This window comes from Paenibacillus litoralis (genome assembly GCF_046244365.1).
Classification (GTDB): Bacteria; Bacillota; Bacilli; order Paenibacillales; family NBRC-103111; genus Paenibacillus_V.
On record NZ_CP176395.1, the window covers coordinates 4,974,074 to 5,031,744 of the forward strand.

55 protein-coding genes (2 of these 55 running past the window's edge) are annotated in these 57,671 nt (G+C 53.8%); 6 read left to right on the forward strand and 49 right to left on the reverse strand.

Going from position 1 to position 57,671, the window contains the following annotated elements:
* The 9 genes from ACKGJP_RS20850 to ACKGJP_RS20890 all read right to left on the reverse strand — a co-directional run.
* Positions 1-1,660, reverse strand: partial view of an FTR1 family protein gene (locus tag ACKGJP_RS20850; RefSeq protein WP_409340727.1) — the 5' portion only. The gene continues 143 nt to the left of window position 1, outside the view; 1,660 of the gene's 1,803 nt are visible here — the first part of the coding sequence; the start codon lies at positions 1,658-1,660; the stop codon falls past the left edge of the window.
* A 17-nt stretch (positions 1,661-1,677) separates the two neighbouring features.
* A complete protein-coding gene (gene efeB, locus ACKGJP_RS20855; protein ID WP_409340728.1) occupies positions 1,678-3,006 on the reverse strand; it encodes an iron uptake transporter deferrochelatase/peroxidase subunit in 1,329 nt (442 codons plus the stop codon).
* Between the two features lie 5 nt (positions 3,007-3,011).
* Complete coding sequence (gene efeO / locus ACKGJP_RS20860; protein WP_409340729.1) at positions 3,012-3,863, reverse strand: iron uptake system protein EfeO; 852 nt, start codon at positions 3,861-3,863, stop codon at positions 3,012-3,014.
* Between the two features lie 374 nt (positions 3,864-4,237).
* The gene (locus ACKGJP_RS20865) at positions 4,238-4,699 is read right to left on the reverse strand and encodes a DUF2269 family protein (RefSeq protein ID WP_409340730.1); all 462 of its coding nucleotides are present in this window, start codon (positions 4,697-4,699) and stop codon (positions 4,238-4,240) included.
* A complete protein-coding gene (locus tag ACKGJP_RS20870) occupies positions 4,699-5,238 on the reverse strand; it encodes a PadR family transcriptional regulator (protein ID WP_409340731.1) in 540 nt (179 codons plus the stop codon). Before ACKGJP_RS20870 ends, ACKGJP_RS20865 begins: the two co-directional genes overlap by 1 nt.
* Positions 5,239-5,404: 166 nt before the next feature.
* On the reverse strand, positions 5,405-6,178 hold the full coding sequence (locus ACKGJP_RS20875; protein WP_409340732.1) for an SDR family NAD(P)-dependent oxidoreductase: 774 nt from the start codon (positions 6,176-6,178) through the stop codon (positions 5,405-5,407).
* Between the two features lie 35 nt (positions 6,179-6,213).
* Complete coding sequence (locus ACKGJP_RS20880; protein ID WP_409340733.1) at positions 6,214-7,053, reverse strand: carbohydrate ABC transporter permease; 840 nt, start codon at positions 7,051-7,053, stop codon at positions 6,214-6,216.
* Positions 7,054-7,080: 27 nt separating this feature from the next.
* The gene (locus ACKGJP_RS20885) at positions 7,081-8,025 is read right to left on the reverse strand and encodes a carbohydrate ABC transporter permease (protein ID WP_409340734.1); all 945 of its coding nucleotides are present in this window, start codon (positions 8,023-8,025) and stop codon (positions 7,081-7,083) included.
* Positions 8,026-8,097: 72 nt separating this feature from the next.
* Complete coding sequence (locus tag ACKGJP_RS20890; protein ID WP_409340735.1) at positions 8,098-9,564, reverse strand: ABC transporter substrate-binding protein; 1,467 nt, start codon at positions 9,562-9,564, stop codon at positions 8,098-8,100.
* A 359-nt stretch (positions 9,565-9,923) separates the two neighbouring features.
* On the opposite strand from ACKGJP_RS20890, the gene ACKGJP_RS20895 reads away from it, so the two are divergent.
* Positions 9,924-10,211, forward strand: a complete 288-nt coding sequence (locus ACKGJP_RS20895) for a hypothetical protein (protein WP_409340736.1) — start codon at positions 9,924-9,926, stop codon at positions 10,209-10,211.
* Between the two features lie 33 nt (positions 10,212-10,244).
* On the opposite strand, the gene ACKGJP_RS20900 is transcribed toward ACKGJP_RS20895, so the two are convergent.
* Positions 10,245-10,727: a DinB family protein gene (locus ACKGJP_RS20900; protein WP_409340737.1), complete on the reverse strand. Its 483-nt coding sequence runs from the start codon at positions 10,725-10,727 to the stop codon at positions 10,245-10,247.
* A 221-nt stretch (positions 10,728-10,948) separates the two neighbouring features.
* On the opposite strand from ACKGJP_RS20900, the gene spoVB reads away from it, so the two are divergent.
* Entirely contained in the window at positions 10,949-12,478 is a 1,530-nt protein-coding gene (gene spoVB / locus ACKGJP_RS20905) for a stage V sporulation protein B (protein ID WP_409340738.1), read from the forward strand.
* A gap of 54 nt (positions 12,479-12,532) precedes the next feature.
* Here spoVB and ACKGJP_RS20910 read toward each other — a convergent pair whose 3' ends face one another.
* The 3 genes from ACKGJP_RS20910 to ACKGJP_RS20920 form a co-directional block, all read right to left on the reverse strand.
* The gene (locus ACKGJP_RS20910; protein WP_409340739.1) at positions 12,533-15,562 is read right to left on the reverse strand and encodes a leucine-rich repeat domain-containing protein; all 3,030 of its coding nucleotides are present in this window, start codon (positions 15,560-15,562) and stop codon (positions 12,533-12,535) included.
* 284 nt (positions 15,563-15,846) lie between these two features.
* Complete coding sequence (locus tag ACKGJP_RS20915) at positions 15,847-16,068, reverse strand: DUF2569 family protein (RefSeq protein ID WP_409347219.1); 222 nt, start codon at positions 16,066-16,068, stop codon at positions 15,847-15,849.
* Between the two features lie 76 nt (positions 16,069-16,144).
* Positions 16,145-16,345, reverse strand: coding sequence for a DUF6199 family natural product biosynthesis protein (locus ACKGJP_RS20920; protein ID WP_409340740.1), 201 nt, complete (start codon positions 16,343-16,345; stop codon positions 16,145-16,147).
* Between the two features lie 311 nt (positions 16,346-16,656).
* Here ACKGJP_RS20920 and ACKGJP_RS20925 point away from each other — a divergent pair, with 311 nt between their 5' ends.
* Complete coding sequence (locus ACKGJP_RS20925) at positions 16,657-17,076, forward strand: hypothetical protein (protein ID WP_409340741.1); 420 nt, start codon at positions 16,657-16,659, stop codon at positions 17,074-17,076.
* Positions 17,077-17,086: 10 nt separating this feature from the next.
* Here ACKGJP_RS20925 and ACKGJP_RS20930 read toward each other — a convergent pair whose 3' ends face one another.
* From ACKGJP_RS20930 to ACKGJP_RS20950, 5 genes are all read right to left on the reverse strand, one after another.
* Complete coding sequence (locus ACKGJP_RS20930) at positions 17,087-18,148, reverse strand: hypothetical protein (protein WP_409340742.1); 1,062 nt, start codon at positions 18,146-18,148, stop codon at positions 17,087-17,089.
* Position 18,149: 1 nt separating this feature from the next.
* Positions 18,150-19,142: a hypothetical protein gene (locus ACKGJP_RS20935; protein ID WP_409340743.1), complete on the reverse strand. Its 993-nt coding sequence runs from the start codon at positions 19,140-19,142 to the stop codon at positions 18,150-18,152.
* Positions 19,139-19,816 carry a hypothetical protein gene (locus ACKGJP_RS20940; RefSeq protein ID WP_409340744.1) on the reverse strand — a complete coding sequence of 226 codons (678 nt, stop codon included), beginning with the start codon at positions 19,814-19,816 and terminating at the stop codon, positions 19,139-19,141. The genes ACKGJP_RS20935 and ACKGJP_RS20940 overlap by 4 nt, the downstream gene beginning before the upstream one ends.
* A 72-nt stretch (positions 19,817-19,888) precedes the next feature.
* Complete coding sequence (locus ACKGJP_RS20945) at positions 19,889-20,812, reverse strand: RNA polymerase sigma factor (RefSeq protein ID WP_409340745.1); 924 nt, start codon at positions 20,810-20,812, stop codon at positions 19,889-19,891.
* A 246-nt stretch (positions 20,813-21,058) separates the two neighbouring features.
* The gene (locus tag ACKGJP_RS20950) at positions 21,059-21,430 is read right to left on the reverse strand and encodes an ArsR/SmtB family transcription factor (protein WP_409340746.1); all 372 of its coding nucleotides are present in this window, start codon (positions 21,428-21,430) and stop codon (positions 21,059-21,061) included.
* A 113-nt stretch (positions 21,431-21,543) separates the two neighbouring features.
* Here ACKGJP_RS20950 and ACKGJP_RS20955 point away from each other — a divergent pair, with 113 nt between their 5' ends.
* Entirely contained in the window at positions 21,544-22,920 is a 1,377-nt protein-coding gene (locus ACKGJP_RS20955) for an MFS transporter (protein WP_409340747.1), read from the forward strand.
* A gap of 129 nt (positions 22,921-23,049) precedes the next feature.
* Here the strand turns inward: ACKGJP_RS20955 and ACKGJP_RS20960 are convergent, their stop codons facing one another.
* From ACKGJP_RS20960 to ACKGJP_RS20970, 3 genes are read right to left on the reverse strand one after another with little or no spacing between them, the layout of a single operon-like run.
* Positions 23,050-24,636, reverse strand: coding sequence for a SagB family peptide dehydrogenase (locus ACKGJP_RS20960; RefSeq protein WP_409340748.1), 1,587 nt, complete (start codon positions 24,634-24,636; stop codon positions 23,050-23,052).
* Positions 24,637-24,678: 42 nt separating this feature from the next.
* Complete coding sequence (locus ACKGJP_RS20965; RefSeq protein WP_409340749.1) at positions 24,679-26,625, reverse strand: TOMM precursor leader peptide-binding protein; 1,947 nt, start codon at positions 26,623-26,625, stop codon at positions 24,679-24,681.
* Positions 26,622-28,589 carry a putative thiazole-containing bacteriocin maturation protein gene (locus ACKGJP_RS20970; protein WP_409340750.1) on the reverse strand — a complete coding sequence of 656 codons (1,968 nt, stop codon included), beginning with the start codon at positions 28,587-28,589 and terminating at the stop codon, positions 26,622-26,624. The genes ACKGJP_RS20965 and ACKGJP_RS20970 overlap by 4 nt, the downstream gene beginning before the upstream one ends.
* Positions 28,590-28,776: 187 nt before the next feature.
* Between ACKGJP_RS20970 and ACKGJP_RS20975 the strand changes: the two genes are divergently transcribed.
* On the forward strand, positions 28,777-28,926 hold the full coding sequence (locus ACKGJP_RS20975; RefSeq protein WP_409340751.1) for a hypothetical protein: 150 nt from the start codon (positions 28,777-28,779) through the stop codon (positions 28,924-28,926).
* 306 nt (positions 28,927-29,232) lie between these two features.
* On the opposite strand, the gene ACKGJP_RS20980 is transcribed toward ACKGJP_RS20975, so the two are convergent.
* The 7 genes from ACKGJP_RS20980 to ACKGJP_RS21010 all read right to left on the reverse strand — a co-directional run bounded on the left by ACKGJP_RS20980 (position 29,233) and on the right by ACKGJP_RS21010 (position 34,810).
* Complete coding sequence (locus ACKGJP_RS20980) at positions 29,233-29,496, reverse strand: hypothetical protein (RefSeq protein ID WP_409340752.1); 264 nt, start codon at positions 29,494-29,496, stop codon at positions 29,233-29,235.
* Positions 29,497-29,719: 223 nt separating this feature from the next.
* Complete coding sequence (locus ACKGJP_RS20985; RefSeq protein ID WP_409340753.1) at positions 29,720-30,088, reverse strand: hypothetical protein; 369 nt, start codon at positions 30,086-30,088, stop codon at positions 29,720-29,722.
* Positions 30,089-30,150: 62 nt separating this feature from the next.
* Positions 30,151-30,609: a GyrI-like domain-containing protein gene (locus ACKGJP_RS20990; RefSeq protein WP_409340754.1), complete on the reverse strand. Its 459-nt coding sequence runs from the start codon at positions 30,607-30,609 to the stop codon at positions 30,151-30,153.
* A 1-nt stretch (position 30,610) separates the two neighbouring features.
* Positions 30,611-31,255, reverse strand: a complete 645-nt coding sequence (locus tag ACKGJP_RS20995) for a zinc dependent phospholipase C family protein (protein WP_409340755.1) — start codon at positions 31,253-31,255, stop codon at positions 30,611-30,613.
* A gap of 382 nt (positions 31,256-31,637) precedes the next feature.
* Positions 31,638-32,117: a Fur family transcriptional regulator gene (locus ACKGJP_RS21000; RefSeq protein ID WP_409340756.1), complete on the reverse strand. Its 480-nt coding sequence runs from the start codon at positions 32,115-32,117 to the stop codon at positions 31,638-31,640.
* A 211-nt stretch (positions 32,118-32,328) separates the two neighbouring features.
* On the reverse strand, positions 32,329-33,372 hold the full coding sequence (locus ACKGJP_RS21005) for a DUF1835 domain-containing protein (RefSeq protein WP_409340757.1): 1,044 nt from the start codon (positions 33,370-33,372) through the stop codon (positions 32,329-32,331).
* Between the two features lie 190 nt (positions 33,373-33,562).
* Positions 33,563-34,810: an FAD-dependent oxidoreductase gene (locus ACKGJP_RS21010; protein ID WP_409340758.1), complete on the reverse strand. Its 1,248-nt coding sequence runs from the start codon at positions 34,808-34,810 to the stop codon at positions 33,563-33,565.
* A 123-nt stretch (positions 34,811-34,933) separates the two neighbouring features.
* On the opposite strand from ACKGJP_RS21010, the gene ACKGJP_RS21015 reads away from it, so the two are divergent.
* Positions 34,934-35,965: a LacI family DNA-binding transcriptional regulator gene (locus tag ACKGJP_RS21015; RefSeq protein WP_409340759.1), complete on the forward strand. Its 1,032-nt coding sequence runs from the start codon at positions 34,934-34,936 to the stop codon at positions 35,963-35,965.
* 85 nt (positions 35,966-36,050) lie between these two features.
* Here ACKGJP_RS21015 and ACKGJP_RS21020 read toward each other — a convergent pair whose 3' ends face one another.
* The 21 genes from ACKGJP_RS21020 to prpC all read right to left on the reverse strand — a co-directional run.
* Positions 36,051-37,175 (reverse strand): hypothetical protein, encoded by a 1,125-nt coding sequence (locus ACKGJP_RS21020; protein ID WP_409340760.1) that lies wholly within the window; start codon positions 37,173-37,175, stop codon positions 36,051-36,053.
* 3 nt (positions 37,176-37,178) lie between these two features.
* Entirely contained in the window at positions 37,179-38,630 is a 1,452-nt protein-coding gene (locus ACKGJP_RS21025) for a sensor histidine kinase (RefSeq protein WP_409340761.1), read from the reverse strand.
* A 4-nt stretch (positions 38,631-38,634) separates the two neighbouring features.
* Positions 38,635-39,330 carry a response regulator gene (locus ACKGJP_RS21030; RefSeq protein WP_409347220.1) on the reverse strand — a complete coding sequence of 232 codons (696 nt, stop codon included), beginning with the start codon at positions 39,328-39,330 and terminating at the stop codon, positions 38,635-38,637.
* A gap of 347 nt (positions 39,331-39,677) precedes the next feature.
* Positions 39,678-40,355 carry a hypothetical protein gene (locus tag ACKGJP_RS21035; protein WP_409340762.1) on the reverse strand — a complete coding sequence of 226 codons (678 nt, stop codon included), beginning with the start codon at positions 40,353-40,355 and terminating at the stop codon, positions 39,678-39,680.
* A gap of 74 nt (positions 40,356-40,429) precedes the next feature.
* Complete coding sequence (locus ACKGJP_RS21040; RefSeq protein WP_409340763.1) at positions 40,430-40,669, reverse strand: hypothetical protein; 240 nt, start codon at positions 40,667-40,669, stop codon at positions 40,430-40,432.
* Between the two features lie 562 nt (positions 40,670-41,231).
* Positions 41,232-41,537, reverse strand: coding sequence for an MTH1187 family thiamine-binding protein (locus ACKGJP_RS21045; protein WP_409340764.1), 306 nt, complete (start codon positions 41,535-41,537; stop codon positions 41,232-41,234).
* Positions 41,538-41,748: 211 nt separating this feature from the next.
* Entirely contained in the window at positions 41,749-41,928 is a 180-nt protein-coding gene (locus tag ACKGJP_RS21050) for a hypothetical protein (RefSeq protein ID WP_409340765.1), read from the reverse strand.
* Between the two features lie 137 nt (positions 41,929-42,065).
* Positions 42,066-42,728, reverse strand: coding sequence for an ABC-2 transporter permease (locus tag ACKGJP_RS21055; protein ID WP_409340766.1), 663 nt, complete (start codon positions 42,726-42,728; stop codon positions 42,066-42,068).
* 1 nt (position 42,729) lies between these two features.
* A complete protein-coding gene (locus ACKGJP_RS21060; RefSeq protein ID WP_409347221.1) occupies positions 42,730-43,575 on the reverse strand; it encodes an ABC transporter ATP-binding protein in 846 nt (281 codons plus the stop codon).
* Between the two features lie 5 nt (positions 43,576-43,580).
* Positions 43,581-43,961, reverse strand: a complete 381-nt coding sequence (locus ACKGJP_RS21065; RefSeq protein WP_409340767.1) for a GntR family transcriptional regulator — start codon at positions 43,959-43,961, stop codon at positions 43,581-43,583.
* Between the two features lie 146 nt (positions 43,962-44,107).
* Positions 44,108-44,848, reverse strand: coding sequence for a class I SAM-dependent methyltransferase (locus ACKGJP_RS21070; protein ID WP_409340768.1), 741 nt, complete (start codon positions 44,846-44,848; stop codon positions 44,108-44,110).
* Positions 44,849-44,892: 44 nt separating this feature from the next.
* Complete coding sequence (gene spoIIP, locus ACKGJP_RS21075; protein ID WP_409340769.1) at positions 44,893-46,056, reverse strand: stage II sporulation protein P; 1,164 nt, start codon at positions 46,054-46,056, stop codon at positions 44,893-44,895.
* Between the two features lie 116 nt (positions 46,057-46,172).
* Positions 46,173-46,550 (reverse strand): Rid family detoxifying hydrolase, encoded by a 378-nt coding sequence (locus tag ACKGJP_RS21080; RefSeq protein ID WP_409340770.1) that lies wholly within the window; start codon positions 46,548-46,550, stop codon positions 46,173-46,175.
* A 145-nt stretch (positions 46,551-46,695) separates the two neighbouring features.
* On the reverse strand, positions 46,696-47,169 hold the full coding sequence (locus ACKGJP_RS21085) for an SRPBCC family protein (protein ID WP_409340771.1): 474 nt from the start codon (positions 47,167-47,169) through the stop codon (positions 46,696-46,698).
* A gap of 279 nt (positions 47,170-47,448) precedes the next feature.
* Positions 47,449-48,243, reverse strand: coding sequence for a (2Fe-2S)-binding protein (locus tag ACKGJP_RS21090; protein WP_409340772.1), 795 nt, complete (start codon positions 48,241-48,243; stop codon positions 47,449-47,451).
* A 159-nt stretch (positions 48,244-48,402) separates the two neighbouring features.
* Positions 48,403-50,700 (reverse strand): accessory Sec system translocase SecA2, encoded by a 2,298-nt coding sequence (secA2, locus tag ACKGJP_RS21095; RefSeq protein ID WP_409340773.1) that lies wholly within the window; start codon positions 50,698-50,700, stop codon positions 48,403-48,405.
* A 29-nt stretch (positions 50,701-50,729) separates the two neighbouring features.
* Positions 50,730-51,272: a DUF1697 domain-containing protein gene (locus ACKGJP_RS21100; RefSeq protein WP_409340774.1), complete on the reverse strand. Its 543-nt coding sequence runs from the start codon at positions 51,270-51,272 to the stop codon at positions 50,730-50,732.
* A gap of 267 nt (positions 51,273-51,539) precedes the next feature.
* Positions 51,540-52,541, reverse strand: a complete 1,002-nt coding sequence (locus ACKGJP_RS21105) for a thiamine pyrophosphate-dependent dehydrogenase E1 component subunit alpha (protein ID WP_409340775.1) — start codon at positions 52,539-52,541, stop codon at positions 51,540-51,542.
* Positions 52,542-52,553: 12 nt separating this feature from the next.
* Entirely contained in the window at positions 52,554-55,805 is a 3,252-nt protein-coding gene (gene icmF, locus ACKGJP_RS21110; protein ID WP_409340776.1) for a fused isobutyryl-CoA mutase/GTPase IcmF, read from the reverse strand.
* 49 nt (positions 55,806-55,854) lie between these two features.
* Positions 55,855-57,297, reverse strand: a complete 1,443-nt coding sequence (locus tag ACKGJP_RS21115; RefSeq protein WP_409340777.1) for a bifunctional 2-methylcitrate dehydratase/aconitate hydratase — start codon at positions 57,295-57,297, stop codon at positions 55,855-55,857.
* On the reverse strand, positions 57,297-57,671 hold the 3' end of the coding sequence (gene prpC, locus ACKGJP_RS21120) for a 2-methylcitrate synthase (RefSeq protein WP_409340778.1). 762 nt of this gene lie beyond the right edge of the window; 375 of the gene's 1,137 nt are visible here — the last part of the coding sequence; the start codon falls outside the window, past its right edge; the stop codon is at positions 57,297-57,299. The genes ACKGJP_RS21115 and prpC overlap by 1 nt, the downstream gene beginning before the upstream one ends.

The following is a 57,671-nucleotide window of genomic DNA, read 5'->3' on the forward strand; positions in this document are numbered from 1 at the left end:
AGTAGTCCCTGCTGTGAGCCGCAAGCTTTCCTGCGATCTGCAGGGAGTGAATGCTCTGTCCGAGAAACTTAATGACGAGGTAGTAAATAAATACGGTTGCCGCAAGGAAGAACGGCCGGACAGGCAGTCTGGCTCCGCCTTTGACGATGGCGATTCCGCTAATAGCTAACACGGCCAGCGCAACCGCAATACCTAGTACAAGCTTAAAAGGCTCGATCGAAGGCGCCATCCCGATATAGAAAATCGCCGTCTCCGCACCCTCCCGCAAAATCGCAAGTCCCGCAATCAAAAACAAATACCACAGCCGGCCGCTTGCAAGCGCCGAACCCATTTGGCTTTGGATGTACGAATTCCAGGCATTCACATTGGACTTGCCGTGCATCCAAACCCCTACGGTAATCATGAGAATGACGGAAACGAGCCCCGTTACGCCTTCGATGAGCTCGCGCGCGCTGCCCGAAGCCGCCTTGGCGATCGTCAGCGTAAGTACGATAGCGAGCATAGCGCTAGCAACCAGTCCGGCCGCAGCGCCGCTCCAAATCCATTTTTGCTTGGAGCCGTTGCCCGTCCGTTGCAAGAATGCGAGAAGCGCGGCTACGACGAGCAAGGCTTCCAGCCCTTCCCTCAGCAAAATCAAGCCCGCGTCCCAAGCCGTATAGGAAGCTTCCTTCGTGTAAGGCTCGAGCTCCGCCCGCATGCCGGCAATGACCGCAAGCGCCTGGGTGGTCCTCGGAGGCTTTGACATCAGATACCCCGATACTTGCGTCATCTCGTTCTCGATATTCGCATATGTGCTTTGCGAGCGAGTCCGCACTTCCCCTTCCAGACTCGGCCAAAGGGCAATGAAAGCTTGCATCTGCTCAGCAGCGCCGTCCGCCCGGTCCGAACCGGCTTCGCTATGGGCCATGTCGAGAATGGCGATCAGATCGGCGATGCTGCCGGTGCCGGCATTGCTTGCGTCCGTCTTTAGGGTACCGTTCCTATAATCGTTCACCGTCTGCATAAGAGCCGTAATACCGCTCTCGGCCGCAGCCGCTTGAGGCGGATCCGTCTGCAGTGCGATCCGGATCCGGCTGCTCATCGTCTCGATCAAGCCGTACACCTGCGGATTGTCGTTCCGGATATCCGGCTCGATTTTGCCCCACTGCACGGTAAATTGCTTATACCGGGCGCTCGCTTCGGTCCAATTGCTTTGCTTGACTTGGTCCAGCGTTTGCTTAAGGTAGGGCAGCAGCGATTGTACCGCTTCCTTGCCGTCCTTCTTATTCTTCGTTACGGCAACCGAGGCCGCATATTCGTCCGTCGCCTTCGTCAAGCGCGAAACAGCCTGATAAGCTTCATCCGGATGGGCTTCCGCATCGTTCAGCGACCGTATCGCTTGCGCAATCGCTTCGGCGACTTTAGCAGCGGACGGCGAGGACGGCGGATTAAGCTTTTTCCACTCGGCGTCGAACTGCTCAACTTCTTGCTTGGCTACAGCCCAATGCTTCTGCCCCGCTTCCACGAGCGCCCCTCCCGCCAGCGGCATTAGCCGGTCGGCTCCGGCTGTGCCGGTGTCGGCCGCACTTGCCTGCTGTCCTCCCGGTCCGGTAAGCAGAAGCAGCACAAATGCAAGGAGAAGAAGCTTCTCTATCAGGCTGCGGGATGCGCGACGGTTCATCGGTATGATCTCCTTCGTCATACGAAAAGCCCCTCGCCGATATAGCCGCCTTCCCGTACGCCCGGAAAACAAGCGAAAACCGCGCTTCCCACATGAACGATATATTCGTTCAGCTTATCCTGCTTGGCTAAGCGATCCTGCATCGGAACAAACTGAGTTCGCGGATCCCGTTGATACGCGATAAAGAACAAGCCGGCGTCTAGCTGTCCCGTCTGGTGATCGATACCGCTCGAGTAGGAATACGAACGCCGCAATATTTTCACGCTTCCGTCTCCATGGGCGAGACGGATGTGGGAATTGTCCGGAATGACGGGAGCGTCCTTCTCCGACTTCCGGTCGAGAGGAATGGGGTCAAACTCGTTTCCCATACCAAGCGGAGCGCCGGTATCCCGGTACCGGCCGAACGTCGCCTGCTGGTCGTTCAGCGACGAGCGGTCCCACACCTCGATGCGCATGCGGATGCGCCGCGTCACCATATAGCTGCCGTTGTTCATCCATGCCGGTCCGTCCGCAGCTTGCGCCCATACGACCTTCTTCATCGTTTCCGCATCGGCCGTATCGGGATTGCCCGTACCGTCCTTGAATCCTAGTAAGTTTCGCGGCGTCTCCGTTCCCTGACTGGAACCGGCCGTGCGCTGGAAGCCCTCTTGCGTCCAGCGCAGCACCGCAACGCCGCGAGCGAGTCTTGCCAGGTTGCGAACGGCATGAAAGGCCGTCTGTAGATCGTTTGCGCATACCTGTACGCCAATATCGCCCCCACACCATTCTTCGCGGAGATTGTCTCCGGCAAACCGCGGCAGATCGATCAGAGCCGGAGGGCGCTTGGAGGCCAGGCCAAAGCGACCGTCGAATAAAGAAGCGCCGGCGCCGAACGTCAAGGTCAGCCGCCCCGGGTGGAGTCCCGCCGCTTCTCCGGTATCCGTCGGAGGCAAGTTTGCATTTTTGCTTTCGCTCCCCACCGGACGCCCTTCGCTTAGACGAGCTGCCGCTTCGGTCCATGTCCGGAGCAGCTCGATGACCTCGGAAACTTGATTGGTTGTCAGATCGAAGGAGGCGAAGCATAAAAAGTCCTGGGAAGGCGTTACGATTCCCGCCTGCTGAGCCCCATAGAAAGGGATGCTATCCTGCGTCCCGGCTGTCCCGGGTGATGCGGAGCTTTCCCGGGAGCCATCCAGCATCCCGGTCCCGGCAAGAACGCCTCCGGCTCCTACGGAGCCCAGAAGCAGCCCGACGCCGCCGATACCGGCTATTTTCAGCATTTCGCGCCGGCTAAGTCCTTGCTTGGGTTTTGGTTCCGCCTCCAGCGAAACGGATTCCTGCGGTTCATGCTTGTTTCGTTCTTCCATTCGATTTACGCCTCCAGGAGCTTACCCATGTTCGAGAGCGGTTCTGCCAAAGAATCGACGGCCTGGCTCAGCTTTTTCGTTTGATCTTTCGTCAGTTCGTTATACGGCACATAGCCGTCGCCTTTTTTGAACGGAGAAAGCTCCTTCTCAAGATCGGTAAATTTCGATTCGATCTTCGTCGTCAGCGCCGCATCTTTCTTCGTAAGTTCAGGCTTCAAAATCTCGAATATTTTTTTGGCCCCTTCGACATTGGCGGCAAAATCGTATAAATCGGTTCGAGAATAACGCTCCTCTTCTCCGGTCACCTTCGTTGCGGACACTTCGTTAAGCAGCTCGACGGCCCCGGTGACAAGCATATCCGCATTGATATCCGCCGTCTCGACCTTAGCGCGCAGCAGTTTGCTGTCGCTAAGCAGTTGATCGGCATACGTCTCCTGCCCCTTGGTCGTCTTCTCCTTCCAGAGCGCCTTCTCGATCCGGTGGAATCCGCGCCATTCCTTCTCGTCCACGTCATCTTCGCGCGCGTCAAGATTAGGATCCAAATCGCCGAGCGACTCGGCTATCGGCTCGATCCGTTCGTAGAACATCCGGCTAGGCGCGTATAGCTGCTGCGCTTTCGTCAGCTCGCCAGCTTTCACGGCCGCCACGAACTCGGCAGTCGATTTGACGAACAGATCGCTTTGTTCGACCACATATTTGCGATACGTTTCGGTAGCCAGCTTAAGTTCCGGAGTATCCGCTTTATACGTTTTCTCGCTTTCCGCAGCGCCGGCATCCTTACCCGCTTTCTCTTGACAACCGGTAAACAATAAGGACGCGCCTAGCATAGCCGCCGGCAATATGTAACGTGCTTTCAAAATGAACCTCTCCTTTTACAATGTAAACGAACGTTTAAATTTCTCACATCCCTTAAACTATCACACATGAAAATGATTATCAATGTCAAAATGAGCTAAATTCGTTTCGATTGTTGCCGGATTCCTCTCCTTTCTACAATGCTCTTTGTAGGTTTAAAACGAAGCGTATTTATACAAAGCTGACTCGGGACATTTTGCCGTCCGTTCTGGAAGCACAAAAAAACGGCCCAAGCTAAGCTTGAGCCGGAAACGGGCTGTTGGTAGATCCGAGTAAACCCAATGAATCGAAAGAGATGGTAATGTTCAGTTCCTTGATTGGAAAAGAAGATTTCGGACTATATATCGGCCGCGTCGGACACGGCATCGGTTTGGTTTCAGAACGGTTTGACCAGCATCAAATAGAGCACAAAAAGCGGGATGACGATTACGATCGTGCCGAAAACATCCCATCTTCGGGATGCTTTCCGGTAGGAAGCGCTCAAATCGGCGATCGTTCCGGGCAATGCGCTTTCTTTGATCATTCGCCGCTGTGCGGGAATAAGAACGGCGGCCCAGATCAACCCGCTTAAAGCAAAGAGCGCCTCCGATACCGTCATCCAGCTTAGCTCAGCGAGCGAATACCCTTTAAGCGAAGCCATAATATGGCCCGTAGCAAGCAGCAGGACGACGCCGGGCAGCGTGAACCAATAGTCGGCCAGCATGACGTTTCGGGCAACGCGGCGGAGATGGGCCAAATCATTTCCCCGTTCCGCCGACAGCTTCCAGAACGCCGCCGTAATCACATTCCCGAGAAACAGCACCGCTCCCAGCACATGCAAAAAGATAAGCACTCCCATTACTTGTTTCCTCCTTCCGATTGTTCAAGCAGTTGGACGCAATCCGATAGAGCGCGGAGTTGTCCTTTGTGGTAACCGATCCCAATGGTCAGAGACAGCAGCTGATGGCTCGGCATGTTCTGACGGTGTCGGTCATGTATGTCTTGAAGCTTCTTAAGCTTGCTTTCGTGCTGACTTACGCTTTGCCCGATCCATGCCCGCATCTCGTCCGTTCCGGCATCGCCGCCGAAAAACAACCGCATGCAGATGTCTGATCGGACGCTGTCCTCGCCGACGGGCTGTTCGAAATACTGCGCAAGCAGCTTCTTTCCGTCGTCCGTGATCGAGAACTCGTTCTTATTCGGACGATCCTCCTGCACGATTGTCCGTTTTTCGATACAGCCCTCCTTCTCCAAGTTTTTCAGTGTCGGATATACGCTTCCGTAACTGCCGTCGAAGAAAAAGGAAATGACGCCTTCAAAATCTTTCTTAATCTCATATCCCGTCATTGGCCGTTTGTTTAACAACGCTAACGCGACATATTTGGCTTGCAGCTGCATGGGACGGCGCTCCTTTCCTATTCGGTTTATTATTATCATTATTTATATTCACAATATGAATATAATTGAACGTATCTACGTTGTCCATCATTTTCTATTTTCGCGTCAAAAAGCCCCCGCCGTCGCCTCGGACCCGGGAGCCTACTCGTTTCAACTTGCCGCCCTCTTATTCGTTAGAATCGGGATTTAGCCAAATTCCCCCGGTAACCGGGTATAAAGAGCCTGTCACGTAGGATGCGGCATCCGACAACAGAAAAGCCGCTACCTCGTTGATCTCGTTCGGCCGTCCGCTTCTGCCGACCGTTGAACAAGAGCGAATCCACGAGAGATGCTGCTCCGACATATGCTCAAGCACCTGTTCCGATTTGAAATCGCCCGGGACCACCGCATTCGCGCGAATGCCTTGCTTGGCGTATTCGACGGCCAGGTAACGCGTCAATTGCTCGACTCCCGCCTTCCCTGCTCCATACGCGGAATTCCCCGTTTTCGGATACGTGCCGAGCACGGAGGAAACGTTCACGATCGAACCTCCTCCCGATCGGATCATCAGCTCGGCCGCATGCTTGCATACGAGAAAGGTGCTGGTCAGCGTCCCCTTGATCGAGTCCTCCCAATCCGCTAGCGTTTGCTCCGCAACGGTTCGGGAGCGGTTCACATAAGTCGTATGATAGCTGCCGTCCAGTCTGCCGAACGCTTGATCGACCTTGTCCATCAGAGCTTGAACCTGATCTTCCTTCGTCATATCCGCTTGAACGTAAATCAGCCGATCGCCGCCTACACGTCCTTGCAGTTCGCCAAAGCCGTCGGACTCGGCGGAAGGCCTAATGTCGCAGGCAGCCACTAACGCCCCCCTCTCGGTAAAAAGCTTCGTCGCGGCGCTCCCCGCCGCCCCCAGCGAGCCCGTTATGACAATCACTTTCCCCTCCAGTTGTAAGGGCATGGATCATCAGCCTCCCGATCGTTCGCATATTTGCACTATCCTTTAACGGCACCCAAAGTGGCGCCTTCGGATATTTGACGCTGGAACATGACATAAAGCACGATCGTCGGCAGCATCGCTATTGTTACGCCGGCAAACAAGGTAACCCAATCCGCCTTGTACTGCATAAGCTGGTTCGCATTGTACATGGCGACTCCGATCGTATACTTCGTCTGATCGCTCAAATAGATGAAAGGTCCGAGGAAGGAGCTGTATAGACCCAAAAACTTAAAGTTGGCGACCGTTACGATACCGGGCGTCGACAACGGCACAATGATCCGGAGGAACACCTGAAACAGCGAAGCGCCGTCCATAAATGCGCTCTCCTCCAGCTCCTTCGGAAGAGACTGCATGAAGCCGCCGAGCAGCATTAGAAAAAAGACGCTTTCCCCGAGGCTGTCCAGTAGGATAAGACCGGTCAGACTGTTGGTCAGATGCAGATCGCGCATCAGCACATATTGAGGAACAAGCGCGTTGATGCCCGGCAGGAAGAGTGACAGCATGATGACCGTCCATATCAGCTGCCTTCCGCGAAACTGCAAGCGGGTTAACGCATAAGCGTTGAGCGTTGTAAGGAATGTGCCGAGCAGCAGGCCGACGCCGACATAGTATAGCGTATTCAAAGCCGTGGAGCCCAAATGATAAGATTCCCACGCTTTTTTATAATTTGCCCACATGGGTTTACTGGGCATAGACCATACATTGACGAAAAACTCCTTGTTCGTCTTTAGCGACTCCAAAATAATCCACAAAAGAGGCACGACGATCGAAAGCGCCCATAACAACAAGAGAAGCCGCCAAACGAGATCTAGCCAGGTACGCTTGCTGTTTTCCATGAGCTCCCCCCTCTCCGATTGCTCGTATCAGAATTCGATTTGCTCCTTTGGACTGATTTTGTCGATAATGAGCTTGGCAGCAACCATGATGACGAACAAGAACATGCCGATAGCCGACGCGTAACCATAATTGTGGGAATCTTTGCCGAACGCCATATGAAACATATACAGTCCGATGACGTCCGTAGCTCCGGCGGGACCGCCGTTCGTCATAATGAGCATCAGCTCGAAGCCCTTGAAGGTAGCAAGCACGAGAAACAAGGCGCTGACGCGGATGACGGGGTTAATGAGAGGCATCGTAATCTTGAATAACCGCGTTATGTGTCCGGCGCCGTCCAATATGGCGGATTCATACAACGAAGCAGGGATGCTTTTCATCGCATTCATGAAGATGATGATGTAGAAGCCGACCGCTCCCCATATGGCAGGCGGCAGCAGCGCCCATAGCGCCGTTTTCTTATCGCCCAGCCAGTAGAAATTGTTCGCGTCGATGTCGAACATCTTCAGCACCGCGTTCAGCATGCCGTACTCGCCGTCATAAATGAACCTCCACAGCAGCGCCACGACGACGATTGCAAGCACGTTCGGCAGGAAAAACAACACTTTATAGAAGGGCGCTTCCCGGTACCCTTTGTTGTTCAAGAGATAAGCAAGAAACACTGAAATATAAACGGTTAACAAAGGGATCGTGAGCATGAGGATGAGATTATGCGAAAGCGCTCTCCAAACGAAGTTATCTTTAAGCATGTATGTGTAGTTGTCGATTCCGACAAACTTAGCGGAGCTGAGGCCGTTCCATTCCAATAACGAATAGTAGACGGACATGATATTCGGATACAACGTAAACAGCAAGTACCCCAAAAAACTTGGGCCTACGGCAAGCAAAATAAAAATTCGTTTCCGGACCTTCCCTTTGCTGAAAAGCCCGCCCTTTCTCGCGGCCGCCGACGCGTTCCATTCCGGTTGAGCCATATGTGGTCCTCCATTCGCCTCAGGATAGGCAAAAGGGAAGGATTTCCCCTTCCCCCGCCATGCTTCCTTCGTTTATTTCTTCTCCGCTTCAATCGCTTCCTTCATGAGCTTATCCGCTTCTTCCAAGACGGGCATCGGATCCTTCTTGCCGGAAGCCACCTCTACAATCATATCCGTAACCATCTTCGTCGCTCTGCCGGCGGACGGATGAGTGAACGCCACGTCTTTCACCGCCGTACCGAATCTTGCTTTATTCGTTTGGACATATTCCAGTACGGCTCTAGGCGCCTCCTGCAGCTGGGCGATATTATCCGGATTATCGGCAAAATCTTTGCGGATCGGGGATATGCCGTATTTGCCGTTAAAAGCTTGAATCTCATTCGTCATTAAGAACAAGTTGAATTCCTTCGCCCATTTCTTCGTCAGCTCCGGCTTGTTTTTCCAGATCATCATGCTGCCCGCGCCGATGCCGTTCTCCACCCAGATCGTATCGCCAGGCTTATCGACGAACGGAATGTCCATGAAGCCCCATTTAAAGCCTTCCGGTATCGAATCCTTCATCTCGTTCTGTACCCAGTCGCCTGTCGAAGCGAGCGCCGCTTTGTGCTGGAGCAGCTGCATCTGAGACTGCGTATGGTTCATCGCCGCCGCCCCTTCCGGGAAGGCTCCCAGCTTGCCCAGTTCATAAAGACGGCTCCATATTTCCTTATACTCCGGGGAAGTGTAGATCGGCCACTTGCCCGAGCGGAAATCCTTCGTAAATGGATCCAGCGTCCCTTTTTTCTGCGCCAATTCAAACTGCTTGATCGTAAAACCGTAATAAATATAGGTCGCATATACGCCAGGGTACGTGATCGGAATGATCCCTTTGGCTTTAATGTCCGTTATGAGCTTTTTGAATTCGTCCCATGTTTTCGGATTTTGATTCCAGCCGTTCTTTTCGAAGAACGTTTTGTCATAGAACAATCCAAGCGCGTAAGCCCCCATCGGAATTTGATAAAACTTTCCGTCCACCTTCAGCGCGTACTGCATCGTACTGTCAAGCACGACGTCCTTCAGCTTCACGCCTTTCTTATCCGGGACTTCTCGATCCCACAAATCCGTTAAGTCTTCGAATAAGCCTTCCTTCTGGGCGACAGTGCCTTCTTCGATGCTGTTGAAGGTCGGAGATATGATGTCGAACATGTCCTTGTCGTTCTTGGCAGCCATCTTGATGCCGATCAATTCGCGGATTACCGGCGAAGCGGTTACTTCGAATTTGACGTTCGGATATTTCGCCGTAAACTTCTTGATCGCGTTATCCGCCCATTCGCGTCCGTACGCGTTCTCCCAATATCCCCACTTGATCGTGACCTTCTCGGTCTTGGATAGCCCGTTTTCCGGATAGACATCTTCCTTGTTGTCACCAGGCGGAGCGCTTGAGGCAGACGCCGGAGAGGGGGGAGATGCGCCGCCTTCGCTCGACGTACAACCAATGACGATTACGAAAGGAATAACAGCCGCTACTACACCCGCAATAGTCTTTGCTGTTCGATTCATCGCTCTTCTCCTCCTTTTTTTTGAGAACGCATACAATTTGTTAGTTGATCCCCTTCTCTTTTGCCGCAAATACCCCCTCGTTCAGTCCTTCCGCGATTCGTTGACCGACCTTGTCGAACTCCGTCGACAATCCAAATTTTCTCATGTAGATGAAACTAGTTTACATGATCGAGGAAGAAACTGTCTATCCTGTTCCCTTCCATTTTCCAGACCGCGATTCGACAATCGCCGAAAAGCAGCCTTGGATCATGCTGTTTCAGGAAAAATTATAAAAAAAGTGCATTGTCCTAGTACAATCCGTAGCCTCGATCCATATGATATATTACGTACCAAGTCCTCCTGCAAGGAGGTGACACCAAATGACATTTACGCTTACAGGTTGGATGCTCTACGCAATGTGGGCCGTACTTGGATTGATGGCTCTCGATTTCCTCTTCGGACTCTATCATTCCCTTAAGGCCGGCAAACTGCCCAGCACTTTAATTCTTGGATATTTGAAAGACTTGCTGTATTACGTGCTGCCTCTCTACCTCTTAGCCAATATGCAGTCTCTCGATTCCACAGGCTATCTAGTGTTAGCCGGTTATTATGTCGGAGCTTTCGGCGTAGTTCTCAAATATCTCTATGATATGAAAGGCAAATTGTAACCGCCTGCAATCCCCCCTGGCTTCAGGGGGGTTTTACTTTGCTCGGTCAGGCTGCAGCAAGCCTCTTCCTATCAAATTGGCGGATACCGCCTGTCTTCCCAATCCCCTAGCCCAAACGGATAGTTGCCCGGCATGATGAATTTCATGGGCGATAAGATGGCGCAGGACTTCCCCTGCGGCAACCGGTTCCCCGTTCATCCAGGGAGCTCGTACGATTTCAAGCTCCTTATCCGGCGACCAGCTCGCCACAAAAGGTTCGACATCTTGCCGGTAATCGCCGGATAAGCCGCGAATCTTATCCAAGGTCATGTTATCCGCAAATTCAGGCGACAGGTCGGCCTTTCCTTCGATCGCCCTGATCCAGCTGCATTCCACGTCTACGATATGAAACAGCGTTTGAAGAATGCTTCCGACACCTCCCGCACGAGTCTCCAGCAGCTGTTCATTCGACAGCTCTTTACACCATTCGAACCACTCTTCTCTTACAAGCCAGTTGTATCTATACATATGCAGCATCCGTTCGTCTCAGCTCCCGATTTTGTCGTGTTATGTCGTATGATAGAACATATATTCGCATCATGCAAGGTCAGTCTCCGTTCGCGTATGGAACCAGAACCGCCGAGAGTCCTAGCGAAGGAATGCATGACGATTCCGTCCAAGCTTACGGCTCGGCCGCATGTATTTGGATTTTGTGAATATCCTTATATATCGGCAAAATACGGGATGGAGATGGGAACATGGAAATGCGCAAGCAATCCTTTATCCGGGGAGCATTCGTCTTGACGGCGGCGGCGTTCTTCACGCGGGCGCTCGGCTTTATTAACGGTATACTGTTGGCGCGCATGCTGGGCAAGGAGGGGATCGGTCTTTTGATGACCGCCCATCCGCTGCTTCCTCTTTTCATTACATTAACCGAGCTCGGCCTTCCCGCAGCCATCTCGAAGCTGGTATCCGAGGCGGAGACGCAGAACAACCAAGCGCGGGTCAGAAAAATTTTGGTCGTATCCTTGACGATAACCGGCGTGCTGAGCGTGGTCCTGACGCTCTTCGCCTTATTCGCCTCCAAGTGGATCGCCTCCATCTTCCTGCCGGACCAGAGAGCGTATTATGCCATGCTCGCCCTTACCCCGATCATCCCGCTTGTGGCGATTACGGCCGTGTTGCGCGGATATTTTCGCGGCAAGCAGAACATGAACCCGCTCGCCATATCCGACGTGATCGAAACGCTGGTGCAGATCGCCTTCGTCGTCGGGCTCGTTCACTGGCTGCTGCCTTATGGCGTCGAGTATGCCGCCGCAGGGGCAATGATCAGCGTAGTGCTCGGGGAAGGCGCAGGACTTCTCTATTTGTTCGTGCGTTTTACTCTGTACCGCAAGAACAAAGCGAATACCGCCACGGTGAAAGCTTCGCCGCTTGCCGAGGGCTTCTATCCGACGATGCGCGATCTATTGCGCCTCGGCTTGCCGCTGACGGGAAGCGGCTTCGTTCACTCCCTGTACCGCGCCTTTCTTCCGATGCTGGTCACGCACAGTTTGCTGCTGTCCGGTGTCGCCAGCGCCGCCGAAGCTACCAAAAGCTTCGGTCTATTTACCGGCTACGTGCTTCCCTTGCTGTTCCTTCCGAGCTTCTTTACGCAGTCGCTGTCCACGGCGCTCATCCCCGCCATCAGCGAAGCGTCGGCAGTCAGCAACAACCGACTCATGCATCACCGGATGGATGTCGCGATGAAAATCGCGCTTTTTGTGGGTATTCCTTGTACGATCATTTTATACGTATGGGCCGTTCCGCTGGCCACCGTACTCTATCGCGCGCCGGAAGCCGGTCCGCTGCTGAAGCTGATCGTCCCTCTGTTCTTCTTGTATTATTTTGAAGCTCCGCTGCACGCGATCCTGCTAGGATTGGGCAAAGCGTCGACGGTCATGTGGAATCTGATCCTGACCAATCTTTTTCAGATAGCGCTCATCTATGTATTGGGCTCCGCTTTAGGGATCGAAGGGGTCGCTCTGGGATTCGGCTTCGGCATTTGTCTCCTTACCGTTCTGAACTTTCTGTCGATCTCGAGCACGATCGGCTTTTATTTCGACTTCCGAATGGTCGTCAAGGCGACGCTGGGAGCCGTTATTATGGTCATTTGCGGCCTCGGCGCTTACGCTTCCATGCAGCGATACGGAGCCGCTCTTCCGATGAACGTGCTTGGAGCGGTATGCGTTTCGATCCTTGCCTATGTCATGACGCTGCGCATCACTCGCGTTTTCAAGGAAGGATAGCCAATAAAAAAGCTGCGGTGCCCATAAGGCTTCCGCAGCTTTTCCCGTTCCGTCTTATGGACCCGCGATCGTCATCCAATCTCCGGCAAAGACGTCCTTCTTTTGATCCATATACGTTTTGTAGGGGACGGTCTCGTCGAAATCCCCCTCGAAAGCGATCAATCGGACGTAGGGACCGGTCGCCTTCAGGGTGAACGATGTTCCGTCCGGCTTGCCCACCGTTCCCATATTGTCGCGGTAGATGCGCTCAAGAGACGCATCGATTTCGCCTTCCTTCACGACCTTCGGCTTGTCCGTATGATTGGCGATGACCAGCTGACCGCCGAAATGATAGTTATAATAATCTTCCTCGAAAACCGGGTAGTTCGTACCTGCCGTTAAATAGATGGCGCAGTATGCAGGCAGGGTGAAAGAGCGTATGTTTTTGTAGCCGTACACCTTATATTCGCTGCCGTCAGGCTGAGGGTGCGTTTGTTGCACATAGAGCCGGAACTGGCTGCCGTCGAACGAGAACAAGGTGTTGCCCGCCGCAGGCTGCTCCGTCTGCTTTGTCGCCCCTCCGGTCACCGGACTGCCTGCTCCTGCCTCTCCGGGAACGGCCGTATCGTTAGGCGCCGCGATGGCATAAAGCCTCTTGGCCATGATGACGGCCTGCTCGATGCTGGCGTTCTGCTTAGGTCCGAACGTCGTATCCGTGATGCCGTTAATGACTTCGACGGACGACATAAAATCAATGGCCTCCCGGGCGTACGGACTGAACGAATCCCGGTCCGCAAATGCGATCGCCTCGCCTCTCGCGATTGACTTTCCGGTCTTATCCAAGGCACGTTTCAGCATGGTCGCCAGCTGTTCCCGCGTAATCCGGTCATCCGGAGAAAAGCGGTCGTCCGAAGTGCCGGATACGATGCCGAGCCGGTACGCTTTCACAACTTCCGGATTCGCCGTATCCTGGAAAGGATTGCCGTCCGTATTCCGAACCGCCTCACCCGTTAACGCTTCGTACAGCTTAACCGCTACCTCGCTAAGCAGCTCGCGCGTTATATAATCCGTAAATAGCCGGTCCTGCACCGGCAAGGTTAAACCGATTTCGCTTGCAGCCGCAAGATCCGGCTTGGCCCATTCGGACGCCCCCGGCAAGCTCGGCTCGCCGGCCTGCTTCCGAATGGTGAACGCGATCGTCGTTTGCTTGCCGTCTTTACCGGTCACCGCAAGCTTGTGAATGCCGGCTGCACTCACCTTGCCCCCGCTTTGGAACGGCATATCGTCAAGCGTCGCCACGCCTTGATCGAATGTAATGACGCGTTCCGTATTGTAAATGCCGCCCGGGGATACTCCGCGAACAACCGGAGCGTTTCCTTCGAACGTAAAGGCGATCGTCGTGCGGTTCCCCGCTTCGTCCGTTACAACCAGCGTATACGCCCCGTCCGCATTTACTTTTCCGCCGTTGCCGAACGGCTTGCCGTTAAGGGTGGCGACGCCTTCGTTATACGTAATCGACAGCTCCGACCGGTACGTCTTTCCGGCTTCGACACCCGTGACGACCGGAGGCTTTTTGTCGATGACGAAGTGGACCGTCGTGCTAAGGCCGGATTTGTCCGACACGAACAACGTATAGCTGCCTTCATCGCTCACGGTGCTTCCGCTGGCAAACGGTTTGTTATTCAGCGTTGCCGTGCCTCGGTCGAACGTAATGACCTTATCCGTATTAAATATGCCTTCGCTTACGCCTTTCACGACAGGAGCTAAGGAAGCCTCCTCTTTTTTGTCGATATCCAGCTTGGTCAAATTCTTAAGGCTCAAGAGCGGACTGGCATCGGCGATCGGGTTGCCGGTAACATCCAGCAGCTCCAAATTCGTCAGCTTGGCAAGCGGCGATACGTCGCCGATCCGGTTGTTTTTCAGCGACAGTTCCTTCAAGGCGATCAAGCCCGATAGCGGGTTAACATCGCCGATTTGGTTGCCTGACAAGTCCAGAGCGTTTATATTGACAAGCTTGGCCGCCGCAGAAATGTCGCTGATCCGATTGCTGCCTAAGGAAGCTTCCTTAAGAGCGGTAAGGCTAGCGAGCGGCGAGATGTCGCTGATCTGGTTGTTGAATACATACAGGTTTTTCATTTTCGCCATGGCAGCCAGCGCCCGAACGTCGCTTATGCGATTGATGCTCAAGTCGAGCCTTTCCAGATTGGTCATTCCGGCAAGCGCGGAAATATCGCCGACCTGATTCTCCTCCAGATAGAGCTCGCGCAATCCGGTCAAGCCCGCAAGCGGCGTAACGTCGCCGATCTCATTGATATCCAAATGAAGCTCCTGCAGGCCGCTCATAGCCGACAGGGGACTGACATCGCGAATCTGGTTAAAGCTTAGGAAAAGACGCTGTACCGAGCTAAGCGAGGATAGGGCCTTCAGGCTGCTGACCCGGTTCGCCCTCATATTGATTTCCTGAAGGCTCTTAAGTCCCGACAACGGACTGAGATCGCTGATCTCGTTTTTGAAAAACTGAACGATTTTCAAGTTTTTCAGCTGCGAGAGCGGACTCATATCGCTAATCTTGTTATCTTGAAAATAGATGTACTCCAGGCTTCCCATGCTTGCAAGCGGGCGTAAATCGCTGATTCTGTTACTGGATGCCGCCAGCAGGCGAAGCTTGCTTAAGCCGGATAACGGACTTAAATCGCCGATTTCATTGAAATCCAGGGATAGCGTCTCCAGATTGCCCATCTTAGCCAAAGGGCTAATATCGGTTAAGTTGTTGCTCTCCAAGGATAGGCTCGTAACGTTAACGGCATATTCAAGTCCTGTCAGATCCGTAATCCCTTGCCTGCCGAGGCCGAGCGTACCCAATCCCGTTCCCATGTGCAGCGGATCGGACCGATCCGCCATCTCCTTACGGGTAATGCTGCCGTCGCCGTTCGTGTCGACGCCGATGTTGATCAAAGCTTGTTTTAATTTCGCGTCGGGGAAATTCACGACTTGGTCGCCGGCATCGGCCGCCGCGTTCACATGGGCGATCGGCTGCCCTGCTGCAAGCAATGGCGCTGCTAAAGCAAGCGAAATCATGAACCGCATTATTCGTTTCTTCTCCATAATCTCCTGCTGCCTCCGTCTGGTTCGTTCGGCTCATGTTATGCACTAGCCGTCCTTGCATACTTCGATAAGTCGGCAATTAATCCCTTTTTTTCGACAAAAACTTACAAAAGAAAAAACTCAAGCCTGATTCGGCTTGAGCGGAGCTTAATACTTTCCTTCATTACCCTATCCTTTGTTCCACTTTACTTTGCTTATCGCCTCGTCCCGTTGATGCCACCCATTTCGCTTAAGTGCCGGACTTTCCGCATAACTTCCGATAGCTCGCGAATCTCTTCGATGAGCTATTTAACGAAGGTGTTGGCCACACGGACGGATTTGCGGAAATAAGGAATCCAAATGAAGCAAGTAATAGCCGAACGAACGATATCTTTAATCGAACTGCCGTCCTGAAGCTCGCTTGCCATTGGAATCAGTGACATTAGCAAGAAATCGATTAAACCGATTGCCAAGCTTGCACTGTAGAAAATGATCATCAGTTTAGGGAAAATGTTTTTTTTTGCGATATAGCGCCACTAATAAGATTATGCAGAATACAAAGAGCGTACGATTACTTGATTTCAATCCCCCATCAGCCTGTCCTTACACGGCATAGTTGGCGATAATTCCAGCAATACCCGCCAGCGCGCACATCCCCCCTCCAAGTCTCGTCGACATCACATAAAGGAAGGAAGGCTCCATAGCATCATTCGATTTCCAGCTTTCGGTCAACTTCCAGAAAACATTTGGCTTGATCAACATGAGAAGCCCGATCAGGACAAGCAACATATAAAGAATCGTCATGACAGACATCCCTCCCGAAATCGTCATTCTAGTATCGCCTTTCATAGATCCTATGCCTATAAGGTTCCATTTAAGGGCGTCCATTTCCTGTCGGACTTGAAATTTTATACGTACCCGAACCGGATATGCCGATAAAAGGCGGTACTTTGTTCGCCTACAACTTGCCGTAAAATAGCCAACCTCATGCCATGCAGCTCGCGGCAATCGAAAAAAACTTGCCCCCCCTGCTAATATGCAACATAATTAACAGTATCTGCGTCATGGAATCAGTGAAAATAACCGGATAAACGATCGATGAAAAGAGTGAATCTATGCGACCATTGCGTCTACTGTTTGCCGCGGCAATCGTCAGCCTATTCGTGCTCAGCGCTTGCTCGCAGCAGCAAAAGCCGACCGTTCGCGAAGCGTTCGAGTCCGAAGGCATACGCCTCACGGAGACGGAAACGCCCGCGGAAACGGAGCTTAACGGGGTCAAGCCTGACAGCTTTAAGCTGGATAATGAGGAAACGGTGCGCGTCTATACTTTCGACACCAAGGCAAACCGCAAGCTGGCAGCCGAACGCTTACGGGAGCGTCAACGGCTGCTTAGCTCCTTCCCTCCTCTCCTGTATGAAGCGGAGCAGATACTCGTTCTCTACTACGGCCAAACCGACTCCGGCTCCGTGCCGATGAAACAGGATGACACCGCGTTCGGGGTTAAAATCCGGAAAGCCGTCGAACGGCTCGAGTAACGCCGCTTTCTTATTCCTGCAAAATGCTTAACAGCCTCTCCAGCTTTACATAGCCTTCGCTTTCCAGTTTTTTTAGCCTTGCCAGCCGTTCTACGGCTTCTTGCCTTCGGTCCGGATCTTCAATAGGCGCATGGGACTGCATCCATGGAAAAAGCTCATTTAGCGCTTGATACTCTTCTTTTATTCGCTTGTAAGCCTCGGCCACGCCGCTGCATTCCCTTCCGAGCGCCCCTTCAAACCGTTCGCTTGCTTCAAGCAGGAACAGATAGGCGTTGTGCCTGCTTTCATGCAAGATGTCCGTAAAATACCCCATATGGAAGCCAAGTATGGCATCCTTGCGCACCAGCTCGATCCAGCGGTCATAAGCGGACAGCCCGCTATAAAAGGCACGTCCGGCCCACTCGTACTTCCCGCGTTGCGAAAATTCCAGCGCAAAGCTTAACGCGGCGCGAAACGCGGTGTGTTCATCCGAGGGCTCTGCCGGAGAAGCCCAGTGCAGGGAAATAAAGCCTCCGTCATGCGGATTTCCGGTATACACGCCGTCACTAGCCACCCCATCTTGACCCGCATTTCTCCGGCAAGAGGCACACGGACAATAGTTGCGGCCCAGCTTCGTCCAAGGAATAACGGCATCGAAGCCCTCATGTCCGCTGCCGGCATGCCAGGAATGCGTATAATAGCCTTCCTCGTCGCAGCCGTAAACGACCGACGTTTCGTTGCCGAGGTCAAGCTCCCTAGCGAAGACAGGCAGTCCCCGCTCGAGCGCGGCTCGCGCGGCATCCCAAGCTTCGCGCTGGAGTCTCTCGAATGCCGCCGCATCCGCGAAGGCTTGATACCCGCGAATGTCGAGTCCCAAATGGCGAGCGAGTGCGAAAGCCTCCTCCTGCGGCTCCCCGATATTGGGCGCCGCTCCCTTCTCGTCGATAACGGTCAGGAACGCGCTCCCGGTCATGCCATACAGCCAGGCGGCCGAGCACGATTTATTCAAATATTCGAGACACGACTTTAATGCGCCGATATGTGACTTATGCAGGCCGGTAAACCGGTATTTCTCTAAACTTACCTTCGCCAACTCATTCCCCTCCATTCAGCGCTTCGACTACTTCGCGGAATGCTGCAATGGTAGCACTATCGTACGCATCCGCCTCCTCCAGCAATGCCGCCGCTTCCAGCCGCCGTTCCGTATCTTCGATCAACCCCCGCGGCTGCTCCCACGGAAACAACTCATAAATACGGTGAAACCGGTCCCGAACAAGGCCGAAGCTCTCGATCGCCCGCTCCAGAGCTTCCGGCGTTTCGCTGCCAAGTCTCTCCTTTGCTTTCAGCAAAAACTTATAACCGTTCGACCTGCACGTATCCCATTCATGGGTGTTGTACGCGAAAAACCAGCCGTCGACGGCTCCTTTGCGCAGCTCCGCCGACCAGCGCCGATAAGCGCGGTTACCGGTATACGTTTGCGGACCGGTCAGTTTGCCGGCGGCGAATTCGACCGCCAGCTGAAGCGCGTCCGCAACCGTTTTACGGACATTTTCCTCCGTCTGTCCGTTCCTCCGCATCCAGTGGATGTCGACGAGGCCGTCCCGCTCTCCGAGCGATTGCCACTCGACGGTTGTCGTCCCATTCCAGCAGCTGCATATGTAAGCCGCATCCTTGTCATCGTAGCCCTGAACGATACTGGTCTCGCCGCCGTTGAACACGAAGCCCCTGCCGAAGCAAGGAAAGCCCGAGCCGATCGCAATCCGGCAAGCTTCCCACGACTCCCTGCGCAGACGATCCAGTGTTTCGCCTTCGGCGACGGCGCTTACTCCCTCCACCTGCACGCCCAGATTTTGCAGTTGGGCCACCATTCGGCCATATGGCAGCTCATGGAGAACAGGTGCGGTATTCACGTCGTCCCCTGTCCGAAACAAGAACGGGATGCCGGTCGCTCCGTACAGCCAAGGCGTAAATGCGTAGGGGCTGCCAAGCTCTTGTAAGCAAACGCTATACGCATTAATAGAAGCCAGATTGCTTCTTGCCCCGTTATATCTCAATCCATTGATGACTTTTACGGCTTGACCCTTCATCTCCCCGCCTCCTCATTTATCGTCAGCGCAATGCATCTGCTAAGTCGCTCCAACGCTTCGATCCCGGCCGTTTCCGCCGCTAAGGCTTTGCTTAGCAGCCCGATCGCTTTCTCCGCAAGCGCAGGCTCGTTCGGGGAGCCGCCGTCCGGGAAAGGAAACAACCGGCTAAACTCGCCCAGTGCCGCCTCTATCTGTTCGTATAGGCATGCGGCTTCAGCCGCCATATCCGCCGCTTCCTTTCGGCCGTTCTTCAGAAGTTTTCGTTCCAGCTCCCGTATAAATAACGCGGCATGCCTTCTGGCATCGGCCGCGACTTCTGCCGTATAGGCGTTACCCAGAGGATCGACCGACCTTCTTCGGAACGCTTCCGACCAGCACTCGTAAGCCGTGAGCCCGCACACATATCCGACAAAGGTCCATTCTCCGTAAGCATGCCTTACAGCCATGTCGAGCGAGCTACGAACGGCCTCCCATTCTTCGATCGGCATCTCGCCGGTGACGGATAATAAGAATAAACCGCCCGACATGCCGCGCCCGAACCGGTCATAAGGAATCGTTCCCTTCGAGGCCGAGTCTTCGGCATACAAGAGCTGCGCCGCATCGTCATAGCCGTAGATCAGCCCGAATTCGGGCGCAAATAAATCCCACGCGACAACCGGTAGTCCTTCTAACACGGAACGCCGAATGTGAGCGATTCCTTTGTTCAGCATGTACGGCGTAGGAGGGGCGCCGCCGTCCCCGGTATGCTAGCTGGCAAGCCCGAGGTTCAGCAGTCCTTCGCGGAATTTCGGTTCCCAGAAATACATCGACGGCCCCGTTGCATCGATATGCTCCTGCTCCACCGTTAGCCGAAACGCTTGACCGGTCAGTCCCATTACATCGGTAAGCGAATACCCGTTCCGCTTAGCGTAGGGCAGGGTTGCGTGTACCGCACCGGCGAATGAGGTTTTGCACCGTTTCCATCCCCCGCTTCCCGGTCCCCGCTTTAGCGAGAGAACCGCGCTTTCCATGGCGCCGATCTCGCGCTTCTCCCGGACGTATTCTCTCAGGCGCACCTTAACGCGTTCCTCCCGCACTTTCAATCGCGCGCGGCTCAAGGATTGGTACACGCTGTCCGCCGAAGTTCGAAACAAGCGGGCGATTTCGGCGGGAGACAGCTGGCCGAAGAAATGCGCCTCGAACACCGCCCTTTCCTTAGGGGCGAGGCAGCGCAGCAGCAGCCGAACGGTTTCCAGAAACTCCTTGCGGGCCAGCACGGCGGAAGGCTCGCACTCTTCGTTGCTATGGTCTTTTTTAACGTTTAAATAACTCAAAATGCTGTCGATGTCGGAGCAGTCGACACCCTCCGCATCCTTTCTTGCGGCAATGCCCGTAAACGTCCTCTCCCGTCCGGCGTGTTCTCCTTTGCGCAGCTTCATCAAAGCTTCGTTGCGAACGATCCTGCGTAACCACGGCAAGAAACGGTTCATGTCGGACAGCGTACCGAGATGCAGGAAAGCCCGAAACAACGCCTCCTGCACGATATCCTCGGCCAAATGCGGATCGCGCGTCATCCTTTTCGCCCAATCGAACGCTTTGGCCCGGTGCCGCCTCACAAGCTCGCCGAACGCCTCGCGTTCGCCGCCGCGCGCTCTTCCGATCAAGTCTTCATCGGGCCGTTCGCTTTCCATATCATCCCCTCCATTCTATTAGATGCACGTACCGCCGACTTTCTGAGGCCGTAATGGCGAATTGCCATATTTATTTTCGAAGGGACGAGCGTCTCTTTTCTCAAACCGAAAAAATGACTAGGACAATGATCCAAAAAACCGGCGATGTCTTGCTTTTCTCTCCCGAAAGCAAGACAGCTAAATAAATAAAGAGACATTCCCCTCACGCTCGGTATGGGGATGTCTCTTTTTCATCTTAACGAGACTTTATGATGAATGCATGCCGGAATGGTTCGCCGATTCTTCCTCGAATCCAAGCGGCAGCGCTCCTCCCGACGTTTCATGGGCTTGAAGGACGGAGGCAAGAAGGCCGGGAAACCGGGCTTCCAAATCTTCCGTGCGGATCGACAAAAACCGCTGCGTCCCTTGCACGCGTACGCGAATGACGCCGGCTTCCCTTAACGTCCGGGCATGATGCGAGATGGTTGACTTGACGACCGGCACCTCAATATCGCCGCAGGTTCTCTCGCCGGCTTTAGAAATTTCCGCAACCAGATGAAGCCTGATAGGATCGCTCAACGCATACAGAACGGAGGACAATTGGATGTCGGCTTGGTCGGGATGATGAAGTACTTTCACGCTGGCGCCTCCTTTTTTTTGTAAAGGGAATGATTGTATTTTACCATAAGCCGTGATATATTTCTATTGTTCGATAATAATCGAACTATTCAACAACGAAAGCTGGTGTATGCATGTCGAACCAATCCGTTTCGAAATCGTTACATGAACCCGGACAGCCGGCCATGCGGGAAGGAATGGTGACCGTGCTGCTGGGGTTATCCATCGTCTTGGTGATCATGAACACCATGATGTTTAATCTGGCGCTGCCCGACGTTGCGAGCGCCTTTGACCTTACGGCCTCTTCCGCATCGTGGATCGTCACCGGATACTCCATCGTATTTGCGATCTCATCCATTACCTATAGCAGGCTGTCCGACTTTGTGCCGATCCGGCGGCTGTTTATCATCGGACTCCTTTCGCTGGGTATTGCGGCGATCGGCGGCTTTTTCAGCGGCAGCTTCGTCCCTCTGCTGATTGCGCGAATCCTTCAAGCGTCCGGGGCCGGCTCGATTCCGGCTTTGTCGCTCGTGCTAGTCACGCGTTACGTACCGTTGGAACGCCGCGGCAAAGCAATGGCTACGATCATGTCCGCCGCTTCGCTCGGCCTCGGTCTTGGACCGGTTGCCGGCGGCGTCATCGTGCAGTACTTAGGCTGGCATTATTTATTTGCCGTGACCGCCGCAACGCTGCTGCTTATCCCGTTCTACGCCCGCCTTCTTCCCAAAGAAAGACCCGCAAGCGGATCTTTCGACGCAGTAGGGGCGCTGTTCGCCGGCATCGGGACAACCGGACTGCTCCTTTTTCTGACGAATCAGTCCTGGATGGCCCTTGCGGCAGGCTTAGCGGCCGTTGCTCTATTCGTCCTTCGCATTTGGCTTGCCGCAGATCCGTTCGTGCAGCCCGGCCTGTTTCGCAACCGTCCTTTTCTGACGCTGGGAGCGGTCGGTATCGTTGCATATTTATGCAGCTTCGCCACGCTTTTCCTGATGCCGCAAATCCTTGTCCACCGTTTCGGTCTGAGCGCAAGCCAATCGGGGCTTGTCATCTTCCCCGGCTCCATACTGGCGATGATCGTTTCCAGGTGGGTCGGCAAAATCATCGACAAGCACGGCAACCGGGCCATCATCCGGTACGTTCCGCTGCTGCTGCTCGTTTCCGTGATCCTGTTCGCCCTGCTCGCGACCACATCCTACTGGGCCATTTTGTTCATCTATATGCTACTAAGCGTCGGCTTTACGTTTCTGTCGAGCAGCATTTCCAACGAGATGTCGCGCATTTTGCCTGCCGCCCAGATCGGATCGGGATTAGGACTATTCCAATTGCTTCAGTTTTTCAGCGGTGCGTTCGGGGTCGCCGTTACGGCGAGCGCCTTGGTTTGGCAGCGTAAGCTACCCCTCTCCGCCGCTTACGGCAATATTTATTGGGGAATGGGCATCATTGTGCTCGTTTCGATCGGTTGCGCGCAGCTGTATCGGCGTTACGCCCAGCGTTCTATGCCGGCTTCTTAACCCCGTCTACAAGGAAGGAGGCGCATCGCCGCCGCCTTCCTTTCCATTTTCATGTCGCAGCCCCGTTGCCAGGCAAACCTATTGTTACAGCTTTCAAGAAGTGAGGAAGAATCGTGCGTATTCCGCATTTCACCCGTGCAGCCCTCCCGACAATCGCGGGCTAGGGCGATAAGGACCGACCGGGATTTGAATCAAACTGGTCGTTCCATTCGCAGGCATCCTGTACAGTTCATCGCTCAGCCTAGCATCGAATCCGAGCAGAGGGTGTCCCCCCATGCCAATGGCGGAAGCCGCGAGTAGCAGCCGCTGCACCAGCATGCCCGCTTCCATCTGCTGAATGCGATATCCTCTGTAGCCTAGCTCCGGCAGATGATGATCCCGATTCCCCGCCACGTGAAAGCAGAGCGGCACTTGGAGCATATTCACATTATCCACCGACAGCCCCAGCTGCAGCACGAGTCGGTGATCGCCTTGGCGTATCCTTTGCAGCAAGTGCCCCGATTCGTCATAGCGGTAAGCGCCGTCCGGTACGCCCTCTACGTTGTACAAGCAGCAATAGAGCGTAACTCGGGATACATTATTTTTTGGTGCGCCATCCAAATCATTCGCATACCGGAAAGAAGCTGTCGCTTCCTGCAGCAATACGGCCAATTGCGTCTGACTAACTTTGCCCATCGCGAAATCCTGGTTCGGTGAGTGCCTCTTCCGGCTAACACTAGCCAAATCATACGACAATCGTTCCGCACGAGGCAGAAACACCGTTTGTCCCAGCCGCAAAATACCCTCTTCTTTGCCGTATCGCAGCTCTAGCGGGGGTATCGTTTCCAGCATGGAGGCTTCGTTCATTTGGATTAACATAGGAAAAGCTTTAACCCTCCGAGACTTGACGAAGTGCTGATGACGAACCGGCTCGAGCTCGCGGCACAGGCTCGATGCGGAGACGCGACTTTCTTCGCTCCTCCTCTCCGTCAAACACGGATCCCTACGCCTAACCGATAACGGAATTACCGCATATACGCTCTCTTCCTGCTCCGTTAACCCGAGCAGCCGATTTACGGCACGATCAAGAAAGCGGAACGAAACACCCGGCACATAGCCAAACCTTTTGGCCGCTTCCAGCAGCTGTCCGATCAGCACGCCCGCATCGAGCCCTTGAAGCCGATAGGCGAAGTTGTGGTATTTATAGAAGTTTTTCCAGAACATCGTCGATACGAATACCGCGCCGAAGCAGGCCGACAGGTCGAACCGGTTTCCGAGAGCCCGCGATAGGAAGGAATCAAAAATCCCCTCTCGCAGCAGCACCAGACGATGATGCGCCGCATCGTAATGGTAAACTCCGGCAGGCAAATCCTCGGCTTTCAAATATACATAGCATTCGTTGGGATAAAGCGCTCCTCCGGAAGGCGCAAACCGCCGAAACGATTCCAGCAGCTCCGTCGTTTGTTCCGAATATACCGGTTCGTTCACGGATTGCGACATTTGGGACAGCCCGAAGGAATACCAGAGCAAATGCCCGATTGACCGAAGATCGGCTTTGGCCTGCCGCGCCCCTCTCTCAAGCGTAAGCGGAACTTCGGGCGCTAACGAAACCGTGGGCAATCCCCGGTACAGTTTGTAGGCGAGCGGTCCGTCCTCCCAGTCCACGGTCAGGTCGGGCGGCTTGGTCTTGACTACGTCAAAGTGCAATTGATGGAGGAATGTTTCCAGACCATTCATCCTTCCCCCTCCTATTCGGACATGTTTCGGCATGCTCCCCCTTTACGGAAAAGGATGCGGATAAGGATTGAGCTGGTCCGGCGTTAACGGCTTTTGGACATACCCTAGCTCCATCGGCACTCGAAGCACCCTGCCCAGCCCGGACAACCGGGTAAAATGATGCCCGAACGTCATCGGCAGCGTCCCCGGAATCAGCACTTTCACGCAATGCAGCCCATTTCGTCCGATCTCCGGCGCAGTTAAATCGATCACAACCACGTCCAGACCGCTCTTTTTGAGCGCTTGAATAAGCTCTCTCAGCTCTTCCGTCAAATCCGAATGCCTCGGTGTCGGCTTAAACGCTTCGGCAAACGTACGCATCGGACGATTCTCGTCCATGATGAAATGAAGGCGGCTTTCAGCAATCGGCAAGGCATACAGGAGGGAGTGGTCTTCCATCTGTTTAACGAGAGACGAATCATGATACATCCGTAAACCCTTTTCCCGGTCGGTTTCGATTCTCCGGTCAAGATTGTTCAACAGCCCGGCTATTTCATGTACCGCACCCTTCACGGCCCGCACCGGATCGGGATGCGCTCCGGCTGAGCAGACGAGATTGGCTCCCGTATGGTTTCTGTTTTTGGCAATCCCCCATACGCTAGGAATTCCGTGTTCCATTGTGGAAGCGTAGACGTGCAGATCATAGCCCGTCACAGCCGCCAGTCGGCCGATCATCAAATCCAGTTCCGGGTCGTCTGCGGAGGCAAGGTCAAGACGCGGAATCGGCAGCTGCGCATACCACGTCATCAGAAACGAATCGCGCTCCACCGTTTCCAGCAGGCCGTATAGGATCGCCTCCTCCAGACTCCCCCCCAGCGCGCAGCCGTTCGAGGACTCGAAAGCGAAGCGGTAGCTGCCGCCCATACTGTAGAAGGCGAGCTGCTCCGGAACGAGAAGCGGGCGCTCTTGACCGAACGAATACCCCCATACCCAGCGGATAGGCCTATCCGGATCAAACGGTTGGAAACGGTAGGACGGGAGGGCATATTGTTCCTTCGTGTGCAGACCTGCTTGAACGGGATCCAGCGCTTGCGCTTGCAGCTCCCGGTAACTGCCGTGCACAACCGTGCGTTTACCGCGCGGCTCCAAGCTGCTGTAACGCTCCAGCCCCTCCAAGACGGCCGTTAATTTGCTGACCGCATAAGAATGCGTCCGTCCGGCCGTCCCCACATCCTCCGTAAAGAGCGGCAAATTTACGCTCGCATCGGCAAAGGGCGATACAAGGTCCTGCATGTTCCCGTTGAACATACCGGTTCGAAAATCGAGATAGTCGCCGATTAGTACGTTCTTCCATTCATGAAGCGAACGGCTGCGGTAGCTATCGGGACTGATCTTCGGGCTAGGCTTGAGACGAATGCTCGCTTCCGTCGCAGAATCGTCCGCCTGCATGCTGCAAACCTTGCATAGAGAATCGGGCATCACAAAGTGACATGAGCTTTCCAGTGAATTCAGGTTTATCAGCACTACTTGCCCTGCAGTCCGTATCGGCTGACCGGTCAGCATGTTTTTGGTTTCTTCCGAAATGAGGTGCGCCATCTGCAAAAGTCCCGTGCGCGATGCCCAAGCGTCCCGCGATCCTCCTCCTCGTGCGGCCAGGCTTTCGCGAAGTCTCCACATCTCCGGTCGTTCGCGTCCGGCCATTAACATTCGCCTGTCGGCGCACTGGGAGCAGCCCGGCGAACCGGGACGAACCAGAGGACCGATCACCCCTTCGCCGAAAGCAACGAATCCGCGCAGCCATGGAATACCCGCGGGCAGCAAGACCTCTTCCGCCTTCCGATGAAGAGCGGGATTCCAGGCATCGTGCAGGACGAGAACCAGATCGGCCGTTAAGGAAGCTTCATCCACGAGATGGTTCAAGCGAACCGTTCCGATGCGCATCCCTGACATTTGCTCGCTTACGTAATTCGCCAACATCCCTTCTCCGACAATTGCCACGACGGCCTTCACAGGGATCCCTCCTCTCTCGGCAGTACTCCGTACACGCCCGAAAGCGCATCCTTCAAGCTGGACTCAGGAGTCAATTCGTATAGTCGAAGCCGTTTCCCCGCTTGCTTGAGAATGGACACGGCAGTGAGAAGAACCTCCTTAGGCACCGTTTCTGCGGCAGCCGGGATCGCAACCGTTCTCGGCTCCCTCTCTTCCACGCTAACAGCGGTAACCTGCACGACATGAGCCGATCGGGCAACGGTATGGTTCTGTTCGTCCATTAGCGCCTGCTGCAGCGCAGCCCGCATCGCCAGTGTCGCATGTAAGCCGGCGCTGCCATACCAGCGGCCCCCCGCACCGACCCATACTACCGGCAAACCGTACAGCGCATCTCCGAGTCCAACCATCGGCAAACCCTGTAAGGTCGTGATCGCTTGCAAATAATAACGGCAGCGTTCATCTTCGATCCCGGACAACCGAATCCGATACACTACAGGCAGACGACCTTCTTGCCGCTTGCGCAGTTCTTCGCCCAACCAGTTGTTCAGCCCGCGTGCAGCGCCTTCGATAAGCGTGCCGCCGGCACCGATCCCGATGGAACGGGTCGCTTCCGCCTTCCCCCCATTTACGTCTCGGCCGGAGTAAGGCAAGAGCTGTCCCGCCATCCGCGAGACATAGGCTTCGATACCGCTCAGACCCGCTTCGCGGCGCGCTCCCTCGTGCGTCATAGCGGAACAGACGATATCCGGAAGCAATGAAGCAGGCCCTTCCGACAGCGGGTCGACAGGCCGTATGCGGCACTGAGCGAGAGGGAGCTGGCTTAAGTCCTCCTCTTCCCAAATATGGAATAAGCCTGTCGTCTCCGACGTCAAACGGCTGACACAGGAAAGCAAGGCTTGTTCGGCGGCGTCAGAGGCGGTGTCCGAGCTCCGTTCGAGCTCTCCTTCGAAGTCAAGCAGACGGGAGGACGGGACGTTTCCTGACACATGCGGGTGAGGCAAGAAAGGATGCCATCTCCCTTCAAGCGTCTCCGTATCCAAAAGATAGATGCTGCCGTTCTTCTCCTCTCCGGACACGCCGGCAATCGCTTTAAAACATTCAAACACGGCCACATTCGCAAGCATCGCCTCCGTAGTGGAGGAATAGCCCGGAGGCATGGATTTCCCGCTAAGCGCAGCTTGGTGGATGCGTCTCCAGGCCGATTCCCAGCAGCTTTCTTTTTCCGGATGTACAAGCGGACCTGCCAAACCGGCATGCTGCAAGCAAATGACGGGCAAAAACCTTTTTTTGTCCTTCCTGCATGCTGCATGAAGCTCGCGTAGACGGCCGAGACCTTCCTCTCGCGATACATACAGGATGAAGTCGTATGGCACTATCGTTTCCGGCCAATGGATTTCCCTTGCGTCCCATACGCCCGTTTCCAAAACATCCGCCTCGGGATCCGTTTTACGGGCGTGAGCCGCCAACTCCCTCAACCTGCTAACGTCGGTTGTTCCCGCATCCAGAATACGCACATGGACTTTCGGCAATCCGGATTCCAACAAAGCCGATACCAGCGAAACCAAGAACGGCCCTGAACCGACAGCCAGTACCTTGGCCTGACGATACGACTGGAACCGATACGCCCCGGAGCCGCCGACATGATCGAGAAATTCAATCTGCGAGGCAAAATCCGCCCTTATAGCTTCCGGCAGCTCAGCCGGCGCGTCTTGACTAATATCGCGAACAAAGCCGTTCCGGTACAGCACCTCAGCGATTTCGCATACGCGGGTCCGGTAAGGGGTCGTCAAGCCTTCCGTCAGTTCCGATAGCGAGCGTTGACCATTGAAAACCGGCAGCAATTTATCGATCCATTGATCGATACCGTCACCTTCCATCCGGAATGAACTGCTATTGTTGCGAAAGTACACACCGCCGTTCGGATCGGGAACATAAAAGGTATCTCTCTTCACCTTGAGACGCATAGACACGTTAAAGTCCATCATTCATTCGAGCCCTCCTCCGCTAAACAACCCCGATAGCCTAACAAGTACATTTTATGTACGGCAATTTGTCCGTCATGTCTGATTAATGAAGAAATCCCTGCAGCCTAGGCGGATACAGGGATAAGCTTTTCCTTGAACCGGCTTCCCGGCAAACGGCTTACCTGCCTTGATGACAGTGAGAGCAGTTGTGGCAGTTGTGGCAGTTGTGGCAGTTGTGACAATTGTGACAGTTTTGGCAATTATGGCAGTTATGACAGTTGAAGCAATTGACGCAGTTAAAGCAAAAGAAAAAGCAATTCGTGCAGTTCGTGCAGTTGAAGCAATTGCCGAATCCTAATCCAAAAATACGAGGATCCTGTTGGTTCTGAGCCTGCCAAGGAGTCGCATCTCCTGCTTGAAAATTGGAAACGGGAAGGCCTTGCAATTCATTTTTCAAATCGTCCATGGTTTCAACCTCCATAAATAATGAATAAGCCATCGTGATAGTCGCCTAATTGTTCACACGACAACATATGAACCGGGTTCCGCTCTTGTTACTGATTCCGCTTTTTTTTTGCCAAACGCCAAAAAGCGCCCTTATCAAGGACGCCCATCCGGTGCTCTGCCGTACGGTAAACATGGGGTGCAGCTTCAGCCGACGCCGTTATAGATCGATGGCAACGTGGGGCTTGCTGTAATGACTGGTGCCGCCTCCGCCGACGACAACCTTGCCCCCCTTTTTGAAAATAATCAATTTTCTTAAGCCTGTCGTAAGCAGCACTTCGACTTTGGCATGATTGGATACAGCCGTATAGATGACATAGCCGCTTTCGGATATACGGTTTACCCAGTTATCGTCGAATTCGGATCTGACGACACGATTGGAATACACTTGATTTTCCAGCCTACTTGCCCTTCTTCTCTTCACTTCGTCCCACCCGTTTCCCCTATGATGTACTCTACGATATCGTATGCAGACGGGACGATTTGGTATAGCCGATAGTCTTTCGTTATTCACTCCTTATCGAATAAAGGTTGAAGAGCCTAGTTAATTAACAACGTTAAATATCGCAAAAAAATAACCTCCCGCCGTTCTTTTAACGGCTTAGGGAGGCTTTGCGTTGTTCCATGTTCCGCTGCCGACCGCCTTTTTAGGTTACGTCGGCAACTATTTCATTAACCTTGTTAATCATCTGCTCGGAAGCTAATCTTGTTGCCTCATCCATCTTGAGCGTTATTTCCTTCCGGAGAATATCCGGATCGTTTTTCCCTCTCACCGCTATTTGCAGAAAGCTCATGAGCCAGCTTCTTTTCTTGTAAACGCGCATGACAAACCACTGTTTTTGACCGTCCCATATCAATCGGACCAGTCCTCCGGCGCCGTCAAAAACGGAGTACCTGTTGCCGAACGTGTCCGGGTGATGCTGGTGTTTCGTTTTGACATATCCCTTCGGCTTCAGCCGCAATTCCAGTTCCGACTCCAGCAAAGCAAATATATCCTTCGGGTCTTTTTCCGTCATCGTTTCACTTCCCGCATTTATTTCGTTCTTACACGGATCCTTTGGCATTGATTCCCGCCGATTTACTCGATGGTATCATAAAGGTCAACCTTCACTTCCGCGATGTCCGGGCGCCCCCATTCCTCCGCTATTTCCAAATGCCAGGCCCGAGGGATTCTTTTCAATCCCTGCTCCGCAATCCGCTTATGCAAATACTCGTACGTTTGCTGGATCCCCGTATTCGGACCTTCATGACGGATAACGGCATATTTTTGCGAAGGGACCGATACACAGACCATTCCGTCGGGAATATGGCTATCGTCCTTTACTTCGACGCATACCCAGTACCCGTCTTCCTCCTCCGTGAAGTCCCCCGGGTAAAAAGCGCCAACCAACCGGATCGGGTCCAGCGCTTGTTTGATTTCATGAAGCCGTTCTTTTAAGCGAATCGCCGCTTTCGGAATTTCAACCGCATATTGATCACCATGGCAAACGATACGCAATCCGACCAGCTTCATCTTATGGAGCTCCTTAATTTTCACCTTAGTCCCTTCTCTCAAATGGTTTTGACGTGTATGTCGCAAGATCCAAGCCAATATCCTCGTAAAACAGCGTAAGCTCTTCGACCGCACTTTCTATGAAACGTTCTACAACGCTGCCTGTGATGTATCTCGGAGAAATATCCGGTTCTTTCGCCGTATCGGAAAGCCAGTCAAATACATGCTTTCGAAAAGCATTCAGCTCATCGATAGAGTAAAGATCATTCCATTCATAAAGAGGGCTGCTGCATACATCCTCGATCAACCTGTTTCTCCATTCGACACTACGAAACAACAGAAAATCCATCTTGATTTCTTCCTGCCACAAAAGCTCTTTTAAAGCGGCGTTCGAACAGCTAACTTCCCGCTTGACATTTCCCCAGCCGATATCCGCGATGATATGACTCATATAACCGGCAATAAACGGCTTGAACCCCGGTTCTGTATGACCGCGCACGGCATTTCGGCAATGCTCTTTTAGCGCCTCCTTGCTCGGAGCCTTTCCCTCGACGGTAGTCAAATGCGATCTCTTTTTGGCAGCGGTATCTTGCTTTCTTAGCGTGACGGCATCCGGAGCAATAGCGCCTAACAAAAATGCCGGATGCGGACGGCTATCGAACAGCCGATAGGCGATTGCAAAATGAATCATAGGCCACGGCAATGCGCACTCACCTGCCTCCCTGTTTTCGAACGAGACACCTGCAAATCATTCATTCCGATTCCTGCAGCAAGACCCTTAAACCTGCTATTTTACTCGCTGCCCAAACATCCGAACCGCACTACTAGAATTTCGATTCGTTACCGCACTTTCCTTCTTTTCCCTATCCTAACAAAAAGAATGCTTATGTTCGACATATCGGCGCCATCATTCGAAAAAAGGAACCCAGGTCCATAAATGGAGAATGCAGGTTCATTAGGAAACCATCCCCTTCAGCCAAAAAGAAAAAGGTTGAGCAGGCATCTAATGCTGCTCAACCTTTTTTTACGTAAAATCCTACTTCTGAAGAAGTTTTTGGCACAGCCCCTCAGACTTAGGAAACCGCTTTGCAATCCCGTTTGCATCCGCCCTTCTTGCAGGTAACATAGACGCCCATAAAATCCAGCCGGTGATCCGTCACGGTAAACCCGTATTCACGTTCAAGACGTTGCTCGAGCTCTTGCAGCCAATCGTCCTTGATCTCCACAACGGAGCCGCATTCCGTGCAAATGAGATGATGGTGCATGTGGGCATGATCGTCGCTCCTCAGATCGAAACGCGCCATTCCGTCGCCGAAATTCATTTTTTCGACCACGTGCAGCTCGCTGAGCAGCTCCAAGGAACGGTAAACGGTGGCGAGCCCGATTTCAGGAAACTTGGCTTTCACCCGCATGAACACTTCCTCGGCGCTCAAATGCTCCTCTTCGTTCTCCAGCAGAACCCGGAGGGTGATTTCGCGCTGGGGCGTCAGTTTATAGCCTTTTGCCTTCAGCTGCCGGTTGATTTTATCGATATTCTCTTCAATGGTCATCATGGTTGAATACCTCCCTGCATGAAAAAGCTATTTATGAGCAAAATGGCACTATAGGATAGGCAGCATCGTACAACTATTTATAATCATTATAATTTGATACTAACTCAATTACGGGAAATATGCAAAGCCTCACCTTTACATTCTTTCGATATCGTTGCCTATAAGAAAGAGACAACCGCTTCTCCGGCTGTCTCCTGACAAAAATGCGATTTCATGAAGACGTCAGCTTCACGCTAAATTTATAAACCGCACCGGGCAGCCCTTTAAAAACGAGCTTTCCGTCGCTAATTAACGTCCATAGTCTGTACTCCACGAAAAGATCTCCAACCAACTGCTTCCACTCGGCGATCGCTTCACCGACGATGCGGCCCGCACGAATATAGGAGGCACCGCCCTCTTCGTCCTGCAGCCTTTTTACGATTCCCATAAGCGACTCGTCAAAATAGGTCTCTTGTACGCTGAGAAGCTTCCCATCCCGCCACAAGCGGAGAAGCCCGTCTCCTCCGGACAGTTCCAGCCATTCCCGCTCATACCGCCGTCTCTCCTCTTCCGGCAACGGAGTTTCCCACTCCTTACTCATCAGCAGCTCCTGTATGGCTTCAAGGGAAATCTCGCCGAGCGCCGCCGGTATGAGCTCACTTTCGTGATGAAGGGCAATTTTGGCATAAGCCTGTGTGATATTGACCGTACAGATCGGATTCGTTCTTTCTCTTAGCGCATACAAGGCTAAACGCAAACCAACCTGCGCGTGAGCATTGTCGGCGCACCATATCGTTATGTTCTGACGTTCGGGAATGCCTGCCAACCGATCCAGCATCGCACCGATTCCATGTTCCCGATTGAATAACTGGTCGTGCATGTAGCCGGCAAACCGTTCGGTCAACCAATGCTGCCTATGCCTCTGCCCGTCTGTCGTCTCCAACCGCCCGACCGGCCCGATGGAAAATAAATCATTGAACGCGAGCACTTCGCTTGCTTGACGCATTCCGGCATTGCTTAGCGCCACCTTCAGGGATCCCGCATCCGAGAGTCCGAATAGGAGATGAATGCAATTTCGGCGTTCATCCGCTTCTCTTTTGCGTTCGCGGCTTGCTTGTACATAGGCAGTCCACATGTCGACGATTTGTCCGGCAAATTCGTCTTTCCCAGTAGAAGGCTGTGCGTTCGCACAATCGGCACGCTCTAATACCTTTTGAATAAAAGCCCGTGCCTCCCAGTCTTCAAGCTCGTGCAGTTCGTTGTTGCGGAATTCCACCTAACCTTCTTCCCTTCGTTAAAATAGCGCGGTTCAAGCTACTCGAAGATTCGTTTGGTAATGTCTTACATATTTATTGTCGGGAATGAACGAGGCGATGTCAAGCCATATGAACGCTTTGTATCAAAAAAAAGCAAGCAGATCGGCCCGATCCGCTTGCCAGCGATCATATTGTGCGAGCAACCAGCAGCTATCGTTTAAACTCCACGCCCTGCCTGCTCAGCAGATCATGCAGCGCAGCGATCGAGACGTCTTTCACGGAGCACGAATCGTTCATGGCGATCGAAGCGGCGATGCCCGATGCTTGCCCCAAGGCATAGCAGGTAGGCTGCACCCTCATGGAAGACATCGCAACATGGGTAGCGGATATCGCTCTGCCTGCGACGAGCAGGTTTTCGAGCGTGCCGGAAACCATGCAGCGATACGGGATATCGTATCCGCTAACGTGACGCTCGTCGGTCGTTCCTTTGCCGTCCGGGCTATGAATGTCGATCTCGTAGTTCGTTTGGGCGACGACATCGTCAAACCGCGTCCCGCCTTCCACGTCATGCTCCGTCAGCGTATAGAGGCCTTGAATCTGATTCGTTTCGCGAACGCCTACCTGGCCGGCGATATGTGCCAAAGCATAAGTCTCGAATCCGTTTTTCTGCAAGTAATAGACGATCGAGAACACCTGCTTCAGCGCCTCCGTCTCGGCGTAATTGATGTCTTCGATTTTGGCTCCGTTCCCCTTAACGCGCGACATATTGACGAGGAGTGTTCCGTCTTTATTTTTCTCCCAGAACAGGCGGCGTCCCTGTGGCAAATCGGACACCGTTTCATAGGCATAGCAGCCCTCGGGCAGTATGCTTTTGACCGGCTTCCCCGTATTTTGCATCATGAACATCAGCGTCATCGGCTGGGTCAAGCCGTCCGTTTCGCGGCCGGAGCTGTAAGGAACGCCTGCGTCAATCGCCACTCTCGCATCGCCCGTACAATCGATGAACTGATTCGCCTCGAACGCTTTCAAGCCCTCTCTCGTCGAAACGATGACGGCCTTCAAACGGTTACCTTCGCTGACGGCGCCTACAAACTCGGCATGGTAGTACACCCGGACGTTCTCTTTCTTCATCTTTTCGTTCAAATAATAGCGCAGCACGAACGGCGAATATTGCGGCGAGATGGACTCGTCGTGATGATCGGGCAAATATTCAGCCAGCACCTCGGCGATCATTTCGCGGTAAATCCCGGTTACGTTCCCGATCGGCATAAAGATACTGACGTTTCCAAGCGTTCCCATCCCGCCAAGCTGTCCGGATTGCTCCAATAGAATAACCGTTTTCCCGCAGCGGGACGCGCTGATGGCTGCAGCCGTGCCGGCGGGTCCTCCGCCGATCACGACAACATCCGCCGAAGCATGGACGTCGACATGTCTCTGGAATGCATATGAAGTGTTCATCGTTCTGCACCTCTTCTCATTGATTATGCTTTCAGTTTAGCGTAAGTTATAACTATATTTTAGTTTCATTTTACCTTTAAAGATAACGGACGATTCTATCAAGAAGAGGAGCAAGGAACCGTTATGCGCAAGAAAAAGGAAGTCACCCTCCAAACCATCGCCGATGAGCTGCAGCTGACCATTCATACGGTATCCAAAGCGCTTCGCGGTTTGCCCGGCATGTCGGAGTCCACGAGAAGAGATATTTTTGAGGCGGCGCGCAGGCTTGGGTACAAAACCAAGGAGCAGGAGCTTAGCGTCGGTTACGAAAAGCTTCCTTTGCTTTCGACCAAGCGGCGGCGCTTTACGATGATCATGACGCAGGATGCGCCCTTCTATCAAATCCAATTTCAAGGCATTCAGGAGCGTTTGCAGGAATGGGGCCATACCGTATCCGCCACATTCCTTCCGAATGCGGCGAGTGCGCAGGCCGACGCATCCTATTGGATGGAAAGCATGGACCTGCACTATTATGACGGCCTGTTCATTCCGCCCGCCATACCCGAGCGGCTTGAGCATGCCTTTCTTCAGCTCCCGATGCCGAAAGTGCTGATCAATTACCCGCCGGCGATCGCAACCGTGGACAGCGTCATATGGGATGTAGTGGCAGCCATTCATCAATCCGTCAACCACTTTCTCTCGATGGGGCATAACCGTATCCTGTATATGGGCGATATTCATAAGCATCGCGGCTTTCAGCTGCGCTGGCAAGCCTTTCAAGAAGCCATGCATAGACTTGGTGCGGAAGCGGTGCCTGAAGATCATATTACGGACCGTTCGGCATCGGGCGATTCCTGGATGTCGACGCTCAAGGAAAAACTGCAGCGCGGACGCTATACCGCCATTCTCTGTGCGGTCCAGCAAGATTTGCCCGGCATCATCTATGCCCTGCAGTCCGTTAACCTATCCATTCCGGAGGATATCTCGCTCATTAGTTTGGAGGATATGGAGAACCGCCGGTTTCCACAGCTGTCGAGGCCGCTCCTTCTTATGAAGGAAGCGGGACGCCGTGCTGCCGAACGTCTGCTGTGGCGGATCGCCAACCCCGATGAACCGTTCGAACATATCCGTTTGCAGGGCAGCTTCTACAAAGGCGGCACCGTCAGAAAAATATAAAGACGCAGCAAAACAAACAGACGCCTCGGAGTCGATTTGTACGGGGGGCATGAAACGGTAAAAACCGGCCTCCGCTGAGACCGGCTTAATAAAACTCTATAATATAGGGAGGTTGGTCCGGTAGAACGACTGCCGGGCGGAGTGCCGGTGCCGGGGCCGGATACGATTTCCGTCCGTAGACCAGCAGCTTTTTGCTGTCGGGACTCCAGTCCATATGAAGCGGAATCAGCCCTTTATAGATCGATTTCTCGTTCATGACGGCATTTCCTTGCAGCTTGACGACGAAAATGTTTTCGCGACCTTTGGAGTATGCGATATATTTGCGGTCGGCCGATACACGGAATGTGCCGATTTGCTCCACCAGCGGGAACGAACTCGCCTTGCGAGTGTCGTACAGAGTTAGCGTACCTTGGGCACCAACATACACGAACTGATTTTCGCTGACAAAATCCATGCCCGCTTCGCTGCTGGCAAGCTGCTCGAACTGGCCGGTAAAGACACCGGCGGCGATCTTTCCGTAAACGATGGCGGATTGGCTGCCCGAATAGTTGCAGATCAGCGCGCTTTTCCCGTCATCCGAAATTTTGATATCGAACTGACTGTACTCCGCATTCGTTCGGTCGATCGTGTATTCGCTCCGCGTCTGCCCGCTCACATCGTACACGACGATCTGCGCTTCCGTTTGTTTGCGTTTGCCCTTCACATAAGCGACATAACGGCTGTTATTCGACCAAGTCACAGCACTCTTCCGCATGGAGCCGTCGGCAAAATCCGAAATGCGAAGCTCTTTATTCGTCGCCAGCTGAAGAATGGCCAGTTGTTCCTTGCCGTTCTCCTCCCAAACCGTGGTAACGAAGGCCCCGTCGGGAGAGGCGCCCGTTACTTCAGCTTGTCCGTTTACTTCCGCTACTTTCTGCCTGGACCGGTTCACATAATCGACAAGCTCGATGCCGGTCGGGCCGCCTCTGCGCCCAAAAGCCCCGAGCACTTGGTTATGGCCCGCCCACCCAAGCAGCTCGCCGGTGCTATCTTCATTCTCCAGCAGCTTATACATTTTCTTCACCGCGAATTCCTCGTTCCCGGCAGAACGCTCCTGGGTCTCTTCCGAATCGGGAATGATGACGGTTTTGCCGGTCAAGCCGTCCGTGCAGCCCGCCGCAACGGCAGCCAAGAGTACGACTGGCAGGAGCCTTTTCCTTATTTTCTTCACCGCCTAGCCCTCCCTTTCGTCATCGGCTGCCGGCAATGAAATGGCCACAACCGTCTTGCGATTCGCGCTCTCTATTCCGAGCGATCCTTGATGATCCTGTACGATCGTCTGACAAATGCTGAGCCCCAAGCCGTTGCTGCCCTGCTCCTTGGCCTTGCGCTTATCGGCGCGATAGAACGGCTCGAATAAATGTTCCAGATGCTCAGGCGGTATGTCTTCGCTTTGATTGATGATGCTCAGATTCACTTGATCCACGGCACGACGGGCGGATACGGCAATCTCGGAATGGGGATCGCTGTACTTGATCGCGTTATCGAGCACGTTGATGAACAGCTGCCGGAGTTTGTCCGCATTCCCGCTTACAAGCAGCCCCGCTTCCGCGCCGCACTGGATCGACTTTCCGTATCGCTCGGCTTTAATCGCCATCCCGTCGCAAACCTCGCTCAGTATGCGCCCCGCATCGACGATCTCGAACGCTTCAAGCCCGGAGGATTCCTTCGAGAGCTCCAGCAGCCGCAGCACCATAACATGCAGTCTTTTGCTTTCATCGACAATATGATTCATGCCCTTGCCGAAGAAAACGGCATCGTCTCTCCCGTTCTCTTTGATCATTTCCGCATAGCCGAGAATGGTCGTCAGCGGGGTTTTGAGCTCGTGGGTGACATTGTCAAAAAACTGCTTGCGGTGACGGTTCAACTCCTCAAGCCGGTCGCGGTCTTGCTCGATTCTAAGGATTTGCGCTTTGATCTTCCCGATCATTTTGCTGAAATTATCGGCCAGCATGCCGATTTCATCTCTTCTTTTCACCTCTATGCGGATGTCAAGATTCCCGTTAGCCACTTCGGTTGAAGCTTTGGCAAGTCTAACGAGCGGAATCGTCATATTTCTGGACAAAATGTACGAGAACAAGAAAGCAGCCGCAAAGATTGCAAGGGTCGCGTAAAAAATAATGTCCAAAATCGTTCGGCTCTGTTCGTACAAATAGGTGAAATCCTTGGAAAACCGCAAAATGCCGACCTTGCTGCCGTCAACCAGGTAGGAATAATAGACCTGGGACAGGCCGTTTGCGTAGGAAATGGAATACGCCGTCTTCCCGGTCAGCGCTTGCTTAAGGTCATCATCCCCGCCGTCAAACTTCGCTTCGTCGGTTGCAAACAGCAAATCGCCTTTGACGGAGTAGGCGCCGACGGCGCTCGACGTAACATATCGCAGCTCTTCCGCCATCTCCTTGGCCATTTGCTGAAAATACATCTCGTCGTTATCGAAATGATTGATCATGAATGCTTGCTTTACATAGACGCCGCTGTTTTTCTTTAAGCCGATCAAATCCTGCGTCATGATGTTCTCGTTGCTGCGCTCGATGATCCGGACGACAGCTTGGTTCAGCACCAAGAGAGAGACGGAGAAAATAATCAAAAAACCGACCAGAAATTTCGCTTTGATTGTCGGAAACATGACGTTATTCCACCTGTTTCTCAAATTTATAGCCTATGCCGAAGACAGTCACGATCAAGTCGTTCATGTCCAGTTTTTTGCGCAGCCGTTGAATATGAATATCGACCGTCCGGGTATCCCCCGCGTAGTCATACCCCCAAACAAAATCGAGCAGCTCGGTTCTGGTAAAAATTTTACCCTTATAGTTGTATAAAGTAAGGAGAAGATCGAATTCCTTCGGAGTTAGATCGACGATTTCATCGTTTTTCTTCACCCGTCTCTCCGCCTTAATGATCTCGATGTTTCGAAAACGAATACCGAACTCGGCCGGCTCCCCGATCGAACGATTCGCTTGCTGCATACGCCGAAGAACCGTCCGAATTCTGGCGATGACCTCGCGCAGATCGAACGGCTTCGTTATGTAATCGTCGGCGCCGTATTCAAGGCCTACCAGCTTATCCGCGATATCCGATTTGGCGGTTAGCATAATAATGGGGATGTTCGCGGTTTCCGTCACTTTCTTGCAAACGTCGAGGCCGCTTACATCCGGAAGCATCCAGTCGAGCAAGAGCATGTCCGGCTCGAACCTCTCGAGCTCGCGCAGCCCTTCCGCTCCGCTATGGGCAGCAACCGTCTCAAAGCCCTCTTTATTCAATCCGTATGCAAGTAAATCGGCAATCGCTACTTCATCCTCGATGATCAAGATTCTCGTCTTGTCTATGACGTTCCACCCCATTCTATCCTGCCGCCGCACATGCAAGCCGTTAAAGCCCAAACGTTCAAGGCGGTAACCCAGGCAAAAATCGCACAGTACGGATGTCAAAATTATTCTCGATTTCAACCCGGATGTCAAACCATCGGATAGAGGCCGCCGATTTTATCCGCTAACCAAATCGGCGCATTCCTCTACGTCATTCATCCCTCTCGAGCCGAGAGTAGGACAGCCGCTATCCAATATGTACGGGACGCTATTGGGACGGGCTTCTTTCCGGCGCTTACCGTAGGCTGTTTTACACCATCTGACGGTGCCTGCGGCAGCGATCTGCTTTTCGGTGCTGCCGCCGCAGGCTACTTTCCACCTTCCGCCGGCGCTACCGGAAGCAGCCTGCTCTCAGGTGCTGCCGCAGGCCGCTTTCCTCCCTCTGCCGGCGCCGCCGGAAGCAGCCTGCTCTCTGGCGCTGCCGCCGCAGGTTGCTTTCCACCTTCTGCCGGCGCTGCCGGAAGCAGCTTGCTCTCTGGCGCTGCCGCCGCAGGCTGCTGCTTTCCACCTTCCGCCGGCGCTGCCGGAAGCAGCTTGCTCTCTGGCGCTGCCGCCGCAGGCTGCTTTCCACCTTCCGCCGGCGCTGCCGGAAGCAGCCTGCTCTCGGCAGGAGGACTCGCTTCGGCCGCAACAGACGGTTTATCGCTGCCGGCAGCTGCCGACGACCGGGAAGACGACTTATTGCCAGCCGCCGATTCCGTATTGCCGAGCAACGACTTGCTTCCCTCCGGCGATTGCGTTTCCGTTTGCGAACCATCGGATCCGGATTTTCCTTCCGCTGTCTTTACGCCATCCGAAGACGCTTTTTCTCCTTCCGTTCCTTTGTTATCCGCTGCGGACACGCTTTTGGTCTGCTCCGTCCCCCCATCCTTCCCGACCGGATTCTCCGTCTTGCCTGCGTTATCTGCGTTGCTGCAAGCAGCCGTCGCAGCGATCAAGAGTATACCCGCCGCCTCTAGCAATTTCTTTTTCATTTTCATTTTCATTTTCAATTCCCTCTCTCCGAATGGGTTCATTATCTCTTAACGAGTGGCGCTACGCCGCGATATCCGTATCCGCTTCATGCTTCGCCATGTTTATGCTCCAAGGAGGTTCGAATGACAATCGCTCTGACACGGTCGAATCGCTCGTTTTCCTTGCCGAAAAGAAACGCACGATCCTGAAACAAGGTCAGCATCGCTCTTCTGACCGCCGAAACGGCAGCGCTCTTGTTATCAAGCAAAAAATGCGCGATCCGAAAGCAATAGGTCTCATAGGCTCTCAGTCTGTCGATGCGTTGTTCGAAACCGATAATAAACATCCTCCCCCTTGTACGACGAGCGCATTCCGCTTCGCGAACGATTGCCCAGACACAACTCTAGTTATAAAGCACGAATGTTAATAACCCTTCTCTAAAATGTAAACAAAATGTTTCCGAATACGCGGTTTCCGACACTGCTCCGATGGAGAAACTCTCTTCGCCGCTCATACCGGCTTTGTTGCTCCAAGATCGGAACCAAATGTTGTACGGCGTACAGCATTTCGAGCAATTTTTTGACCAGAACAGCAAAGTGTTGTACAAAATACAGCAATATTAGCAAAAAATAATAGTATCCCCGCTTTTTCAGCGAAATTGTTGTAAATCATACAACATCACGTTCGTCCTCCCCCCTGCAGACGTTAAAATGTTGCAAAACCTGCAACACCTATCACCCTACAGCACACGATGAGCGTACTGGCGAAGCCCCCGGCGTCTGGACGAAGATGACCGTAACCCGAAAACGATACGGCATCGCAAACGAACGTCGAAAGAGGAAACTGTTCATACCGCTTGGGAAAACAAAAAAAACGCGATTCGCTCGCGTTTCTTGGCGTTGCTTAATTTATTTCATCTTCTCTTCGACAGAACGCAGCTTCTGCTCCATAGTGCCTTTAACGTCTCTCCGGTCATCGATCGTTATCGACGTTGAAACGCGAACCGCCCCGCGTTCGAACGGCACCTCATGCATGCGCCTGACAACGGCAAGCAAATCCTCCAGCTCCCCTTCGATGATCGTGCTCATCGGCGTCAACTGGTACCGGACCGTCTCCTGAGCTTGCTCCAGCACGTGCTGCGTAGCCGCGACGTATTCGCTTACGCTCGTCGTTCCCGTCCCCAGAGGAACGATCGTGACTTGTACGATAGCCATGTTTCGCTCATCCTCCCGTTTGTTTCGCGTAGTATTCCCCGAACATTTCCCAGGCAAGCGCAAAAATCGATATATTCAGCCGATTGTTGACACGAAAGCGGAAATCATGTAGAAGCATCTAATAATTTGACTAAAAAACCGCGAGAATCGCGACTTCCGTACTACTCGGCTCCAGAAGGCATAGGGAGAAACGATCTCCCTTAATAGGTGGCTACTCGATGCTAAACACGACGAATTCCTGATGAACCGCATCGGCGGTCAATTTTTCCTTATATTGAAGCCTGTTCAGTACGATATAAAATTCCGATTCCATATCTCTCACGACATAATAGGGATCGCCCGATTCCCGGTTATATTTCTTGGCTTTATCGATCGCCTGGTTCTTCGTCATCGGCTCACTCCCCAAATTTTTCAATTTATTGCCATACGTATCATAACATAAAAGAACATACGTTTGCACGACTTATCTTGTTCACAACGACAAAAAGAAGCCGCCCGAAGACGGCTTCCCCTTTGCAGACTTCCTTCTTACAAGCTTCTTCGTTCATACAGCGCCATAGCGAGTAAACAGGAAACGATCGACAAAACCAGTCCGCCGCCCGCCGACCACCAGCCAATTGCCGTCATCCCCGCCGAGCCATGCGCAAACAGCTCCCGAAGCGCAGCGCCGGCGCCTCCGTTCGTCCATTCAAGTATGCGCAAGACGATAACCGCCGTTCCTCCGACCGCAAAGACGACAACGATGTCCAGTACCTGCGAAAGACGCGACCCGAGTGCGAAAAAGAGCGGGAAATAAATCGAGTAAAACAGCAGCAAAACGCCAATCGTCAGCAAAACCGACGGCAGATCGAACCATGGCAGTTCCTCGGAAGGCAAAATCAAAGCGGCAAGCACGCGCCACAACGAGGTCAACGCAAAAGCAAGCGCTATGAAAACGAAAATACCGGCGTATTTCGACGCGACGATATCCCTTCTGAGCAGCGGGAAGGACGCGAGCATTCGTCCGTTGTTGTTCTTTTCATCCGATTTGCTGGCGACCACGATGAGAAAATGACTGAAAATGGCCGCCGGAACCGATAACGGCAGCCCTTCAAACGCGCCAAGACCAAAAAACACAATCCCGATAAACACGAATCCGAGCAAAATATAACGCTTTTGAATCCGGATATCCTTCAGAATGAGCGGTCCCATCTCATTTCCCACCTTGCGTATAGACTAAAATATCGTCCAAAGAAGGCTTCTCGGCAATAAGCTGGCTTCCGAAACGCGCTTCTTCGTAATGTTCGCTCAATAACAGCCCTTCGAACCCGAGCGAAGTATGCTGCAAGCCGACAAAAGGAATCCGGTTTTGCTCAAGCAGCCCTAGCGGTCCTTTGACCAATACGTACGTATCCAGCAGCTCTTCCTTGCTTCCGGTAAAATGGAGCCGCCCGTCCCGGATATAGACGATATAATCGGCGATTCGCTCCAAGTCCGCATTAATATGCGTGGAAAATAGGACCGACCGCTCTCCGTCCCGGATATATTCGCTCAGAATGGCGAGCACCTCCCTGCGAAACACGGGATCCAAGCCGGAAGTAGGTTCATCCATAATCAACAGCTCCGGCTCATGGGCCAAAGCGGCTGCCAAGGCGAACTTCGATTTCATCCCTTTGGACAAGTCCCCGATCTTTCGTTTCGCCGGGATCCCGAACTGCGATAAATAGGCGGTGAATACGGAATTGTCCCAGGTCGGGTAGAAAGAGGCGACGATCTTTTTCATCTCGTTTACGGTCAAGTGGTTGTAGAAAAAGTCTTCATCATAGACGAATCCGATCCTGCGCTTGATTTCCCGTTCCATCCGTCGATACGATTCCCCGAATACGAGCACTTCCCCGTCGTCGGGCCGAATCAGATTCATGATCGAGCGAATGAGCGTCGTTTTGCCGGAGCCGTTAGGACCGATGAGCCCGGTAATATAGCCGCGTTCGACATGAAAGCTGATGTCCTGCAGCTGAAACTCGCCGTTCTGCTTGGAAAATCCCCGAAATTCGATCATCTGCTTCAATCCCGCTCCTCTCCGTAAAAAATGTCAAACAATTGCATCACTTCGTTCCTTTTCAAGCCTAGAGCGCGGCTTTGCGTCACGATCGACTTGATCTGCTCCTCCAGCTCGCGGAATTTGATTTCGCGGATCGAATGCTTATTCGTCCCCGAAACGAAGGTTCCTTTCCCGGATACCGAGGCAACCAGTCCCTCCTGCTCCAAATCGTCGTATGCCCGCTTCGTCGTAATCACGCTGATTTTAAGCGTCTGAGCGAGATTGCGAATCGAAGGAAGGGGATCGCCTTCCTGAAGCTGTCCGGCTAAAATTTGATTTTTGATCTGCTCCTTAATTTGCAGGTAAATCGGCTCCCCTGACGTTAAGGATACGGAAAGATTCATTGTTTCACCCCGATAATCGTATATATCGTATATATACAGTATATATCGTCTTAACGAAAATATGCAACAAAAATAACCCGCTGCCGACTAAATTGGGCGTGCGGGTCACGTTATATGCGATTGTTAATCTCATTAACTAAATAACACTACCAGTAGTCCCTCGAGCTATTCTTGGCTGTACCTGTCTTATGAGCAACAAAGGTCAAGCAATCCGTCTTCCAAATGACCTTCCGCTCGCCCCTATCGATCGGGAATTCCAGCTGTTTCACGTTTCTGAGCAGGATCTCCCAGCCGCTATACGCCTCCGACAAGTAATGCTCCGTTTGCTCCGTCGAAAGCAGTACTTCCGTAAGATGCTCCAGCTCCTCGCCGGTCTCCCTATCGATTTCCTGCATGTTCGTATTGATAATTAAACAGTTGACGCCCCTTGGCTTCTTTCCGTCAGCCATTCGGGCAAGCAGATTGCAAAATCCCTCCTCGGAGGCTGCGTGCTCAAGCGAAGATACGGCGACGATGAAATCATACTCCCGATCCCCGATCTCTACATGCGTGATATCCGATAAACGAGGTACGATATATTCGCTTACCGCATACCGGCGGCTGTTCTCCTCGAGCTTCGATAGCGCGGATTCCAGCAAATCGACGCAAACGACGGAGCCTGTCCGTCCGATTAGCGCTTGCGCCATCGGTATGCTGTTTCTCCCTATCCCACATCCCAGATCCAGCATTCGGACCTCGTCGTATTCGCGAAACCGCTGAAGCGTATCCGTAACTGCCTTTACAGGCTTGTTCAGCCAGCTGCCCGCTTCAAACAGACCGTTGTTTTCATAAAAGGCTTCATGATATTGTCTTTCCGCTGTCCTGATTTTCTGAAGCTTTTTATTCATGTCGCTTCCCCCTAACAAAGAAACCGCCTACGGCGGCGGTCTCCTCAGCTTTTCAACCGATTATTCGTCTCGTCCGCCAAGTCCTTGATGATCTTCGCGAGTAAGTCGACGGTATGATTGGACTCTTCGATCGTATTTTCCACGCCGCCGATCTCGATCACACAGCTGTTCGGCGATAGGTCCTGATTGTATTTGCCGTCCCCGTCCTTGCGCGTCTTGCCGAATATCCCTCTCGATATGCCCGGGACTTCCGCTTCCAGCTTTTCCTGCAGCTTTTTGGCGAATTCCTGATTTTGCTTCCACTGCGGATTTTCAAGACCTACGATAAAAAATACGCGGGCATAATCGACGCCGTTCGCTTGAATCGTCGTATGCTTGCGCGGATTGGAGTCCCGGTGAATGTCGATGAAATAATCCAGCTCGGACTGAACCGCCATCACTTCTTTTACCGTTTTCTTGGAATAGTCGTACGAATAAGCCGATTTATAAGTATCCCCGTATAGGCTCTGGTAATCCATTTTCGAGTGAACCGCTCCGACTCCTTGCTCCTCCAGTTTGGCGGACAGACGTTCGCCGAGAAGCGTAATGTTCTTGTCTGCATCGAAGGCGAGTTCGGGCTTTTTCACGTTCGGAAGCTCGGGCAGCCACGATTCGCGGTTGTGGGAATGGTAAATAAACACCGATTTAGCCGGCCCGCTCGGTACCGATTCCGGCTGTGTTCCCTGCTCCGGTTCGACCGGCCGAACCGTTTGGGGCGGTATTGTCCCTTCAGGTATGGCTTCCTCCTCATAAGGCTGGCTCGGTTGCTCATGGTGAATGGGGTAGATCGTATCGTTCCGGCTCGCTTCCACGAGCAATATCGGCTTTTGGTCGTCAAACCGGGGAATGACGGAGGCAAACAGCGAAATCGGATTTTGAGGCGATACGCCAAGCAGCACATCGGTCAAAAAACCGAAAACCTTCTCTCTCGACAAGCTGCTCCCTTCGCCGTTCCGCTGAAAATGAGGAACCTCCATCGAGATCATATCGCGAAAGAACGAACTCGATACGCTTACCGCTTTTCCCGTCAAGCCGTTCGGCTTCATATCGATTTTCTTTTGATAGAAAACGACCAATGGGAAGAAAAGAAGAAAAAACAGCAAAAGTCCGGCGAATAAAAACATATAAACGCGAAAAATAGCTTCGAAGCCCGTTTTTCCTTTCCTCATCCCGTTCTTTCCTCCTTCCCCCAGATAAGAGGGTATCCCTACCCAATATATTCGAGGGACAAGGAAATATGTTTCCGGAATCCGGGTCTCGGAATCGTTTCGCAGCTTCGGCGGCGCTAAGAAGGAATGACGGCGATCGCATCGATCTGCACCATAAACCCTTGATCCGCAGGACCGATCGTCCTTGCCGGGTAAGGCGCTTTAAAATACTCCTTATAAATTTCGTTAAAGTCGTCGAATCCCGCCCCCGCTCCGAGCAAAACGGTCACCTTGACCACCTCGTCCAGCTTCGACCCCGCCTCTTCCAAAATGGCTTTCAGGTTGTCCATAGCCCGTCTTGCCTGCTCATCCAGCGTACTTCCGACAAGCCGCCCCGTCTCCGGATCGAACGGACCTTGACCCGCTACATAGACGGTATTCCCCGCTTTAATCGCTTGCGAATACGGCATACCGCCCGGATCCTGCGCTTTATTCGTGTAAATGACTTCCTTCAATCGATTCCATCCCCATTTCGTTACAGGATAATTCGTCCTTGGCTAATGCCCGCAAGCGTTTCTACGAACAGCTCGTGCTCATGGATCAGCACGCGGCTCGCCAGCGACTCGACGGTATCCCCGGGTTCCATCCCTATGCCTCTTTCTATTTCGTGATTTGCGTCGTTCTTTCCGCCAGTTCCTTCAGCTTCTCGTTCCGAGAGACGATAAACCGCCTCATATACCTCTCGAGTACGAGAACATCGAACGTTTTGCCGATGACGCCGTATGGCGAGCTGAACGCCAGCACATCCTTCATGACCGTCCGGTTCGTGCCTTCGCCGCGAAAGTAATGCGTATGTCTCAACCGCGCAAAGGCGCCGGTTTGCATTTCATCCGTAAACAATACCGGATAATCGAACTCTACGATTTTGGAGGTCAGCGTTTGCCTGATCCCGAAATGCGTCGCTTCGAACGTGACGGTTTCGCCCAGCGCGATCAGACCGGACGTTCGGCCGGCTATCGCCTTTTCTTTCGTATGCTTCCAAACCGTTTGCGTATGCACCCCGATATCTCTGGCCAAGTCAAAGCAGACTTCCAACGGCGCTTTTACAAGCGTTTCGACTGTCACTATCGCCATGCCTTCACCTTCCTAGTTTATGGATTCGACCTGAAGCAGCCGCATCCTCCTCCGCTCTACTATTCCGCAATAAAATAATTCTAAAGGCCGCCGCTCCTGCCGACAAGAAAATGACGGATCGCAGTCAGGTCCTTTTGGTGCATGGAACCACGGTTGTGTGTGGACGAGGCTATCGGCTTTCAACCGCTCTTGAAATCTGTGATCTGGAACTGGTTTTGAGGGTTCTGACAAAAAAAGGACAACCGGCATCGCTATGCCGTTGTCCTCACAAGTGTGTTTTTAAGACGATGCCCTGGCTTTGACCCGTTTAGCTGCCCGCTCCTCTTCCTTCAGCCGCGGACAAGTGTAGCAATATTCGCCTTCCCCGGTTTGATAGTAGAGGCAGCAGGCGTTTTTTATCCGCACCTGCTTGTCGGGAGATTTCATGTCTTCGATCCAGCGCACCTTGACGTCAAGCGGATTTTTGGCGCGCCCGAATACGGAAGGATCGAGATTTTTCAAGAACAGGTAGTCTTCGTCAAGCTGCAGCTTCACGTTCTCGTCGGTAATGGTTTCCTTCAGCATGCCCATGTAGTAATTAAACTTCGTCGGCAGCTGCCCCCAGTGCTGACCGGCATCCAAACCGGAAACCCCCGACATGACCTGATACAACGGGCTCAATTGATCGCGGTAAAATTCGGAGAGGACCCGCTCCATCCATTGCCGTCTCTCGGCCGGATCGGCAGGCGCCGCCTCTTCCTTCCAGTCGTCCACATGGAAGAGGAACCTAACGTATCCGTTTTCCTGAATCGTCCGAACTGTAATCGCGTCCAGCGTAAAACGCGGCGCCGTATGATAAACGGACATCGCATATTGCAAGCCGAAGGCGACAAAGCCCCACCAGCCGGCAAAGTAAGCCGCAGCCGCCGTTTGCTCCTTCGCCTTGATGTGAACGGAATACCGGTCGAGAAAGCGCTGCATGGTTTCCTTATCCAGCAGTTGCAGTCCGCTGACGGAATCGATCGCCTCTTCCTGCGGCTCCCCTTTGCTTATGTAAAAATATTTCTTGTATGCTTCAAAATCAATGTTCGACACCGGAAGCCCCCCTCGCTCACGATACTGATAATCATTTTCATTCTAGGCGATGGCAAGACGGAATGCAATGGGGAAGCCGCCATTCCGCAATCGGCGAGCGATTCGACAGCAAACCGGGGCAGCTTCTGCTCGCCTGCGCCGAATAATAAAGTCTCCCTGCTAGACAATCGACACGCGATTCTGAAAAAAATTGTCGTTTACGATATACGTCCATGTAGCCGAAGGCTTACGGATGCCGCTCAGCTGGAAGTCGAATTGGCCGCCGCGCCATGCGATCGTCCGAAACGTGCGAACGACCTCCTCGCCGACGCGCTGGTCGAACGTCTCGAACGCTTCGATGATTTGTCTATGAAATTCATCGAGCGGATTTTTTCTGCCGATGCTCACCAAATGAATCCCTTCGCGGAGATATGAAGCATAATCGAGAAAATCCGCCCAGCAATGATCGATATGAAAGAGCGTTATTTCCTTCTCCGCCTTTCTCAGCGTCTCTTCGTCCGTGAGCTCCAGCCAGTAATCAAAACGATCCGGATCCTGTTCGGCCAGTATGCCGTTCTCTACGTCATCCAACAAAATGCCGAGCCGCTTTTCGTGGACCATGCGCCGCTGATCTTCCAGAATATCCGAATATTTGTTGAGCGTACGCCGGATTTCGATGTTTTGGCCTTGCACGATTCGCTGGACATGCTCGACCCGTTGTAGGATGACCGGCGAATAGAGCGCCTCCTCCTGACGCAAGGAACGGAATTCCTGAGGGATCGCCTGTTCGATGCCGAAGCGATGAATCAAGTCGTCCTCCAAACTGACATAATACCGGGAAGCTCCCGGATCGCCCTGACGGCCGGCCCGTCCCCGGAGCTGATTATCGATCCGTATGCTTTCGTGAAGATTCGTTCCGATAACATAAAGCCCGCCGAGTGCCGCCACCTGCGCGTATTGTTCCGGACAATCGCCTCCCAAACGAATATCTACGCCTCTGCCCGCCATATTCGTCGAAACGGTAACCGCCCCGAGTTTCCCGGCATTGGCGATGACTTCCGCTTCCCGATCGTCGTTCTTCGCGTTCAGTACGCTGCACGGGACGCCGGCAGCCTCCAGTCTGGCAGCCAGAAGATCGGATTCCTCTACGCTTGCCGTCCCGATCAGAATCGGGCGTTCCGTCTTGTGGACGGCAGCGATTTCCTCGATAAGCGCGTTCATTTTGGCGGCTTTGTGGGTAAAAACGAGATGCGGATGATCGATCCTCCTGCAGTCGCGATTCGGCGGGATTGCGACGACATCCAGGCCGTACGTATCCTTGAATTCGTCGGCCGAGGAGACGGCAGTGGCCGTCATGCCGGCTATTTTCGGATACAAGCTCAAATAATGCTGCAGCGGAATCATGCCCAAAATCATGCCTTTTGCCTGATGCTCGAGTCCTTCCTTCGCCTCGACCGCCGCCTGTAATCCGTCCGGCCAATGTCTTCGCTCCGCGACCCGCCCGGTGAATTCGTCGATCAGCTCCACCTTGCCGTCGCGGATTAAGTAATCGACGTCCCGCTTCAGCAGCGCTTCGGCATGAAGCGCATAATGAACGGCCGACAATAGCGATGCGTTTTCCGCCTCGTATAAATTGCCGCAGCCCAGCATCGACTCGACCTTTTCCGCACCCCGTTCCGTCAAATACATGTTTCGCTTATACTCATCGGCGTCATAATCGGGGCCGGAAGAAAGCCGATTGACGATGCCGGCCATACGGGCGGCTTCCCCGCTCGTACCTGGCCTTTCGCACGCGATGACGAGCGGAACTCGCGCTTCGTCGATCAGGATGGAATCCGCTTCATCGACAAGCGCGACATGAAACGGGCGGTGAACGAACGAGCTCACGTCATCGCAAAGGGAATCGCGCAAATAATCGAAGCACGCTTCTTTAGCCGTTACGTAGGTAACATCCTTGGCATACGCCTCTCGCCGCTCCTCCGGTTCCATTCCTTCCCTTACGAAGCCTGCGCTCAATCCCAAAAACGTATAAACCGGCCCCATCCATTCCGCATCGCGCGCGGCCAAGTAGTCGTTGAAAGTGAAAACATGTACGCCTTTGCCTGCCAGCGCATGAAGATAGGCAGGCATGACGGCGGCAAGCGTTTTCCCTTCGCCCGTACGCATTTCGACCAGTTTGCCTTCGAATAGCGCGATGCCGGCAAGCATTTGCACGTCAAATGGCTGTATGCCCAGTACGCGCGAACAAGCTTCGTTCACAAGCGCAAATGCTTCGGGCAGCAGACCCTGCAAGGCTGATCCTCCCTTTGCTTCCTCGCGCAGCTCGCTCGACCGGTTTCGCAGCTGCTCGTCCGTCCAATCTTCATGCCGAAATCCCTTAATGGCATTAACTACCTCCCGATAGCCCTTCAGCTTATACGAATTGATGCCGTCGCCGATCTTGCGCGCGACTTTGCTTCTGATCGCTTGAAGAATCACTCCCGAACCCCCTTCGCACCGGATACTCCTTATTCCTTCGCCAGGCCCGCCAGTTTGTTTACCGTCTCCCAATTGCGCGTAGTCGCCGTTACCCCCAACTTTTTCTCTACGAAATTATTGGAAAAGAGAGATTTCCCATAGCTTTCCCGGCACAGTAAATACAGCTCCCTGCCCTGCACCCGGTAATCGTCAACCTCGCTCTGAAACGCCAGCAGCTTCAGGGTCGCTGCCGCCGAAGGTTCCGTAGAAAGAAACGATACGTAAAGCTTCCCTTTTTCCTTCAAATCTTCCGTCTCGAACGGACAACCGCTTATGACGGCATCCAGTTCGCCGGCCGTTCGGACCGCGACGGGAACATCGAATCCGTATACTTCCTTGATCTTCTTTTGGATTAGCCCGCTCAAAGCATCGGTGTCCCGTTCGCCCGATTCGAATAGGAGATTGCCGCTTTGGATGTACGTGCGGACCCTTTCAAAAGACAAAGATTCGATCACCGTCTTCAAATGCGCCATTTTGATTAGCTTCTGGCCGCTGACGTTAATGCCGCGCAGCAAAGCGATATAAGTGGTCATGTCCCCGCCTGCTTTCCCTTGGAATCTCGTATTGAAAACAAGTATACCATATGTTGGGAGCGGCTCGCGCGCCGACGGATACTGCATCTACTGATATTGATTCATACAAAATACGGCGAAAAAAGTCCATTCTAAAAAAGCCGCTCTTCCGGCAGGATACCGAAGGAACGGCAAACCAAAGCTCTTTTTGCAGGCATCAAAAGGGACGCAGTGTCTCTTGCCTCTGCGAAGATTCCATCCCCGCGAAACGGAATACCGTTCTTTCGTCTAATCCTCCGCATACACGTGAAGCATCGTATCCTCCCCTGTCGGATAAGGCGCACGATCCGCATATTCGGTCGCTTCGTTCACTTCCTGGAGCACCCTTTCATTCAAAGCTTGATCTTCCTCCTCAGTTAGTACGCCGCAATCGAGCAAATAGCGCCGGTACTGGAGAATACCGTCTTTTTGCTTGTAGTAATCCACTTCGGCCTTCGTCCGGTAAAGCATGTCGTCGTCCGCCGTGGAATGCGGCGATAGCCGGTACAGCATCGCTTCGATCAAGGTCGGTCCCTCTCCGCGCAGCGCTCGTTCTCTTGCTTCCTTAACCGCGCGGTACACCTCCAACCCGTCGTTGCCGTCCACGCGCACGCCGGGAAAGCCATAGCCGGACGCCCGGCCCGCTACGCTGCCGGCTACCTGTTTGTGGGCGGGAATCGAGATGGCATATTGATTGTTTTCGCACATGAAAATGACCGGGAGCTTGTGAATGGCGGCGAAATTGAAGCTTTCGTGGACGTCGCCCTGGTTGCTGGCCCCCTCGCCGAAGGTAACGAACGCGACGCGGTTTTCCCCCTTCCGTTTCATCGAAAGGGCAACCCCCGCCGCATGCGCGACCTGTGTGGAAACCGGGCTCGAACCCGTCACGACGTTCAGCCGTTTGCAGCCGAAATGTCCGGGCATTTGCCGTCCGCCGCTGTTCGGATCCTCCGCCTTGGCAAATACGGAAAGCATCAGTTCCCTCGTCGTCATGCCGACCGCCAGGACGAATGCGTAATCGCGATAATAAGGCAGGAACCAGTCATGCCGCTTGCGCAAGGCAAGAGCAGCCGCAACCTGAGCCGTCTCTTGTCCGATCCCGGACACATGGAATGCGATTTTGCCGGCACGCTGCAGCACGAGAGTACGTTCGTCGAATTTCCGCGCAAGCAGCATGCAAGCGTACATCTCGAGCGCCTGCTCATCCGTCAACCCATACTGGCGGTGCCTCTTATAGAGATGAGACGACATGGCGCTCCCCCCTTACATATTTCTGCGATATTGGCCGCCAACCTCATAGAGAGCATGCGTAATTTGGCCGAGGCTTGCCGTCTTTACCGTCTCCAGCAGTTCCTCGAATACGTTGCCGCCATCCAGGGCAACCTGCTGCAGCTTGGCTAACGCCGCTTTCGCTTCTCCTTTATTTCGTTCCTGGAAAGCCTTCAGATTGGCGATCTGTCCCTCTTTTTCTTCCCGCGAGGCGCGGGCTAACGGAATGGTCACTTCCCTCTCGGCGTTCGCATCCGCCCTTTGAAACGTATTGACGCCGACGATCGGCAGCTCCCCGTTATGCTTTTTCGTTTCGTACAGCAGCGATTCGTCTTGGATTTTCCCGCGTTGATACTGGGTTTCCATCGCACCGAGAACGCCGCCCCTATCGCCGATGCGTTCCAGCTCGCGAAGCACGGCCTCTTCCACGAGCGCGGTCAACTCTTCTACGATAAACGAGCCCTGCAGCATATTCTCGTTCTTGACGAGCCCGAGTTCTTTGCCGATAATGAGCTGAATCGCCACCGCCCTGCGAACCGATTCCTCCGTCGGGGTCGTAATCGCCTCATCGTACGAATTCGTATGCAGTGAATTGCAGTTGTCCCAAATCGCCATAAGCGCTTGCAGCGTCGTGCGGATGTCGTTAAAATCGATTTCCTGCGCATGCAACGACCTGCCGGACGTTTGAATATGATATTTGAGCTTTTGGCTGCGCTCGTTGGCCTTGTATTTCTCTTTCATCGCCACCGCCCATATGCGTCTTGCCACCCTGCCGATGACCGTGTACTCCGGGTCGAGCCCGTTGCTGAAGAAGAACGACAAGTTCGGCGCGAAATCGTCGATGCGCATCCCCCTGGACATAAAATATTCCACGTACGTAAACCCGTTGGCCAGCGTAAAGGCGAGCTGGGAAATCGGATTGGCGCCCGCTTCGGCTATGTGGTAGCCGGAAATCGAAATGGAATAATAATGCCGGATTTGATGATCGATAAAATATTGCTGCACGTCGCCCATCATCCGCAGAGCGAACTCCGTCGAGAAAATGCAAGTATTCTGCCCCTGATCCTCCTTCAAAATATCCGCTTGCACCGTCCCCCGCACCATCCTCAGCGTCTCCGCACGGAGGCCGGCGGCTTCCTCCGTCCCAGGCTCCCGGCCGGTTTCCTGCCGAAAACGCTCCGTCCGGTACGCCACCGCCGTATTCATATACATGGCCAGAAGCACGGGGGCAGGGCCGTTTATCGTCATGGATACGGACGTCAGCGGGTGGCATAGATCGAAGCCTGCAAAAAGCTTTCGCATATCGTCCAGCGTACAAACGCTGACGCCGCTTTCGCCGATTTTGCCGAAGACGTCCGGCTGCTCGCCGGGATCTTCGCCATACAGCGTAACGGAATCGAAAGCCGTGCTCAACCGCTTGGCTTGATCGTTCTGAGACAAGTAGTGAAACCGCCGGTTCGTCCTTTCCGGCGTGCCTTCGCCCGCGAATTGGCGCTTCGGATCCTCGGCCGTCCGCTTGAACGGAAACACGCCGGCCGTATAAGGGAACCGTCCCGGTACGTTCTCCAGACTGAGCCACTCCACCAGGTCGCCCCAATCATGGAACTTGGGGAGACTTACTTTCGGCACCTGCAGACCGGACAGGCTTTCAACCGTTAGCGGAACGGGTTCGTCTTCTTGACGGCCGCCCGGCAAACATTTTTCTTTGTAGCTTCGCTTCAGCTCCAGCCATTCCGCCAGCATGCGGCGCGTATCCGCACTCATCTGCGACTCGTATTTGCCCTTAAGCTCCTCCAGCGCTTGCACGCCTTCCGCCAAGGGAGCATCCTCGTTTTCGAGCGCCTCGAACGCGCCTTGGATTCGGTAGCAGACCCGGGCGTTATCGGCTTCGCGTTCGACCATAGAACGGTAACCGCGCACCGTGTTTACGATTTCGTTCAGATAGCGGGTACGGTCGTTCGGAATGATCGATCGCTGCCTTGGAACCGGCGCTAAACCGGCATGGTTCGCAGGCGAAGCCCGGATAAACGAGCATTTTCGGTTCAACGTTTCCAGCAGAGCTGTAAACAAGGCATTGACGCCTTCATCATGAAACCGGCTGGCGATCGTACCGTAAACGGGCATCGATTCGTAACGTTCGGCAAACAGCCCGCGGCTGCGCTGCATTTGCTTCTTGACGTCGCGCAGCGCGTCCTCGGATCCTTTGCGCTCGAATTTATTGACGGCGATCAGATCGGCTTCGTCGATCATTTCGATTTTCTCGAGCTGGGAGGACGCGCCGAACTCGCTAGTCATGACGTAGAGAGAAACATCCGCAATGGCCGCTATGGTCCGGTCCCCCTGTCCGATCCCGCTCGTTTCCACGATGACAAGATCGTAGCCTGCCGCCTTCAAGACGGCAATCGCTTCGCGGATCGCATCCGGCAGTTCTTTCCCCGAGCTGCGAGTCGCCATGCTCCGCATATACACGCCGCTCGTATGAACGGCGTTCATGCGGATACGGTCGCCCAGAAGCGCGCCGCCCGTTCGCTGCTTGGTCGGATCCGCCGACAAAACGGCCACTTCGATGGCCGGATCGTGACGCAGCAGCCGGCGGACGAGCTCGTCGGTAACCGAGCTTTTGCCTGCGCCGCCCGTCCCGGTTACACCGACGACGGGAACCTTCGGCTGCCGCTGCCTGATGGTCTCGAACGCCTCCTTTATGTTATCGGGAACGGAGTCCTCTCCCGCCATGACGTTCTCGGCGATCGTAATCCACCGGGCGACGCTTCGCTGCTCGCGCCGGAGCAAAGCATCGATATCCGGCAAATCGCCGGCTGCCGGATCGAAGTCGCATTGCTCCAGCATGACGTCGATCATTCCCTGCAAACCGAGCTTTCTTCCGTCTTCCGGCGAGAAAATGCGGGATACCCCATAATCGTGCAAAGCCCTGATTTCAGAGGGAAGAATAACACCGCCTCCCCCTCCGTATACGCGGATCCGATCCGCGCCATTTTGCTTCAGCAGATCGATCATGTACTTGAAATATTCCATATGCCCGCCTTGATAAGAGGAAACGGCGATTCCTTGCACGTCTTCCTGAATGGCGGCCCGCACGACTTCATGAACGGACCGGTTATGTCCGAGATGGACGACCTCCGCTCCGCCGGCCTGCAAAATTCTCCGCATGATGTTGATCGAGGCATCGTGACCGTCGAATAATGCGGAAGCGGTGACGAATCTGACCTTATGCTTCGTTCGCCTCATGGCTAACCCTCCTTCGAGGCAGCTGCCGTCCGCGGTGCAAGCAGTAGCGTCAAATGACGAACATATCGACGAAGCGGTGCACGGGCGTCGACTCCAGCCGCTCCCTATCCCGGCATAGGCTCTCGATCGCATTCGCCTGCTTGAAGGGAAAGCGCGAAGCCACATTCGCCGTGAACTTCCGTTCCAGCTGCGGGATCCCTTCGCGCCTTCTTCTCCGATGGCCCAGCGGATACTCCACCTCGATCCGCCGCGTGGAGGTGCCGTCTTTGAAGAAGCACTGTACCGCATTAGCGATCGATCGTTTGTCTGGATCCAAATAATCGGCCGAATAGCGCGGCTCCTCGGCCACCTCCATCTTCGCGCGCAGCTCGTCGATTCTAGGATCGCCCGCCGCCTCGTCCTCGTAGTGATCCGCCGTTAACGTCCCGAAGACAAGGGCTGCCGCCACCATATACTGCAAACAATGATCCCGGTCGGCAGGATTATGGAGCGGTCCCGCTTTATCGATAATCCGAATGGCGGACTCGTGTGTGGTAATCGTAATTTTGCAAATATCATCCAGCTTGTCTTTTACGTCCGGATATAGTGCCAAAGCGCATTCGACCGCCGTTTGGGCATGAAACTCCGCCGGAAACGACAGTTTGAAAAGCACGTTCTCCATCACATAGGAGTCCAGCGGACGCGCAAGTCGAAGCGGCTTTCCTTCGAACAGAACGTCGCTAAAGCCCCAGGTTTGCGCGGTCAGCGCCGACGGATAGCCGATCTCCCCCTTCAATGCGATCATGGCGAGCCTTACCGCCCGGCTCGTCGCGTCGCCCGCAGCCCACGACTTGCGGGGACCGGTATTCGGCAAATGCCGGTACGTCCGCAGCGGGTGCCCGTCGACCCATGCATGAGACAAAGCGCTCACGATCTCCTTCTTGGCGCCGCCCATCAGATGGGTGACGACAGCGGTTGAAGCGACCTTAACGAGGATGACATGATCGAGTCCGACGCGGTTGAAGCTGTTTGCCAGCGCAAGAACGCCTTGAATTTCATGCGCTTTGATCATCGCGGTCAGCACGTCCCGCATCGTGAGGGCCGGCTCGCCTGCGGCCGTTCTGGAACGGCTGACATAATCCGCCGCCGCCAAAATACCGCCCAAATTATCGGACGGATGCCCCCACTCCGCAGCGAGCCACGTATCGTTATAATCGAGCCAGCGGATCATGCACCCGATGTTGAAGGCGGCGGTTACCGGGTCGAGGATATGCTGCGTACCGGGTACCCGTGCGCCGTTCGGCACCGTCGTCCCCGGAACGACCGGACCGAGCAGCTTGGCACACTCGGGATAACGGAGCGCGAGCAAGCCGCAGCCCAGCGTATCCATCAAACATAGCCTCGCCGTCTCGTAGGCTTCCGGGCTGACGATCACATGATCGGCGACATAATCCGCGAGCTCCGTAAGCAGCGGATCGGGATCAGGTCTCAGGTTGCTGCCGCGCTCGGACATCAGGCGCCGCCCCCTTCCCGGCGCGCAGAAAGCGGAAGCCAAGCTAACGGCTCCGGCCCCGTATATGCGGCGCTCGGCCGAATGAGCCGGTTGCTCCCGCGCTGCTCGATAATATGCGCCGCCCAGCCGCTGACGCGCGAAATGACGAACAGCGGAGTGAACATTTTGGTCGGAATGCCCATGAAGCGGTAGGTGGACGCACTGTAAAAATCGAGGTTCGGAAACAGTCCTTTCTCCCGCCGCATCACCTGCTCGATCCGCTCGGAGCACGCGTACATGCGTCTATCGCCCGCTTGCTCGGAAAGCCTTTCCGACCATTGCTTGATCCTATCGGATCTTGGGTCGGATACCGTGTAGACGCGGTGGCCGAAGCC

Bases quoted from the DNA above. Each gene is read 5' to 3' on its own strand.
- efeB (WP_409340728.1), bottom strand. From the start codon at position 3,006: ATGGAAGAACGAAACAAGCATGAACCGCAGGAATCCGTTTCGCTGGAG.
- ACKGJP_RS20865 (WP_409340730.1), bottom strand. From the start codon at position 4,699: ATGGGAGTGCTTATCTTTTTGCATGTGCTGGGAGCGGTGCTGTTTCTC.
- ACKGJP_RS20870 (WP_409340731.1), bottom strand. From the start codon at position 5,238: ATGCAGCTGCAAGCCAAATATGTCGCGTTAGCGTTGTTAAACAAACGG.
- ACKGJP_RS20875 (WP_409340732.1), bottom strand. From the start codon at position 6,178: ATGCCCTTACAACTGGAGGGGAAAGTGATTGTCATAACGGGCTCGCTG.
- ACKGJP_RS20880 (WP_409340733.1), bottom strand. From the start codon at position 7,053: ATGGAAAACAGCAAGCGTACCTGGCTAGATCTCGTTTGGCGGCTTCTC.
- ACKGJP_RS20885 (WP_409340734.1), bottom strand. From the start codon at position 8,025: ATGGCTCAACCGGAATGGAACGCGTCGGCGGCCGCGAGAAAGGGCGGG.
- ACKGJP_RS20890 (WP_409340735.1), bottom strand. From the start codon at position 9,564: ATGAATCGAACAGCAAAGACTATTGCGGGTGTAGTAGCGGCTGTTATT.
- ACKGJP_RS20895 (WP_409340736.1), top strand. From the start codon at position 9,924: ATGACATTTACGCTTACAGGTTGGATGCTCTACGCAATGTGGGCCGTA.
- ACKGJP_RS20900 (WP_409340737.1), bottom strand. From the start codon at position 10,727: ATGCTGCATATGTATAGATACAACTGGCTTGTAAGAGAAGAGTGGTTC.
- spoVB (WP_409340738.1), top strand. From the start codon at position 10,949: ATGGAAATGCGCAAGCAATCCTTTATCCGGGGAGCATTCGTCTTGACG.
- ACKGJP_RS20910 (WP_409340739.1), bottom strand. From the start codon at position 15,562: ATGGAGAAGAAACGAATAATGCGGTTCATGATTTCGCTTGCTTTAGCA.
- ACKGJP_RS20920 (WP_409340740.1), bottom strand. From the start codon at position 16,345: ATGACGATTCTTTATATGTTGCTTGTCCTGATCGGGCTTCTCATGTTG.
- ACKGJP_RS20925 (WP_409340741.1), top strand. From the start codon at position 16,657: ATGCGACCATTGCGTCTACTGTTTGCCGCGGCAATCGTCAGCCTATTC.
- ACKGJP_RS20935 (WP_409340743.1), bottom strand. From the start codon at position 19,142: ATGAAGGGTCAAGCCGTAAAAGTCATCAATGGATTGAGATATAACGGG.
- ACKGJP_RS20945 (WP_409340745.1), bottom strand. From the start codon at position 20,812: ATGGAAAGCGAACGGCCCGATGAAGACTTGATCGGAAGAGCGCGCGGC.
- ACKGJP_RS20955 (WP_409340747.1), top strand. From the start codon at position 21,544: ATGTCGAACCAATCCGTTTCGAAATCGTTACATGAACCCGGACAGCCG.
- ACKGJP_RS20960 (WP_409340748.1), bottom strand. From the start codon at position 24,636: ATGAATGGTCTGGAAACATTCCTCCATCAATTGCACTTTGACGTAGTC.
- ACKGJP_RS20970 (WP_409340750.1), bottom strand. From the start codon at position 28,589: ATGATGGACTTTAACGTGTCTATGCGTCTCAAGGTGAAGAGAGATACC.
- ACKGJP_RS20985 (WP_409340753.1), bottom strand. From the start codon at position 30,088: ATGACGGAAAAAGACCCGAAGGATATATTTGCTTTGCTGGAGTCGGAA.
- ACKGJP_RS20995 (WP_409340755.1), bottom strand. From the start codon at position 31,255: ATGATTCATTTTGCAATCGCCTATCGGCTGTTCGATAGCCGTCCGCAT.
- ACKGJP_RS21000 (WP_409340756.1), bottom strand. From the start codon at position 32,117: ATGATGACCATTGAAGAGAATATCGATAAAATCAACCGGCAGCTGAAG.
- ACKGJP_RS21010 (WP_409340758.1), bottom strand. From the start codon at position 34,810: ATGAACACTTCATATGCATTCCAGAGACATGTCGACGTCCATGCTTCG.
- ACKGJP_RS21015 (WP_409340759.1), top strand. From the start codon at position 34,934: ATGCGCAAGAAAAAGGAAGTCACCCTCCAAACCATCGCCGATGAGCTG.
- ACKGJP_RS21025 (WP_409340761.1), bottom strand. From the start codon at position 38,630: ATGTTTCCGACAATCAAAGCGAAATTTCTGGTCGGTTTTTTGATTATT.
- ACKGJP_RS21035 (WP_409340762.1), bottom strand. From the start codon at position 40,355: ATGAAAATGAAAATGAAAAAGAAATTGCTAGAGGCGGCGGGTATACTC.
- ACKGJP_RS21040 (WP_409340763.1), bottom strand. From the start codon at position 40,669: ATGTTTATTATCGGTTTCGAACAACGCATCGACAGACTGAGAGCCTAT.
- ACKGJP_RS21045 (WP_409340764.1), bottom strand. From the start codon at position 41,537: ATGGCTATCGTACAAGTCACGATCGTTCCTCTGGGGACGGGAACGACG.
- ACKGJP_RS21050 (WP_409340765.1), bottom strand. From the start codon at position 41,928: ATGACGAAGAACCAGGCGATCGATAAAGCCAAGAAATATAACCGGGAA.
- ACKGJP_RS21055 (WP_409340766.1), bottom strand. From the start codon at position 42,728: ATGGGACCGCTCATTCTGAAGGATATCCGGATTCAAAAGCGTTATATT.
- ACKGJP_RS21060 (WP_409347221.1), bottom strand. From the start codon at position 43,575: ATGATCGAATTTCGGGGATTTTCCAAGCAGAACGGCGAGTTTCAGCTG.
- ACKGJP_RS21065 (WP_409340767.1), bottom strand. From the start codon at position 43,961: ATGAATCTTTCCGTATCCTTAACGTCAGGGGAGCCGATTTACCTGCAA.
- ACKGJP_RS21070 (WP_409340768.1), bottom strand. From the start codon at position 44,848: ATGAATAAAAAGCTTCAGAAAATCAGGACAGCGGAAAGACAATATCAT.
- spoIIP (WP_409340769.1), bottom strand. From the start codon at position 46,056: ATGAGGAAAGGAAAAACGGGCTTCGAAGCTATTTTTCGCGTTTATATG.
- ACKGJP_RS21085 (WP_409340771.1), bottom strand. From the start codon at position 47,169: ATGGCGATAGTGACAGTCGAAACGCTTGTAAAAGCGCCGTTGGAAGTC.
- ACKGJP_RS21100 (WP_409340774.1), bottom strand. From the start codon at position 51,272: ATGACCACTTATATCGCTTTGCTGCGCGGCATTAACGTCAGCGGCCAG.
- ACKGJP_RS21105 (WP_409340775.1), bottom strand. From the start codon at position 52,541: ATGTCGTCTCATCTCTATAAGAGGCACCGCCAGTATGGGTTGACGGAT.
- icmF (WP_409340776.1), bottom strand. From the start codon at position 55,805: ATGAGGCGAACGAAGCATAAGGTCAGATTCGTCACCGCTTCCGCATTA.
- ACKGJP_RS21115 (WP_409340777.1), bottom strand. From the start codon at position 57,297: ATGTCCGAGCGCGGCAGCAACCTGAGACCTGATCCCGATCCGCTGCTT.